General features: G+C 70.9%; 50 protein-coding genes (2 of these 50 running past the window's edge). 29 read left to right on the forward strand and 21 right to left on the reverse strand.

What is annotated here, in order from left to right; genetic code table 11:
* The 6 genes from mdh to IPJ78_15430 form a co-directional block, all read left to right on the forward strand.
* On the forward strand, positions 1 to 442 hold the 3' portion of the coding sequence (gene mdh / locus IPJ78_15405; GenBank protein ID MBK7907929.1) for a malate dehydrogenase. Its footprint begins 488 nt before the window's first position; only the last 442 of its 930 coding nucleotides appear in the window; its start codon lies beyond the left edge, outside the window; it ends in the stop codon at positions 440 to 442.
* 63 nt (positions 443 to 505) lie between these two features.
* Entirely contained in the window at positions 506 to 1,162 is a 657-nt protein-coding gene (locus IPJ78_15410; protein MBK7907930.1) for a succinate dehydrogenase cytochrome b subunit, read from the forward strand.
* A 19-nt stretch (positions 1,163 to 1,181) separates the two neighbouring features.
* Complete coding sequence (locus tag IPJ78_15415; protein MBK7907931.1) at positions 1,182 to 3,104, forward strand: fumarate reductase/succinate dehydrogenase flavoprotein subunit; 1,923 nt, start codon at positions 1,182 to 1,184, stop codon at positions 3,102 to 3,104.
* An 8-nt stretch (positions 3,105 to 3,112) separates the two neighbouring features.
* On the forward strand, positions 3,113 to 3,886 hold the full coding sequence (locus IPJ78_15420) for a succinate dehydrogenase/fumarate reductase iron-sulfur subunit (GenBank protein ID MBK7907932.1): 774 nt from the start codon (positions 3,113 to 3,115) through the stop codon (positions 3,884 to 3,886).
* A gap of 59 nt (positions 3,887 to 3,945) precedes the next feature.
* Positions 3,946 to 6,429 carry a response regulator gene (locus IPJ78_15425; GenBank protein ID MBK7907933.1) on the forward strand — a complete coding sequence of 828 codons (2,484 nt, stop codon included), beginning with the start codon at positions 3,946 to 3,948 and terminating at the stop codon, positions 6,427 to 6,429.
* Between the two features lie 57 nt (positions 6,430 to 6,486).
* Positions 6,487 to 6,972 carry a hypothetical protein gene (locus IPJ78_15430; GenBank protein MBK7907934.1) on the forward strand — a complete coding sequence of 162 codons (486 nt, stop codon included), beginning with the start codon at positions 6,487 to 6,489 and terminating at the stop codon, positions 6,970 to 6,972.
* Between the two features lie 73 nt (positions 6,973 to 7,045).
* Here IPJ78_15430 and IPJ78_15435 read toward each other — a convergent pair whose 3' ends face one another.
* Positions 7,046 to 7,237, reverse strand: coding sequence for a hypothetical protein (locus IPJ78_15435; protein ID MBK7907935.1), 192 nt, complete (start codon positions 7,235 to 7,237; stop codon positions 7,046 to 7,048).
* A gap of 227 nt (positions 7,238 to 7,464) precedes the next feature.
* Here IPJ78_15435 and IPJ78_15440 point away from each other — a divergent pair, with 227 nt between their 5' ends.
* Together IPJ78_15440 and IPJ78_15445 are read left to right on the forward strand one after the other, a co-directional pair.
* A complete protein-coding gene (locus tag IPJ78_15440; protein ID MBK7907936.1) occupies positions 7,465 to 7,806 on the forward strand; it encodes a PqqD family protein in 342 nt (113 codons plus the stop codon).
* Complete coding sequence (locus tag IPJ78_15445) at positions 7,803 to 8,615, forward strand: hypothetical protein (GenBank protein MBK7907937.1); 813 nt, start codon at positions 7,803 to 7,805, stop codon at positions 8,613 to 8,615. Before IPJ78_15440 ends, IPJ78_15445 begins: the two co-directional genes overlap by 4 nt.
* Here the strand turns inward: IPJ78_15445 and IPJ78_15450 are convergent.
* From IPJ78_15450 to IPJ78_15460, 3 genes are read right to left on the reverse strand one after another with little or no spacing between them, the layout of a single operon-like run.
* Positions 8,596 to 9,651, reverse strand: a complete 1,056-nt coding sequence (locus IPJ78_15450; GenBank protein ID MBK7907938.1) for a 2-oxoacid:ferredoxin oxidoreductase subunit beta — start codon at positions 9,649 to 9,651, stop codon at positions 8,596 to 8,598. The genes IPJ78_15445 and IPJ78_15450 overlap by 20 nt on opposite strands.
* Complete coding sequence (locus IPJ78_15455) at positions 9,648 to 11,456, reverse strand: 2-oxoacid:acceptor oxidoreductase subunit alpha (GenBank protein MBK7907939.1); 1,809 nt, start codon at positions 11,454 to 11,456, stop codon at positions 9,648 to 9,650. The genes IPJ78_15450 and IPJ78_15455 overlap by 4 nt, the downstream gene beginning before the upstream one ends.
* Positions 11,453 to 13,234 carry an FAD-dependent oxidoreductase gene (locus IPJ78_15460; protein MBK7907940.1) on the reverse strand — a complete coding sequence of 594 codons (1,782 nt, stop codon included), beginning with the start codon at positions 13,232 to 13,234 and terminating at the stop codon, positions 11,453 to 11,455. The genes IPJ78_15455 and IPJ78_15460 overlap by 4 nt, the downstream gene beginning before the upstream one ends.
* Positions 13,235 to 13,402: 168 nt before the next feature.
* Between IPJ78_15460 and IPJ78_15465 the strand changes: the two genes are divergently transcribed.
* From IPJ78_15465 to IPJ78_15530, 14 genes are all read left to right on the forward strand, one after another.
* Positions 13,403 to 13,819 carry an Hpt domain-containing protein gene (locus IPJ78_15465; protein MBK7907941.1) on the forward strand — a complete coding sequence of 139 codons (417 nt, stop codon included), beginning with the start codon at positions 13,403 to 13,405 and terminating at the stop codon, positions 13,817 to 13,819.
* The gene (locus IPJ78_15470) at positions 13,816 to 15,069 is read left to right on the forward strand and encodes a PAS domain-containing protein (GenBank protein ID MBK7907942.1); all 1,254 of its coding nucleotides are present in this window, start codon (positions 13,816 to 13,818) and stop codon (positions 15,067 to 15,069) included. The genes IPJ78_15465 and IPJ78_15470 overlap by 4 nt, the downstream gene beginning before the upstream one ends.
* Positions 15,070 to 15,154: 85 nt before the next feature.
* Positions 15,155 to 15,679: a PAS domain-containing protein gene (locus IPJ78_15475; GenBank protein MBK7907943.1), complete on the forward strand. Its 525-nt coding sequence runs from the start codon at positions 15,155 to 15,157 to the stop codon at positions 15,677 to 15,679.
* Positions 15,667 to 16,914: a hypothetical protein gene (locus IPJ78_15480; GenBank protein MBK7907944.1), complete on the forward strand. Its 1,248-nt coding sequence runs from the start codon at positions 15,667 to 15,669 to the stop codon at positions 16,912 to 16,914. The genes IPJ78_15475 and IPJ78_15480 overlap by 13 nt, the downstream gene beginning before the upstream one ends.
* Before the next feature lie 11 nt (positions 16,915 to 16,925).
* Entirely contained in the window at positions 16,926 to 18,611 is a 1,686-nt protein-coding gene (locus tag IPJ78_15485; protein ID MBK7907945.1) for a SpoIIE family protein phosphatase, read from the forward strand.
* Positions 18,612 to 18,632: 21 nt separating this feature from the next.
* Entirely contained in the window at positions 18,633 to 18,989 is a 357-nt protein-coding gene (locus IPJ78_15490; protein MBK7907946.1) for an STAS domain-containing protein, read from the forward strand.
* Between the two features lie 99 nt (positions 18,990 to 19,088).
* The gene (locus tag IPJ78_15495; GenBank protein ID MBK7907947.1) at positions 19,089 to 19,460 is read left to right on the forward strand and encodes a response regulator; all 372 of its coding nucleotides are present in this window, start codon (positions 19,089 to 19,091) and stop codon (positions 19,458 to 19,460) included.
* A gap of 6 nt (positions 19,461 to 19,466) precedes the next feature.
* On the forward strand, positions 19,467 to 20,549 hold the full coding sequence (locus IPJ78_15500) for a chemotaxis response regulator protein-glutamate methylesterase (GenBank protein MBK7907948.1): 1,083 nt from the start codon (positions 19,467 to 19,469) through the stop codon (positions 20,547 to 20,549).
* A gap of 5 nt (positions 20,550 to 20,554) precedes the next feature.
* Complete coding sequence (locus IPJ78_15505) at positions 20,555 to 21,388, forward strand: protein-glutamate O-methyltransferase CheR (protein MBK7907949.1); 834 nt, start codon at positions 20,555 to 20,557, stop codon at positions 21,386 to 21,388.
* Positions 21,385 to 23,238, forward strand: a complete 1,854-nt coding sequence (locus tag IPJ78_15510; GenBank protein ID MBK7907950.1) for a hypothetical protein — start codon at positions 21,385 to 21,387, stop codon at positions 23,236 to 23,238. The genes IPJ78_15505 and IPJ78_15510 overlap by 4 nt, the downstream gene beginning before the upstream one ends.
* Positions 23,239 to 23,344: 106 nt before the next feature.
* The gene (locus IPJ78_15515) at positions 23,345 to 23,710 is read left to right on the forward strand and encodes a response regulator (protein ID MBK7907951.1); all 366 of its coding nucleotides are present in this window, start codon (positions 23,345 to 23,347) and stop codon (positions 23,708 to 23,710) included.
* A gap of 18 nt (positions 23,711 to 23,728) precedes the next feature.
* Positions 23,729 to 25,999, forward strand: a complete 2,271-nt coding sequence (locus IPJ78_15520; protein MBK7907952.1) for a chemotaxis protein CheA — start codon at positions 23,729 to 23,731, stop codon at positions 25,997 to 25,999.
* A 14-nt stretch (positions 26,000 to 26,013) separates the two neighbouring features.
* Complete coding sequence (locus IPJ78_15525; GenBank protein MBK7907953.1) at positions 26,014 to 26,454, forward strand: chemotaxis protein CheW; 441 nt, start codon at positions 26,014 to 26,016, stop codon at positions 26,452 to 26,454.
* Positions 26,455 to 26,463: 9 nt separating this feature from the next.
* Positions 26,464 to 28,194: a PAS domain-containing methyl-accepting chemotaxis protein gene (locus IPJ78_15530; GenBank protein ID MBK7907954.1), complete on the forward strand. Its 1,731-nt coding sequence runs from the start codon at positions 26,464 to 26,466 to the stop codon at positions 28,192 to 28,194.
* A 75-nt stretch (positions 28,195 to 28,269) separates the two neighbouring features.
* On the opposite strand, the gene IPJ78_15535 is transcribed toward IPJ78_15530, so the two are convergent.
* Together IPJ78_15535 and IPJ78_15540 are read right to left on the reverse strand one after the other, a co-directional pair.
* Complete coding sequence (locus tag IPJ78_15535; protein ID MBK7907955.1) at positions 28,270 to 30,666, reverse strand: response regulator; 2,397 nt, start codon at positions 30,664 to 30,666, stop codon at positions 28,270 to 28,272.
* Positions 30,654 to 30,971, reverse strand: a complete 318-nt coding sequence (locus IPJ78_15540; protein MBK7907956.1) for a hypothetical protein — start codon at positions 30,969 to 30,971, stop codon at positions 30,654 to 30,656. The genes IPJ78_15535 and IPJ78_15540 overlap by 13 nt, the downstream gene beginning before the upstream one ends.
* A gap of 184 nt (positions 30,972 to 31,155) precedes the next feature.
* Between IPJ78_15540 and IPJ78_15545 the strand changes: the two genes are divergently transcribed.
* Together IPJ78_15545 and IPJ78_15550 are read left to right on the forward strand one after the other, a co-directional pair.
* The gene (locus IPJ78_15545; protein MBK7907957.1) at positions 31,156 to 33,108 is read left to right on the forward strand and encodes a DUF2339 domain-containing protein; all 1,953 of its coding nucleotides are present in this window, start codon (positions 31,156 to 31,158) and stop codon (positions 33,106 to 33,108) included.
* Complete coding sequence (locus IPJ78_15550; GenBank protein ID MBK7907958.1) at positions 33,105 to 34,016, forward strand: cyanophycinase; 912 nt, start codon at positions 33,105 to 33,107, stop codon at positions 34,014 to 34,016. The genes IPJ78_15545 and IPJ78_15550 overlap by 4 nt, the downstream gene beginning before the upstream one ends.
* Positions 34,017 to 34,054: 38 nt before the next feature.
* Here IPJ78_15550 and IPJ78_15555 read toward each other — a convergent pair whose 3' ends face one another.
* The 3 genes from IPJ78_15555 to IPJ78_15565 are packed head-to-tail and all read right to left on the reverse strand — an operon-like array spanning position 34,055 to position 38,735.
* Positions 34,055 to 36,622: a zinc-dependent metalloprotease gene (locus IPJ78_15555; protein ID MBK7907959.1), complete on the reverse strand. Its 2,568-nt coding sequence runs from the start codon at positions 36,620 to 36,622 to the stop codon at positions 34,055 to 34,057.
* On the reverse strand, positions 36,623 to 37,876 hold the full coding sequence (locus tag IPJ78_15560) for a cation:dicarboxylase symporter family transporter (protein ID MBK7907960.1): 1,254 nt from the start codon (positions 37,874 to 37,876) through the stop codon (positions 36,623 to 36,625).
* 16 nt (positions 37,877 to 37,892) lie between these two features.
* On the reverse strand, positions 37,893 to 38,735 hold the full coding sequence (locus IPJ78_15565) for a hypothetical protein (GenBank protein MBK7907961.1): 843 nt from the start codon (positions 38,733 to 38,735) through the stop codon (positions 37,893 to 37,895).
* A 167-nt stretch (positions 38,736 to 38,902) separates the two neighbouring features.
* Between IPJ78_15565 and IPJ78_15570 the strand changes: the two genes are divergently transcribed.
* Entirely contained in the window at positions 38,903 to 39,172 is a 270-nt protein-coding gene (locus IPJ78_15570) for a hypothetical protein (protein ID MBK7907962.1), read from the forward strand.
* On the opposite strand, the gene IPJ78_15575 is transcribed toward IPJ78_15570, so the two are convergent.
* The 4 genes from IPJ78_15575 to IPJ78_15590 are packed head-to-tail and all read right to left on the reverse strand — an operon-like array spanning position 39,141 to position 41,562.
* Positions 39,141 to 39,833, reverse strand: coding sequence for a response regulator transcription factor (locus tag IPJ78_15575; protein MBK7907963.1), 693 nt, complete (start codon positions 39,831 to 39,833; stop codon positions 39,141 to 39,143). The genes IPJ78_15570 and IPJ78_15575 overlap by 32 nt on opposite strands.
* Positions 39,833 to 40,546, reverse strand: coding sequence for a hypothetical protein (locus IPJ78_15580; protein ID MBK7907964.1), 714 nt, complete (start codon positions 40,544 to 40,546; stop codon positions 39,833 to 39,835). Before IPJ78_15580 ends, IPJ78_15575 begins: the two co-directional genes overlap by 1 nt.
* A complete protein-coding gene (locus tag IPJ78_15585) occupies positions 40,543 to 41,226 on the reverse strand; it encodes a hypothetical protein (protein ID MBK7907965.1) in 684 nt (227 codons plus the stop codon). Before IPJ78_15585 ends, IPJ78_15580 begins: the two co-directional genes overlap by 4 nt.
* 15 nt (positions 41,227 to 41,241) lie before the next feature.
* Positions 41,242 to 41,562, reverse strand: coding sequence for a hypothetical protein (locus IPJ78_15590; GenBank protein ID MBK7907966.1), 321 nt, complete (start codon positions 41,560 to 41,562; stop codon positions 41,242 to 41,244).
* 218 nt (positions 41,563 to 41,780) lie between these two features.
* Between IPJ78_15590 and IPJ78_15595 the strand changes: the two genes are divergently transcribed.
* Complete coding sequence (locus IPJ78_15595) at positions 41,781 to 42,794, forward strand: alpha/beta fold hydrolase (GenBank protein MBK7907967.1); 1,014 nt, start codon at positions 41,781 to 41,783, stop codon at positions 42,792 to 42,794.
* Here IPJ78_15595 and IPJ78_15600 read toward each other — a convergent pair.
* Entirely contained in the window at positions 42,760 to 43,575 is an 816-nt protein-coding gene (locus IPJ78_15600) for a hypothetical protein (protein ID MBK7907968.1), read from the reverse strand. The genes IPJ78_15595 and IPJ78_15600 overlap by 35 nt on opposite strands.
* Complete coding sequence (locus IPJ78_15605; protein MBK7907969.1) at positions 43,575 to 43,844, reverse strand: DUF2164 domain-containing protein; 270 nt, start codon at positions 43,842 to 43,844, stop codon at positions 43,575 to 43,577. Before IPJ78_15605 ends, IPJ78_15600 begins: the two co-directional genes overlap by 1 nt.
* 43 nt (positions 43,845 to 43,887) lie before the next feature.
* On the opposite strand from IPJ78_15605, the gene IPJ78_15610 reads away from it, so the two are divergent.
* Entirely contained in the window at positions 43,888 to 44,922 is a 1,035-nt protein-coding gene (locus IPJ78_15610) for an FAD:protein FMN transferase (GenBank protein MBK7907970.1), read from the forward strand.
* Positions 44,923 to 44,966: 44 nt separating this feature from the next.
* Here the strand turns inward: IPJ78_15610 and IPJ78_15615 are convergent, their stop codons facing one another.
* Genes IPJ78_15615 through IPJ78_15625 form a run of 3 tightly spaced genes read right to left on the reverse strand, consistent with a single transcriptional unit; the run spans position 44,967 to position 48,008 of the window.
* On the reverse strand, positions 44,967 to 45,920 hold the full coding sequence (locus IPJ78_15615) for a TIM barrel protein (GenBank protein ID MBK7907971.1): 954 nt from the start codon (positions 45,918 to 45,920) through the stop codon (positions 44,967 to 44,969).
* A 1-nt stretch (position 45,921) separates the two neighbouring features.
* Complete coding sequence (locus tag IPJ78_15620) at positions 45,922 to 47,220, reverse strand: Gfo/Idh/MocA family oxidoreductase (protein ID MBK7907972.1); 1,299 nt, start codon at positions 47,218 to 47,220, stop codon at positions 45,922 to 45,924.
* On the reverse strand, positions 47,217 to 48,008 hold the full coding sequence (locus IPJ78_15625) for an SUMF1/EgtB/PvdO family nonheme iron enzyme (protein MBK7907973.1): 792 nt from the start codon (positions 48,006 to 48,008) through the stop codon (positions 47,217 to 47,219). The genes IPJ78_15620 and IPJ78_15625 overlap by 4 nt, the downstream gene beginning before the upstream one ends.
* Between IPJ78_15625 and mmuM the strand changes: the two genes are divergently transcribed.
* Positions 48,007 to 50,109, forward strand: a complete 2,103-nt coding sequence (mmuM, locus tag IPJ78_15630; GenBank protein ID MBK7907974.1) for a homocysteine S-methyltransferase — start codon at positions 48,007 to 48,009, stop codon at positions 50,107 to 50,109. The two genes, IPJ78_15625 and mmuM, sit on opposite strands and share 2 nt — an antisense overlap.
* Here mmuM and IPJ78_15635 read toward each other — a convergent pair.
* Together IPJ78_15635 and IPJ78_15640 are read right to left on the reverse strand one after the other, a co-directional pair.
* Positions 50,106 to 51,608 (reverse strand): hypothetical protein, encoded by a 1,503-nt coding sequence (locus IPJ78_15635; GenBank protein MBK7907975.1) that lies wholly within the window; start codon positions 51,606 to 51,608, stop codon positions 50,106 to 50,108. The genes mmuM and IPJ78_15635 overlap by 4 nt on opposite strands.
* Before the next feature lie 125 nt (positions 51,609 to 51,733).
* On the reverse strand, positions 51,734 to 52,852 hold the full coding sequence (locus IPJ78_15640) for a hypothetical protein (GenBank protein MBK7907976.1): 1,119 nt from the start codon (positions 52,850 to 52,852) through the stop codon (positions 51,734 to 51,736).
* 114 nt (positions 52,853 to 52,966) lie between these two features.
* Between IPJ78_15640 and IPJ78_15645 the strand changes: the two genes are divergently transcribed.
* Positions 52,967 to 54,829 carry an erythromycin esterase family protein gene (locus IPJ78_15645; GenBank protein MBK7907977.1) on the forward strand — a complete coding sequence of 621 codons (1,863 nt, stop codon included), beginning with the start codon at positions 52,967 to 52,969 and terminating at the stop codon, positions 54,827 to 54,829.
* Here the strand turns inward: IPJ78_15645 and IPJ78_15650 are convergent.
* A protein-coding gene (locus IPJ78_15650) for a DUF2911 domain-containing protein (GenBank protein MBK7907978.1) crosses the window boundary here: on the reverse strand, positions 54,821 to 56,932 show its 3' portion. It continues 474 nt past the right edge of the window; only the last 2,112 of its 2,586 coding nucleotides appear in the window; its start codon lies beyond the right edge, outside the window — the gene reads right to left on this strand; the stop codon is at positions 54,821 to 54,823. The genes IPJ78_15645 and IPJ78_15650 overlap by 9 nt on opposite strands.

The following is a 56,932-nucleotide window of genomic DNA, read 5'->3' on the forward strand; positions in this document are numbered from 1 at the left end:
GAGCGTGCGCGACATCCAGGCGATGGTCCTCGGCGGCCACGGCGACACGATGGTCCCGCTCATCTCCTACACGACGGTCTCGGGCATCCCGATCACGCAGCTGATGGACAAGGCGACGCTCGACGCGATCGTCGACCGCACGCGGAACGGTGGCGCCGAGATCGTGAAGTTCCTCAAGACCGGCTCGGCGTACTATGCCCCGTCCTCGGGCGCGGTGCAGATGGTCGAGGCGATCGTGAACGACCAGAAGCGGATCCTCCCGTGCTCGGCCTGGCTCGAGGGCGAATACGGGATGAAGGGCCACTTCCTCGGCGTTCCGGTGAAGCTCGGCCGGAAGGGGATCGAGCGGATCCTCGAGGTGACGTTGACGGCCGACGAGCGCACGGCGCTGGAGAAGAGCGCGGCGGCGGTGGTCGAACCGATGTCGGTGGTGAAGCTGTAGGCAGTGCCTCTCACGGCGCCCGGACCCCGGGCGCCGTGTTCGTCTCCCCCCATAGAGGACTGAATGAGCTGGCTGCTGAAGTTCTGGGATTCCACCGTCGGCAAGAAGGTCGTCATGGCCGCGACGGGGATCCTCCTCGTCGGGTTCGTGCTCGGCCACATGGCCGGCAACCTGCAGATGTTCCTCGGCGCGGACGCGATGAACCGCTACGCCGCGTTCCTGAAGAGCACGGGCGAATTGCTCTGGGTGGCGCGCCTCGGGCTGCTCGGCGCGGTCACGCTCCACATCGTGGCGGCGGTGCAGTTGACGCGGCGGAACGCCGCGGCGCGGCCGCAGGGGTACGCGAAATCGGAGCCGCAGGTGAGCACGCTCGCCTCGCGCACGATGCGGATCGGCGGCTTCTTCCTGCTCTTCTTCATCGTCTACCACATCGGGCACTTCACGACGGGGAGCTTCCACCCCGCGTTCAGCCACACCGGCGTCTACGGCAACGTGATCATCGGCTTCCAGTCGCCGTGGGTCGTGGCGCTCTACGTGACGGCGATGGCGTTCCTCGGGCTGCACCTCTTCCACGGCGCGTGGGCGGGGTTCCGGACGCTCGGCCTGCAGAAGCGCTCGGCCAACCCGATCCAGCGCACGCTGGCGCTCTGGGTGGCGATCCTCGTCTGGGCAGGGTTCACGGTGATCCCCGTGGCCGTCCTGCTCGGCATCCTCAACTAGGCGCCGGAGCCTCCTGACCATGGCACTCAAGCTCGACGCCAAGATCCCCGCCGGCCCGCTGGCGGAGAAGTGGGACAAGCACCGCTTCGAGATGAAGCTGGTGAACCCCGCGAACAAGCGGAAATACAGCGTGATCGTGGTGGGCTCGGGGCTGGCCGGCGCCTCGGCGGCCGCGACGCTCAGCGAACTCGGCTACAACGTGAGCTGCTTCTGCTATCAGGACTCGCCGCGGCGCGCGCACTCGATCGCCGCGCAGGGCGGCATCAATGCGGCGAAGAACTACCGCAACGACGGCGATTCGGTGCAGCGGCTCTTCTACGACACCATCAAGGGCGGGGACTTCCGCGCCCGCGAGGCGAACGTCTACCGGCTGGCGCAAGTGTCGGTGGACATCATCGACCAGTGCGTCGCGCAGGGCGTGCCGTTCGCGCGCGAGTACGGCGGCCTGCTGGCCAACCGCTCGTTCGGCGGCGCGCAGGTCTCGCGCACCTTCTACGCGCGCGGGCAGACGGGGCAGCAGCTGCTCCTCGGCGCCTATCAGGCGCTCGAGAAGGAGATCGCGCGCGGCGGCGTCAAGATGTACGAGCGGCACGAGATGCTCGAACTCGTCGTCGTGGACGGCAAGGCGCGCGGCATCATCGTGCGCGACATGGTGACCGGCGAGATCGAGTCGCACGCGGCCGATGCGGTGATCCTCGCGACGGGCGGGTACGGCAACGTCTTCTACCTCTCCACCAACGCGAAGGGCTGCAACGTCACCGCCGCCTACCGTGCGCACAAGAAGGGCGCGGCGTTCGCGAACCCCTGCTTCACGCAGATCCACCCGACCTGCATCCCCGTCGCGGGCGACCATCAGTCGAAGCTGACGCTGATGTCGGAGTCGCTCCGCAACGACGGGCGCGTCTGGGTCCCGAAGCGGAAGGAGGACTGCGCGAAGGAGCCGTCGCAGATCGCCGAGGAGGACCGCGACTACTACCTCGAGCGGAAGTACCCGTCGTTCGGCAACCTGAGCCCGCGCGACATCGCGTCCCGCGCGGCGAAGGAGGCCTGCGATGACGGGCGCGGCGTCGGCCCCGGCGGGCGCGGCGTCTACCTCGACTTCGCCGACGCGATCAAGCGGCTCGGCAAGGCGGCGATCGAGGAGCGCTATGGGAACCTGTTCGAGATGTACCAGCGCATCACCGACGAGGATCCGTACGAGCGGCCGATGCGCATCTACCCGGCGGTGCACTACACCATGGGCGGGCTCTGGGTGGACTACAACCTGATGAGCACGATCCCGGGCCTGCACGTCCTCGGCGAGGCGAACTTCTCGGACCATGGGGCGAACCGCCTCGGCGCGAGCGCGCTGATGCAGGGACTCGCCGACGGCTACTTCGTGATCCCGTACACCATCGGTGACTACCTCGCGTCGAACAAGCTGGAGAAGGTCACGACCGACCACCCCGAGTTCAAGGCGGCGCACGAGGCGGTGACGGCGCGCACGAAGCGGTTCCTCGAGATCAAGGGGACGCGCACGGTGGACTCGTTCCATCGCGAGCTGGGCAAGATCATGTGGGACAAGTGCGGCATGGCGCGCGACGCGGCGGGTCTCCAGCAGGCGCTCGTCGAGATCCCGAAGCTCCGCGAGGAGTTCTGGCGCGACGTAAAGGTGCTCGGCACGGGGGAGGGGATCAACCAGTCGCTCGAGAAGGCGGGGCGCGTGGCGGACTTCCTCGAGTTCGCCGAGTTGATGTGCCTCGATGCGCTCCAGCGCGAGGAGAGCTGCGGCGGGCACTTCCGCACGGAGTACCAGACCGAGGACGGCGAGGCCAAGCGCAACGACGAGCGGTTCGCGTACGTGGCGGCCTGGGAGTACGCGGGCGAGGGGAAGGCCCCCATCCTGAACAAGGAGCCGCTCGAATTCGAGAATGTCCACCTGAGCACGCGGAGCTACAAGTGAGCGGCGGCATGAACCTCACGCTTCATGTCTGGCGCCAGACGGGACCGTCGGCGCCCGGGCGGATCGTGGAATACCCGGCGAAGGACATCAGCCCTGACATGAGCTTCCTCGAGATGCTCGATGTGGTGAACGAGCGCCTCATCGAGAAGGGCGAGGAGCCGATCGCGTTCGACCACGACTGCCGCGAGGGGATCTGCGGCTCGTGCGGGATGATGATCAACGGCGCCGCGCACGGGCCGATGAAGCTCACGACGGCATGCCAGCTCCACATGCGGAGCTTCAAGGACGGGGATGACATCTGGATCGAGCCGTGGCGCGCGAAAGCGTTCCCGGTGCAGAAGGACCTGATGGTGGATCGCGGCGCGTTCGACCGGATCATCCAGGCGGGCGGGTACATCTCCGCGCCGACCGGGACGCCGCAAGACGCGAACGCGCTGCCGATCGGCAAGCCGGACGCGGACCTCGCGATGGACAACGCGGCCTGCATCGGGTGCGGAGCGTGCGTCGCGGCCTGCCCCAACGCCTCGGCCTCGCTCTTCACCGCAGCGAAGGTCACCCACCTCGGCGTGCTACCGCAGGGCCAGCCCGAGCGCATGAAGCGCGCCCTCGCGATGGTGGAGCGGATGGATCTCGAGGGCTTCGGCGGCTGCACCCTGTTCGGCGAGTGCCAGGAAGCGTGTCCGAAGGGGATCTCGATCGACGCGATCATGCAGATGAATCGCGACTACATCGTGGCGAGCGCGACGAAGGTCGAGTTGAAGGAGTGGTCCGGCTCGGCATGAGGTGAGGCAGGCACGCCGGCGGGGTGGCGACCGCCGTCGGAACTCGAACTCCACCGCAAGTGAACGCACGCAGCGCGAACGTCGATGGGCAGCGGCACGAGGCATTCCTCGAAGCCCTGAACGAGACGATGCTCGACCTGCTCGACCGTCGGGAGCTCCCGGACCTGCTCCGGGCGCTCCTGTCGCGCATCGCGGCGTTGATGGATGCCCCCACGGTGGAGGTGCTGACCAAGGACGGTGACCTCCTCGAGATCCGTGCGAGCGTCGCCTCGATCCGCGCCGACCCCGGACGCCGCGTGCGACGTGACGAGGCCCCGATCAGCTGGCGCGCGGTCGAGTCACGCCAGCCGGTCGTCGTCTCCGACTACGCCGGTCATCCCGACGCGGTCCCGCGGCTCACCTCGCTGCTCGCGCTGCCGATCATCCGTCGCCAGGAGGTCATGGGGGTGATCGTCGTGGCGCGGACCGCGGGCGACCCGGGGTTCACCGATGTCGACGTGCGACACGGCGAGATGCTCGCCCGCCTGGTGGCGCTGGCGTTGCACAATGCCGCGACCCACTCCGACGCCGTCCGGGAGGCCGCCCAGCGCACGCTCGACCTCGAGCGCAGCGAGGAACGGCTCGCCTTCGCGCTCGACGCGACGAGCGGCGAGCTCTGGGACTGGGATATCACGAGCGGGGTCGTGCACGTGAGCCCAAAGCTCGCGGAGATGATCGGGCCCGAGCGCGACGAGACGGCGACCCGCTTCGACGCGTTCCTCGCGGCGGTCCATTCGGAGGACGTCGCGGGACTCCGCCAGTCGCTCGACGAGCATCTCGCGGGGCGGACGCCGGTCGCCCGGTGCCGCGTGCGGATGCGCCTCCCGGGCCGCGAACCGCGCTGGTTCCTTAGTCGTGGCAAGGTGGTCGCCCGCACGGTCGACGGCACGCCACTGCGCCTCGTGGGCACCATCGTGGACATCAGCGAGCGGATCGCGAGCGAGACCGCGAACGCCGAGGCACTCGGCACCCTGCGCGCGACCCTCGAGTCCACGGCCGACGGCATCCTCACCATCGCCGCGAACGGCGAGATCGCCTCGTTCAACCGGCCGTTCGGCGAGATGTGGCGGATTCCCGACGAAGTCCTCGAGAGCCGCATCGACCAGCGGGCGCTGGCGTACGTGCTCGAACAGCTCCTCGACCCCGCGGCCTTCCTCGACAAGGTCCAGTACCTCTACGGGCATCCGCTCGAGGAGAGCTTCGACGTCCTGCACTTCAAGGACGGGCGCACGTTCGAGCGATACTCGCGCCCCATGATGATCGGGGACCGGCCGTCCGGGCGCGTCTGGTCGTTCCGCGACGTCACCGCGCGCCGGCAGGCAGAGGAGCGGAAGGCCGCGCTCGAGATGCAGCTCCAAGCCGCCCTCAAGCTCGAGTCGGTGGGCCGGCTCGCCGGCGGCGTGGCCCACGACTTCAACAACATGCTCGGCGTCATCATCGGGCACGCGGAGATGGCGCGCGACCGGGCGACCGAGTCCGGTGACGCGCCGATGCTCGAGCACCTGGCGCAAGTGCATGCCGCGGCGACGCGTTCGAGCGAACTCACGCGGCAACTGCTCGCGTTCGCGCGCAAGCAACTCGTCGCGCCGCAGGCGCTCGACCCGAACGCCCGCGTGGGGGCGATCGTCTCGATGCTGCGGCGTGCGGTCGGGGAGCGGATCGCGATGCGGTTCGAGGCGGGGAATGAGATCTGGCCGGTGCTGATGGACCCTTCGCAGCTCGACCAGGTGCTCACGAACCTGTGCCTCAATGCCCGCGATGCCATTCGGGGGGATGGCCGGATCACCCTGCGGACCGCCAACTGCGTGATCGACGACGCGTTCTGCGCCGCGCACGCGATGGCGGCACCGGGCGAGTTTGTGCGCATCTCGGTGGAGGACACGGGCGCGGGGATGGACGCGGAGACGCTGGCACACGTCTTCGAGCCGTTCTTCACGACGAAACCCCAAGGCGAGGGAACGGGGCTCGGCCTCGCGACCGTCTACGGTGCCGTCACGCAGAACCATGGCTTCGTCGTGGTCCAGTCGGCGCCTGGCGACGGGGCGACGTTCTCGTTCTACCTCCCGCGACTGGTCGGGACGGTCGCGGAGGCGGCGCCTGCGGACAAAGTGCCAGACGCGGTGCCGGGCGGGTCGGAGACGCTGCTGCTCGTGGAGGACGAACCCGCGATCCGTACCGTCATCGCGCGGGCACTCAAGCGGCGCGGGTACTCGGTACTCGTGGCCGCGGGACCGACGGAGGCGCTCGATATCGCGGCGGCGTACGGAGGCGCGATCAACCTCCTACTCACGGACGTGATCATGCCGACGATGAGCGGTAAGGAACTCGCCCAGGCGCTGCTCGCGGCGCGCCCGACGACGCGAGTGGTCTACATGTCGGGCTACACCGCGGACATCATCGGTCACGACGGCGTCTTGGGCGGGGAACTGCGATTCCTCGCCAAGCCCTTCACCCTGGATGAGCTGGCGCTCACGGTGCGGTCGGCGCTCGACGCGTCGGGCTGAGCGCGCCGGCGGTCACCGACGAGTGCCGCCGAGCGCCCGGCGGTGCGATATTGGTCCATGGCCAATCCCTCCCTGTATCGCGCGCTGCCGTCGGCGAAGCGCGTGGCGCTCCTGACGCGCCTCATCACTGAACGCAAGGATGCGCGGGCTGTATACATCGCGCGGATGGCGAAGCGGGGCGGCTTCCGGCCCGTGACCCTCATGCAGTGGCCGGCGGCCAAGCTCGCGCAGGAGGTCGTCCGGATGAACGCGCAGTCCGCGGACGACGAAGTGGACCTGTTGCAGGCGCTCTATGTGGACCTGGAACCGGCGATCCAAGCGGACTTCCTGCGCGTGGCGGGTGTGAAGGCCGAAGGGGCAGTGATCGACGAGTCGCTCGAGGCGCCCTACTGCGACGCGGAATCGGTGGCGAAGGCCGCGGCGGCCATCCAGGCGACCCACGGGGAGGATGCGGTGCACTACCTTCGGGTGATCGCCCGGTACAACCCGGCAGGGTGGCCGGGCCTCGACACGGTATTAGCGGGGACCTCGGTCGGGGAGTGAGGTCGTCGCCGGAAGCACAGAGGGCGGGGACCCGGTCAGGTCCCCGCCCTCGTTGCGTGCACGGTCCGCCGCCTTAGGCGTCGGTACCCGGATCGTAGCCGCCGCCACCCGTCTGGCCGCCGCTGGACGACGTCTGCGCCATGGTCGTCTTCGGGATGCCGAGCGCGAACACGACCGGCACCACCCATCCCGCCTTCACCAGCGCACGACGGCTGAGATCAGCCTTCGGCGTTGAGAGCTTGTCCGCCACATTCTCCATGTCCATCACGATCCTCCCAAGGTGAGCTATCGGCCGTCCCGCGCGGTCAGGTACTGCACTGCAAGTGTGGTGCCGAAATGCCACAGTGCGCAACCCCTTTCAGGACAACGTTCGGGGCGATGGCCGACTGGCGCATCGTTGCACCGCCACGACACTCCGCGCCACAGCCGGGACGCGGTCGTCCCCCTATATTCTCCCGCGCGAGCGAACCTCTTCCCACCGCATCCCCGGCCATGGCCCTGCCTGATCCACCGCCCAAGAACCTGCCGGGATCGGCGCTCCCCGAGCGGCGCTTCGTCGTGGAGGCGACGGCGCGGGTCCGACAGGCGCCGCAGGTCCAGGAGTTCCCGCTTGGCGAGGAGGAGATGATGCTCTTCCTGCAGGGGCGCGAAGCACTCCACACGCTGAATACGACCGCATGGGCGGTCTGGGACCTCTGCGACGGTCAGCGCACCATTGCCGAGATCGCTCAGGAACTGAGCGGCATCACTGGACACCCGGTGGAGGTGGTCCTCGCCGACGTGCGGACCACCGTCGAGCGCTTGGGCGCCCTGTCCCTGCTGGATCTCGCGTGACGCCGCGGGCGCCGATCGATATCGCGTTCGGTCGGTCGAGACTGCGGATCACGGCGGGCGCGCCGGACGTGCACGCTGTGCTCTGGCGCGACCATCGGCATCTCCTGGCCCCCTCCGGTGTGCTGCCGCCGGTGGAGCTGACCCTCGAGGCGACCGGCGCTGGCTTTCACTGCACGGACTCGCTCGGCGAGCGCGCCGAGCGACCGGACGCTCGTTCGGCGATCCGGTGGGCGCGCTATCGAGTGCTCGAGCTGGTGGTGGCCGAGCACCCGGAACTGCTGTGGCTGCACGGCGGGGCCGTCGGGGTCGGAGCGGCGGCGGTGCTGGTGATCGGGCGCCGAGGCCGGGGGAAGAGCACGCTCGTGACGTCGCTGTGCGCGACCGGGGCGAGCTACTTCAGCGACGACATCCTGCCCATCGATCCCGCGACCCGCATGGTCCTCCCGTTCCCGCGGGCGGCGGAAGTACGGCGCGACCCCGGCGAGGAGATGCCGCCGGAGTGGCTGCTCGAGGTGGAGAAGGACGAGGTCGACGTCGACGATCGCGTGGCACCCGGTCCGCTCCCGGTGCGGGCGGTTCTCCTGCCGCGCGCGGGCCGGGACGGCGGCGTCTCGCTCACGCCCTGCTCCGCCGCGGAGGCGGTGATGGCAATCGGTGAAGGGTGCTGGAACTTCGCGGAGCATGGGGCCCGGGCGGCCGCAACCATCGGGGCCCTGGCGTCCCAAGTCCCCGTGGTGCGGATCGCCTTCGATGACGGGGCGCGCGCCGCGGACGCGGCGCGCGCGTGGCTCAGCGGTACCGGTCCATGAGCTTGCCGAGCGCGTCCTTGCCCGGGCACAGGGCCTCGAACGGCAGGTCGACGAGGGGCGTGGGGACCGTCTTGAGGTAGTCGTGCATGTCACGCCCGTTCTCATCGACGAAGAGCAACCCCGTCGCGATCTCGTGGCGGGCCTGGCAGGCGCGCACGTGGGCGTACGCGGACTCCCGGTTGGTCGGGTCGTAGTCGGTGGCGGTGGAGCGCAGGCGGACGCGCGCGCCGTCGTGCATCTCGACCACGCGCACCTCCTCGCCGGTCTCGGGGACGGTGATCTCGCGCTTGAGCGGGATGAAGTCCGCGTGCACCGCCTCGACCTCGTGCTCTCGCGTGTACGCGTAGCTCTTGGTGGAGCCCTCGTGGTCGTTGAAGCTGACGCAGGGGGAGATGACGTCGACGAGGGCGAGGCCCTTGTGGGCGATCGCGGCCTTGAGGATGGGCACGAGCTGTTGCTTGTCGCCCGAGAAGGAACGGGCGACGAAGGTGCAGCCCAGCGTGAGGGCGAGGAGGACGGGGTCGATGGGGGCCTGCTCGTTGGCCTCGCCCTTCTTGCTCGTGCTGCCGATGTCGGCGGAGGCGGAGAACTGGCCCTTGGTGAGGCCGTAGACGCCGTTGTTCTCGATGACGTACAGCATGTTCACGTTGCGACGGATCGCATGCGAGAGCTGCCCGAGGCCGATCGAGAGGGAGTCGCCGTCGCCGGAGATCCCGATGTAGGTGAGGCCCTTGTTGGCGGCGGCGGCTCCGGAGGTGACCGACGGCATGCGGCCGTGCACGGAGTTGAATCCGTGCGACTGCTTCATGAAGTAGGCGGTGGTCTTGGACGAGCAGCCGATGCCGCTCATCTTGGCGGCGCGGTGCGGCTCGATCTCGAGCTCCCAGGCGGCCTGGACGAGCGCGGCGGTGACCGAGTCGTGGCCACAGCCGGCGCAGAGGGTGCTCATGGCGCCCTCGTAGTCGCGCAGCGTGAGACCGCGGCCGTTGGTGCGCGCGGTCGGGTGCTTGACCGGCGGCTTGGCGATGGACGTCATGCGGGCACCTCGGCGAGATGGGTCTTCACGGCGTTCACGACGGTGGCAGCGGTGAGGGGCATGCCGCTGTAGTCGAGGATGGGCGTCATCGCGTCGCGGGCGACGCCGAGCTCGATCTGGACGAGGCTGCGGAGCTGCGCGTCGCGGTTCTGCTCGATGACGAACGTGTGCTCGTGGCGTCCGAGGAACTTCCGGACCTCCTCGCTGAACGGGAAGCCGCGGATGCGCATGTAGTCGGTGTGGATGCCCTCGGCGCGGAGGATGTCCGCGGCCTCGTGCACCGCGGCCTCGCAGCCGCCGATGGTGACGAGGCCGACCTCGGCGCCCGGCTGGTGCGAGATGATCGGGGCGGGGACGTGCTCGGCCGCACCCTCGAACTTCCGCTTGAGGCGGTCGACGAGTTCCTGGTAGGCGTCGGAGTCCTCGGTGTACTGGCCGTGCTTGTCGTGGCCAGACCCGCGGACGAAGTAGGCGCCCTTGCCGCCGACGCCGGGGAGGGTGCGCGCCGCGATACCGTCGCCGTCGACGTCGAGATAGCGCGAGAAGCGCTGGATCTTCTCGAGGTCCGCCGCGTCGAGCACCTTGCCGCGGTCGGGGCGATACGAGTCGTCCCACTCGAAGCGCTTGACCATCCAGTCGTTCATGCCGATGTCGAGGTCGCTCGCGACGAAGACCGGCGTCTGGAAGCGTTCGGCGAGGTCGAAGGCCTGCACGGTCATCTCGAAGCACTCCCGCGGGTCGGCGGGGAAGACGATGAGATGCTTGGTGTCACCGTGCGAAGCGTACGCGAGCGAGAGCAGGTCCGCTTGCTGCGTGCGCGTCGGCATGCCGGTCGCGGGGCCGCAGCGTTGCACGTCGATGAAAACGGCGGGGATGTCGGTGTAGTACGCGAGCCCGATGAACTCCTGCATCAGCGAGATGCCGGGGCCGGAGGTGTTGGTGAAGGCGCGCGCGCCGGCCCACCCGGCCCCGATGATGATACCCGCGGCCGCGAGCTCGTCCTCGGCCTGCAGGATCGCATACTTGTGGAGGCCCGTCTCCTTGTCCACGCGGTACTTCTCGCAGAAGCCCTTGAACTGCTCCATCAGGGCGGTCGCCGGCGTGATGGGATACCAAGCGCCGACGGTCGCGCCGGCGTAGACCGCGCCAAGTGCGGCGGCGGTGTTGCCATCGATGAGGATGCTGTCCCCGGTCCGGTCCATCGGTTCGAGATGGAACGGCAGGGGGCACTGGAAGTGCGCCATCGCGTAGTCGTAGCCGAGCTTGAACGCCGTGTGGTTCGCGGCGAGGAGCTTCGGCTTCTTGCCGAACTTCTCCGTGAGCATCGCCTCGATGACCGCCGTGTCGATCTTGAGGAGCGCGGCAAGCGCCCCGGCGTAGGCGATGTTGCGCAGCAAGGTGCGGTCGCGGTCCTTCTCGAAGGTCTCGACGCACATCCTCCCGAAGGGGATGCCGAGGATCGTGATCCCCTCCCGGACGAGATCGGGGTCCATCGGCCAGGTGGAGTCGTAGACGAGGTAGCCGCCGGGGCGGACGGTCTTCACGTCCTTCGCATAGGTCGCGGGGTTGAGCGCGACGACGAGGTCCACCTCGCTCGGCCGGGCGGTGTAGCCGTCCTTGCTCACCCGGATCTCGTACCAGGTGGGGAGGCCCTGGATGTTGGAGGGGAAGATGTTCTTCCCCGTGACGGGGATCCCCATGCGGAAGATCGCCTGCATGAGGAGCCCGTTGGCGCTGGCGGAGCCGGTGCCGTTGACGGTGCCCATCTTGAAGGCGAAATCGTTGATGCCGCTCTTGCCGCTCATCGGGTCACCATCCCGGCGTACGCCTGCTTGAGGTCGAAGGTGCGCATGTCCCACGCGGCGGTCGGACAGCGTTCGGCGCAGAGGCCGCAGTGGAGGCAGACGTCCTCGTCCTTCACCATGATCCGCTTGGTCTGGGGCAGGGCGTCGGAGAGGAAGATCGCCTGCTTGGTGTTGAGGGCGGGGGCGGAGAGTCGCGTCCGGAGCGACGTCTCGGAGTCCCCGTTGGTGGTGATGGTGAGGCAGCTCGTCGGGCAGACGTCAACGCAGGCGTCGCACTCGATGCAGAGCGGGGCGTCGAAGTGGGTCTGGATGTCGCAATTCAGGCAGCGCGCGACTTCGAGCGCAGCCTGCGCCGGCGTGTAGCCGAGCTCCACCTCGACGTTGAGGTCGGTGAAGCGCTTGGCGAGGTCCTCATGGGGCATCTTCGCGCGCTTCGTCGTGTCGTAATCGTTGTCGTACGCCCACGATTGCATGCCCATCTTGGCGGAGACGAGCGTCATGCCGACCGGCGGGCGCTCCGTGACCGGGATGCCCTGGCAGTGATGGTGGATGGAGATCGCGGCGGCGTGCCCGTGCGCGACCGCCCAGATGATGTTCTCCGGCCCCCAAGCGGCATCGCCACCGAAGAAGACGCCGGGGCGCGTGCTCTGGTGCGTCTCCTTGTCGACGATCGGCATGTCCCACTTCGGGTCGAACTCGAGGCCGATGTCGCGCTCGATCCAGGGGAAGGCGTTGTCCTGTCCGATGGCGAGGATCACGTCGTCGCAGGGGACGACCACAGTGCCGGTGACCGTCGAGACCTGCTTGCCGGTCGCATCGGTGCTCCAGGCGAGCTGCTCGAACTCCATCCCGACGAGTTTGCCCTGCTCGAGCACGAAGCGCTTGGGGGCGTGGTTCTCGACGATCGCCACCTGTTCCTCCTCGGCGTCCTCGAGTTCCCACGGGGAGGCCTTGAAGTGCTTGCGGCCGCGGCGGGCCATCACCTTGACGTCCGTGGCGCCGACGCGCTTGGCGGTGCGGCAGCAATCCATGGCGGTATTGCCGACGCCGATGATGAGGACCCGCTGGCCGATCCGCTCGACGTGGCCGAAGTGGACGTTCGCGAGCCACTCGATGCCGATGTGGACGTTCTCTTTCGCATCCCAGCGGCCGGGCAGGTCGAGTTCCTTGCCCTTCGGCGCGCCGGTCCCGACGAAGACGGCGTCGTAGCCCTCGGCGAGGAGCCCCTTGAGGGAGTCGACCGTGGTGCCGTAGCGCATCGTCGCGCCCATGCGGATCACGTAGTCGCACTCCTCGTCGAGCACCTGCGCGGGGAGGCGGAATGACGGGATGTTGATCCGCATCAGGCCGCCCGGCGTCGCGTTCTTCTCGAAGATCGTGACGTCGTAGCCGAGCGGGAGGAGATCGTTGGCGACGGCGAGCGAGGCCGGGCCGGCGCCGACGAGCGCGACGCGCTTCCCGTTCTTCGCGCCGCCCTTGGGGAGCCGGTCGGTGATGTCGCCGCGATTGTCGGCCGCGACGCGCTTCATCCGGCAGATCGCGACGGGCTTCTCCTCGACTCGGCCGCGCCGGCAGGCGGGCTCGCAGGGGCGGTCGCAGACGCGCCCGAGGATGCCGGGAAAGATGTTCGACTCCCGGTTCAGGAGGTACGAGTCGTCGTAGCGGCCCTGGGCGATGAGGCGAAGGTAACCGGGGACGTTCGTGTGGGCCGGGCAAGCCCACTGGCAGTCCACGACCCTGTGGTAGTACTGCGGGTTCCTGACGTCTGTCGAAGCCATGATCCGGGGGGTCCTCGAAATGGGCTTGGCAAGGTTCGCTCAGGCGACGGCGGGGGGCAAGGTGTGGAATCTCCGGCGCTACGTGGGGGGATGCCGGACAGGAGTTCGACATGAGGCGAGTGTCAAGTCGCCGCGGGCACGCCCGATACTCGGGGGAAATGAGCTCCGGTGAGGCCGGAACCCCTGTTCCACGCACGCCCGGAGGCGGCGGTGTCGTATGGTCCCGATGGTCCCGCGATCGATGAGGCGGCGCTGGTGGCGCTCGCCGAGATCATCGGCGTGAAGGCGCTCGACTCGGTGGTGACCGTGATGCTGGACTCTACTCCCGCGCTCTGCGCGTCGATGGCGCGAGCGCACGCCGCAGGGGACGCGGCGGCGCTCCGCACGGCGGCGCACCAGTTGAAGGGCTCCGCCGCGAACCTCGGCGCGCGACACCTTCCCACCGTCTGCGCCGAACTGGAGCAGGTGGCGGGCGCGGGGGATCTCGTGGCGGCCGCCCCGCTCGTCGCGGAGGCCCAGCGGGAGTACGGTCGCGTGCACGCCGCGCTCGCCGCCGCCACCCTGGGCGCATTCGCGGCCCGATGACGACGACGCTTCGCGAACCGCTCGCGACCGGCCCTTCCTTCCCGATGGAATTGCTCGCGCGATGCACGGCGTCGAGCGCGGCCGCGTGGGCGGACCATCTGGCCGAATCGAACCTCATCGTCGACGCCGAAGGACTCGTGCTGTGGGCGAACGCCCGGGCGTGCGACCGTCTTGGCGTGGAGAGCGGTCGACGGCTGACGGTGCGCGACTGCGATCGCCTCGCGCCACTCGACCTCTCGGGAGCGCGCGAGGAGGGGAAACGCTTCCATGCGCTGCTGACGGGGCGCTCGCCGAGCGGTGCCCCCTTCATGCGCGGCGTGCTCGACAGCACCGGGGTCCGTTCCTGGCTGCGTCTCCATGTCACGCCGCTCGAGGCGGACGACGCGACGGCGCACTGGAGCGGCATCTCGTTCACGAACGTCTCGAGCGTGGTGGAGTCGACGGCGGGGCATCGCGAGGCGCAGCTGCGCGCCGACGCGATCCTCGACGCACTGGTGGAGGGGATCGTGCTGGTGGACGCGGACGACGTGATCCGCTATGTGAACCCCGCGACGCTGCGGATGCTCGGCTACGCGGATGACGCCGAGATCATCGGGCGACGGCGAACCGAGTTGCCGGTTCGCCGGTTCCATGCGGACGGTCGCGAAGCGGCGCCGCCGACGCTGACGAGCTGGGCCGGCGAGTCGATGCCGACGCGGGAGCGGCTCCGCTACATCGGCTTCCCGCGCGGGGAACTCTGGCTCGATACGCAGGTGTCGCGCCTCTCGCTCGGGGATCCCGACGGGAAGGCGAGCGGCGCCGTCGTCTCGTTCGTGAATGTCTCGGAGGCGGTGCGCGCCGAGGCACAGTGCCGGGCCGTCGTGCACGCGTCGCCCTTGGGCATCGTGCTCGTGGATCGCGAGGGGCACATCGCGATGGCCAACGCCGCGGCGCAGCGCTTGCTCGGGCTGCGCCGCGAGGGCCCGGAGGCTCCATTCGCACGCGACGCGACCTGGGCCCGGATCCGCCTCGATGGCTCCCTCATGCCGCGGGAGGACGAGCCCATCGCGCAGTCGCTGGCGACCGGCCGTACCGTGGAGGGCGAGGTGCAAGGGCTTCGGCGCCCGGACGGCACGACGCACTGGCTGCGCGTCTCGGCGGCGCCGATGCACGGGATCGACGGTCGGCTCGAGGGCGTGGTCGCCCATTTCGCCGACTGCACGTCCGAGATCAGTGGGACATTCGGCGGCGGAGTGTCAGGGCAAGCCTGATGAAGCGTGGCATCCCCTGTCCGATACTCGGAAGGGAGATTCGCGGTGACCCGGAACGGCCGGGTCCCTTCACGCCGAGGGTACCATGACCGTGGAGACGGTCGCGCCGACGGGACGGGCGGTCACGTTCCCGCTGGACGACATCATCGTGAGCAAGACGGACCTGAAGGGGCGCATCACGTATGCGAACCGGGTCTTCATCGAAGTGTCGGGCTACACCGAGGAGGAGCTCCTCGGGGCGCCGCACAACATCATCCGGCATCCGGACATGCCTGGCTGCGTCTTCGCGTTCCTCTGGGACACGATCGCGGCGGGGCATGAGGTGTTCGCCTACGTGGTGAACATGGCGCGCACCGGCGACCACTACTGGGTGCACGCGCATGTGACGCCGACGTTCGACGGGAACGGGCGCATCATCGGGTACCACTCCAATCGGCGGGTGCCGCGTCCCGAGGCGATCGCGAAGGTGGAGCCGCTGTACGCCGCACTCCGTGCCGAGGAGGCGAAGTACCCGGTCCGCCGCGACGCGGTGGCCGCGGGGATGGCGCTGCTGGGGTCGACGCTGGAGGGGATGGGACTCACCTACGAGGAGTTCGTATGGCGACTCTGACCGCACGTCGGCCCCGTCGCGCGCCGGTGGCGTACGATCGGGTGGCGCAGTTGGAGGCGCAGGTCGCCTCGCTGACGGCCGACCTCGCCGCGCGGGACGAGAGCATCCGCCGCGCGAGCGCCGTCTTCAAAGCCGCCGCCGATGGTGACCTCGAGCAGCGGGTGCTCCACATCCGCGAGACCGGCGCGATGGGCGAGATGCTGAACGACCTTAACCACCTCCTCGACATGACCGACGCCTTCGTGCGCGAGGCGGGGGCGACCCTGGATCATGCCTCGGAGGAGAAGTTCTATCGGCAGGTGGTGACGCGCGGCATGCGCGGCACCTTCCGTGACGGCGCGGAGCGACTGAATGCCGCGACGGGCCGGGCGGCGAAGGCGGCGGAGCAGCGCGCGGTGCGGGTGGCCGCCTCGCAGGAGTTCGAGCGCTCGATCGGCGGCGTGGTGGAGCGGCTCCGTGGAACGAGCGGGAACGCGCAGCGGACGGCCTCGGGACTGACGGAGACGGCGACGGGCACGCGGCACGAGGCTGACGTGGCCTCGGACGCCGCGCGGTTGGTCTCGTCGAGCGTCGACACCGTGGCGGCCGCGACCGAGGAGATGTCGGCGTCGGCGCGCGAGATCGAGTCGCAGGCGATGGTGTCGCAGGGCGTCGCGCAGCAGGCGATCGCGGCGGCCGAGGAGACGCGCGAGGTGATGCAGACGCTCGCGGATGCGTCGGGCGGGATCAATCGCGTCGTCGCGCTCATCAACGAGGTCGCGGGGCAGACGCGCCTGGTCGCGCTCAACGCGACGATCGAGGCGGCGCATGCGGGAGCGGCGGGGAAGGGGTTCGCGGTGGTCGCGAACGAGGTGAAGGGGCTCGCGACCCGGACGGCGAGTGCGACCGAGGAGATCTCGGAACGGGTCGCCTCGATCCAGCTCGCGAGCGAGCGTGCCGTCGATTCCACGGCCCGGATCGCGCAGTCGGTCTCGGCGATGCACGAGGTCGCCACGTCGGTGCGGCAGGCGGTCGCCGAGCAGCGGATGGCGATCCAGGAGATCTCGCGCTCGATGCAGGACGCCTCGCAGGGGACGCGGCAGGTGTCGTCGGCGATCGATGCGACGGCGGGACGCGCGGTGGAGACGCGCGAGGCGGCGAACGCGATGGTGGCGTCCGCCGACGACCTCGCGCGGGCGACCGAGGCGCTCACGGCCCAGATCGACACCTTCCTCGCGACCGTGCGCCAGGGTTGACGCGCACGCCCATGGCGACGCCGCTCCTCCCCCCGCGAGTGGTCGCCCCGCTCGGGCTCGAGCTGCCGGCGGCGTCCTCGCTCGCGCAGGCGCTGCGCGCGGATCGCGTCCCGGACGCGCGGCGCCCCGATGCGGCTCGTGCGCGTCGCGTCCTCGTGGTGGACGATGACCCCAGCACGCGCGCGCTGCTCGGCGCGCTGGTGCGGCAGCACGGCGCGGAGCCAGTGACCGCCGAGTCCGCGCGCGCGGCGCGCCGTTTCGTCGACGCCGACGGGGCGAACGCGTACGACGCGGTGCTGACCGACCAGCAGATGCCGGAGGAGAGCGGGCTCGAGCTGATGGCGTGGATCCAGCGCGCGGATCCGACCCTCGCCGTGGTCGTGGTGACGGCCTCGCCGGAACGCGAGACAGTGGCGGCCTCATTGCGCGGTGGCGCGGCCGGACTCATCGACAAGCCGATCGTGCCGGCGGAGGTCTGGCGGGCGCTCGACGCCGCGGTGGATCGCACGCGACACGACCGCGCGCACCGCAGCACCACGCGGGTGATGCGCGAGGTCGGGCGGCTGCAGCGGCTGGTGCTACGCTCCGGCGCGCAGGTCGATCCGCGCCTCACCGTGCGGTCGTATCCCTGCCATCAGGCGGGCGGGGACTTCATCACGAGCGTCCCGCTGGAGACGGGCGGGCTCCTGCTCGTGGTGGCCGACGTGGCCGGACATGACGTCGCCTCCGCCTACACGGCGGCCTACTTCCAGGGCCTGATGCGCGGCATGCAGGAGTCGGGGCGGCCGATCGTGGACGTGATGCGCCGATTCAACCGCGTGCTGCTCGAGGAGTGGAGCGGGGAGGCGAGCCGGCTCGGTGCGCTCGAGGTGACGACCTCCGTCGCAGTGTGCGCCATCGCGCTCGACGTGAGCGGGGAGTTCGCGCAGGTCACGAACGCCGGGGCGCCAGCCCCGTGCCATGTGAACTCCCGCGGCGAGATCCGGCAGCTTGAACGCGGACGCAGTCATCCGCTCGGCTGGTTCGAGGACTCACTCCCGGAGTCGACGGACCACGAACTCTCGTCCGGCTCGGCGCTTCTGGCGTGGACGGACGGGCTCGAGGACCTCGCGGACCGGCTGGGAGTGCCCTCCGAGGCGGTGGCGACCGCGCTGCTCGTCGAGGGAGACGCCGCGCAGGCGGTGCTGGCCGGCGGGCTCCGCGACGACGTCCTCCTGGCGCATCTCGCGCTCGGGCAGCCGGGGAGCCGCAGTTGGGGCGATCCGCCGGTGATGCGACGGTGGCTCCCGATCCTCGCGGAGCGGTACAACGGCGCATCGCACGACGCCGTCGATTCCGCTCAGGCGCGCTGGGAGGCCGCGATCCGTTGCGTCGCCCCGGGCGTCGCTTCGGCACGCCTCGCGGACATCCTTACGGCGGTCCGCGAAGGGATGCTCAACGCACTCAAGCATGGCTGCGAGGGAGCCGCCGACCGTGAGGCGGACCTGCAGATGTCGCTCTTGGCAGCGGACCGGGTGATCCGGGTGCGGATCGAGGACCCGGGGCCGGGCCACGACTTCAATGTCGGGCGGCACGCAGAAGAGGCCGGCGACGAGCTCGTCGACCTGCATCGCGGCCTCGAACTGATCCACCTGCTGTCCACCACTGTTCGGGTCGAGCGCCACGGCGCCCGGCTGCGTCTCGATTTCCGATACTGATCCCTCGTCCGCGACCGTGCCATGACCGCCTCCTTCCCCTCCGCTCCGGCTTCCCCGACGACCGCGTACGCGGGCGCGTCCGCGACGATCACGCTACCCGGCGACCTCACGAGTTCCACCGTCGGCGATGCCCGGGTCGCGCTCACGGCAGGGTGCGAGCGACTCGAGGCGCCTGGCTCGACGCTACGCCTGCTGCAGATCGACCTCCGGCGGGCGCAGATGGTCGACTCGGTGGGGCTGAACCTGCTCGTCGGGACGATCAAACGGGTGCGCGCGATCGGCGGGCGGACTGAGCTCCTCGTCCGCGCGACGAACGTCGAGCGGATCCTCATGTTCACGCGCTTGCACCAGATCGCGCAGGTGGTGCGCGATGCGTGATGTCACGATGAAGCCCGCCACCGGGGACCCGATACTCCTGCGTGGGAAGCGCGGCGCGCGCGTCGCGGCGTCCCGCCAACTTCCGAGGACGCAGTCACCATGAAGGCACTCATCATCGACGACTCCCGTGCCATGCGCCGTATGCTGACCGCCTTCGTGTCGAAGAACGTCAAGTGCGAAGCGGTCGAGGCCGAGGACGGGATCTTCGCCCTCGAGGCCCTCGAACGGCACGCCCCATTCGATTTCGCGCTGGTGGACTGGGACATGCCTCGCATGTCCGGCCTCGACTTCGTGCGTGCGGTGCGCGCCGATGCGCGCTGGGACGACCTCAAACTCATGATGGTGACCGCGCGCAACGAGGGCGAGGACGTCGTCTCGGCGCTCGAGGTCGGCGCGAACGACTTTCTGATGAAGCCGCTCTCCGAGGCGATGGTCGTGGAGAAGCTGCGCATCCTCGGGATCGTGGAGTAACCGGCGATGCCGATCCGCGCCCTCGTCGTCGATGACGCCGTCGTGATGCGGCGGATGATCGGCGCGGCGCTCGCGACCGATGCCGACATCGAGGTCGTGGGCGTCGCCGCGCACGGGCGGATCGCGCTGCAGTTGGTGTCGCAGCTGGCCCCGGACGTGATCACGCTCGACGTCGAGATGCCCGAGCTCGACGGGGTGAGCACCGTGCGCGAACTGCGCCGCTCCGGATGCCGCACACCGGTGATCATGTGCAGCGCGCTCACCACCACCGGGGCCGAGGCGACGCTCGATGCGCTCGCGGCGGGCGCGAACGACTGGATCGCGAAGCCCACGCAGAGCGGCTCCATGGCGGAGGGGGTCGCGCGTCTTGCGGCGGAGCTCCTGCCGCGCATCCGCGTGCTGGTCCGCTCCGGCGCCCCGGCGCGGGAGCCCTCCTCGGCGCCCACACCCCTCGTGCGGCCGCGGGTCGCGTCAGCGCGGGTCGCGCCGACGGTGGCGCCCGGCCTCCTCGTCATCGCGACCTCAACCGGCGGACCGAACGCGCTCGCCGATCTCTTCCAAGCGATTCCGCGTCCGCTGCCCATCCCGGTGATGATCGTGCAGCACATGCCGCCCGTCTTCACCAAGTCCCTCGCGGACCGACTCGGCCGCGACTCGGCGCATCGCTTCCATGAGGCCGAGGCGGGGCAGGTGCTCCGCGCGGGCGAGGTGTACATCGCACCCGGTGGCCGCCATATGGAGGTCGAGCGCGTGGGGGCTCAGATGCAGGTGGCGCTCCACGACGGGCCGCCCGAGAACAGCTGCCGTCCGGCGGCCGACGTGCTGCTCCGCAGTGCGGCGCGCACGATGGGGCCGCAACTCCTCGCGTGCGTGCTCACCGGCATGGGACATGACGGGCTGCGCGGTTGCGAGCAGGTGCGCGCCTCCGGCGGCCAGGTGCTCGCACAGGATGAGCGCACGAGCGTCGTCTGGGGGATGCCCGGCGCAGTCGTGAACGCGGGGCTCGCGCACGAGGTCCTGGCCCTCGGCGACCTCGCCGGGGCGATCGCCCGGCGGGCTTCGCCGCTCCCGCTCTCCGCGACAGGGTGAGGACCATGGGCATCTCGAGCGCGAGCTTCAACTACGTGAGTGACTTCGCACGCCGCCAGGCGGCGATCGTGATCGACCCGGGGAAGGAGTACCTGGTGGAGACGCGATTGGCCGGCCTCGCGCGTGACCATGCCGAAGGATCGCTGGAGCGATTCGTGGACCTGTTGCGTGGCGAACCCGCGGCGAGCGCCTTGCGCGCGCGCGCGCTCGACGCGCTCACGACCAACGAGACCTCGTTCTTCCGCGACTTCCATCCGTACGAGGTGCTGCGGAAGCGCATCCTGCCGGACCTGATCGCCGCCAAGGGCGATGGGGCGCGGCTGTCGATCTGGTCCGCCGCCTGCTCCGCCGGGCAGGAGCCGGTGAGCCTGGCACTCCTGCTGCGCGAGCACTTCCCGGCGCTGGCGGACGGGCGCGCGTCGATCCTCGCGACCGACCTGAGCGGGTCGGTCCTCGATCAGGCGCGGGCGGGGAAGTACACGCAGTTCGAGGTGAACCGTGGCCTGCCGGCGATCCTCCTCGCGAAGCACTTCAAGAAGCACGAGGACCGCTGGCAGGTGAGCGAGTCGATCCGCGCGATGATCGAATACCGCCAGCGGAACCTCATCGAGCCGCTGCCTTCCCAGGAGCGGCACGACCTCGTGATGCTGCGCAACGTGTTGATCTACTTCGACGTCCCCACCAAGCAGCGGATCCTCTCGGCGATCCGGGAGCGGATGGCGCCGGGCGGCATCCTCGTGCTCGGTACCGCGGAGACGACCCTGCATCTCGATCCGGCCTGGGAGATCGTACGGGCGGAGAACAGCACGGTCTTCCGGCTCAAGGCGGAGGCACGATGACCGCCATCGGCGATCCGCACGCCCTCTCGACGCTGGCGCAGGCGCTCCACGAGCAGTCCGACCGGCTGGAGGCGGCCTCGTCGCGCCTCGAACAGGTCTTCCTGTCGACCGCGGACGACATCATGACCATCACCGGCTCCGGGCGCGACCTGATCGCCCGGAGCCATGACCTCGTGGAGATGGCGGTGGGGCATCGGGGGGGCGCCGTCGTCACCGAGGCGACCGCGGTGCTTCGCGAGCCGATCGCGTTCCTCACCGACGGGGTCGCGCGCATGCGGCGGGTCATCGAGCTGCTGTCCGGTCAGCATGAGCGCCTGCGGAAGGCGTTGCGCGCCGAGCGCGACCTGCGCACGGTCATGGCGCCCATGACGTACGTGCGGACACTGCTCTGCATCGAAGGGGCGCGCCTCGACGGCACGGAGGCGCAGAAGCTCGGCGACCTCGCGCGCGACATCGAATCGATGCAACTGCGGTTGGAGGAGGTCTTCGACCAGCAGTTCCGGGATCTGCAGTCCACGGAGACCTCGTTCGGCGAACTGCTCGCGCGGCTGCGCACGCAGTCGGCGGCGCATGAGACCGAGGCCGCGGCCCGGCACGAGGAGATCGAGGGCGCCCTCTCGCGCATGGAACAGGGCACCTCGGAGAGCGAGCGCGGCGAGTCGCAGCTGGCGCAGATCAGCCGCGAGGTCGGCGCCGAGGTCTCGCGCGTGGTGCTGGCGCTCCAGTTCCAGGACATCGTGAGCCAGAAGCTCGCGCACGTGCGCGCGACGGTGGCGGAGATGCAGCGCCCGCTCGTCGGCCTCGTCGACGGGGCGCTGCGCTCGGGCGAGGATCTCCGCTTCGTGGAACAGGCGGGCCGGATCGTGCTCGGGCAACTCGAGGCCGCCGAGGTGGAACTCGGCAGCGCCGACGAGACCGTGGCGGATGGGCTCCGCGTGATCGTCGCGCGCGTGAGGGCGTTGGATGAGGCCGCGCTCTCGATGTACGACGTGGATTCGGTGACGGCGGGCGTGGACGGCTTCGTGCAAGTGATGCTCGAGGCGATCCAGCAGATCGCCGCCCTCCTCGAGAGCGGCACGCGGCTCGCGGCGGAAGCGCATGTGGTCGTGGCGCCCATCCATGTCACGGCAGGCGCCGTCGCCCAGCGCATCGGGTCGCTCGCGAGCGGCATGCACCTCGTCGGCCTCAATGCCGAGGTCCAGACGGCGCACATCCAGTCCGCCGGCGGACTCGAGGTCCTCTCGGCGCGCCTGAGCGAGATCTCGCGGGAGACCGGCGCGCTCTCGGCCGAGGTCGCGAAGGACATCGACGGCATCGTGCGGACCATCGGCGAGGCCGAGGGCCTGTTGCGTCAACTGCGGACGCACGGCGCGCGGCACGCCACCGAGGTGCGCCAGTCAGCGACGAGTGTGAGTGGGCGCCTGCATGAGTACCGCGACGGCACGCTCACGAGCGTGGTCGGGCTCGGTGAGGTGGCCGCGCGGCTGCACGAGCAGGTGGGGCCGCTGATGTCGCGCCCGCCCTGGCGCGCGCTCTTCATCGAGGAGATGGAGGGCCTGCGTGGCGCCGTCGCCGCCGTGGTCGAGCGGATGTCCGCCGCGGCCGAGGAGCAGGGCGTCCCGGCGGATGCGGCAAGCGCACGCGTGGCGGCCGTGGCCGGACGGTACACGATGGCCTCGGAGCGGCGCGTGCACGACGCGCGGCTGAAGGGAGAGGCCGCGCACCTCCGGCGCTCCGTCCGTGGCGGCAGCGTCGATCTCTTCGCGGACGACGATCCGCCCGATGCAGGGGAACCCCCGACGGACCTGTCGTCCTCAGGCCCCGCCGCCGGCGACGTCGAGCTCTTCTGATGCGCCGGTCCGATCCGCATCAAGCCGGCCACGGAGCCGGTCGATACTCGGAACAAGATGCTGTCGTGTCGCGGGTCGAGCGACGGCCGAATCCACGGAGTGCATGATGGGCGCGACGATCATGACGGTCGACGATGCAGCCACGATCCGGAAGATGGTCTCCTGGACGCTCAAGGGCGCGGGCCACGAGGTCATCGAGGCCGCGGACGGCGCCGAGGCGCTCACGGCGATCCGCGGGCGCAAAGTGGACATGGTGATCAGCGACATCAACATGCCGAACATGGATGGCATCGAGCTCACGCGCCAACTGCGTGGGCGCCCGGAGACCGCGCGCATCCCGGTGATCCTGCTGACGACCGAATCGGACGCCGAGAAGAAGGCGGCGGGCAAGGCGGCTGGGGCGACGGGGTGGATGGTGAAGCCCTTCAGTCAAGATGCGCTGCTCGCGGTCGTCGCGAAGGTGATCCCATGAGCCACCGCCGAGCCTGCCATGGATGAGGAACTCCAGCGACAGCTGATCGAGGACTTCGTCGTCCAGAGCACCGAGGAGCTCGCGGCCTTCGACCGCGAGCTGCTCGCGCTCGAGACGCGCGACTCCAGCGAGGAGACGCTGCGCACGATCTTCCGCGTCATCCATACGATCAAGGGCACGGCGGGGTGCATCGGTCTCGGGCGCGTCGAGCGGCTGGCGCACATGGCGGAGAACGTGCTCTCGCGCGTGCAGCGCGGGACCCTCGACCCGTCGTCGGACGTGATCAGCACACTGCTCCGCACGAGTGACCGCCTCAACCAGATGGTGCGCGACGTGGAGCGCACCGGCAAGGACGACGGCTTCGAGGTCGACGACCTGGTGCGGGAGTTGGAGGCGGTGCAGGCGGGGAAGTCCGCCGCGGAAACGAAGCCCGTCGAGGCGGCCTTCGGGCTCTTCGTCGATGATGACCAGGCATTCGGGATCTTCGCCGATGAGGACGCCACGCCGGTGCCCGCCGTGGCCGCGCCGCCTGTCGCCCCGACGGCCGCGCCCGGCGCCCCGAGCGCGGCGGTCGCCGCATCCGGCGCTCCGGCGCCCTCCGGTGGTCGCCCATCCGTCGCGGACAACGTGGTCCGCGTCGATGTCGCGCAGCTCGACGCCCTCATGAATCTCGTCGGAGAACTGGTGCTGACGCGCAACCAGATCCTCGCCTCGAGCGGACTCACGGAGCACGGGGCGCTCGGGACCGCGGCGCAGCGGCTCAACGTGATCACGAGCGAACTGCAGGAACGCGTGATGAAGACGCGCATGCAGCCCATCGGGAACGTCTGGGCGAAGTTCCCGCGGACGGTGCGCGATCTCGCTGCCGACCTGGGCAAGCGGGTGCGGCTGGTGATGGACGGCCAGGCCACGGAGCTCGACCGCACCATCCTCGATGCCATCCGCGATCCGCTCACCCACCTGGTGCGCAACTCCATCGACCACGGGCTCGAGACCCCGAGCGTGCGTCGCGCGGCCGGCAAGCCCGACGAGGGGCTCGTCGCCCTGCGCGCGTACCACGAGGGCGGTCAGGTGGTGATCGAGATCATGGACGACGGTCGCGGGATCGACGTGGAGCGTGTGAAGGCGAAGGCGGTGCAGAACGGCGTCCTCGATGCCGAGCGTGCTGCGCGCCTGAGCGCTCGCGAGGCGATGCAGCTGATCTTCCTCCCGGGGTTCTCGACCGCCGAGCAGGTCACCAACGTCTCCGGCCGCGGCGTCGGGATGGACGTGGTGCGCTCCAACATCGAGCGGACCGGCGGCTCGATCGAACTGCAGTCCGACATGGGGCAGGGCACGACCATTCGCCTACGCATCCCGCTCACGCTCGCGATCATCCCGGCCCTCATCGTCTCGAGCGCCGGGGAGCGCTTCGCCATCCCGCAGATGAGCCTCGTGGAACTGGTCCGCCTCGAGCGCGGCACCAGCGCGCAGACGGTCGAGCTGCTCGCCGGGCGCCCCGTCTACCGGCTGCGCGGCCGCCTGTTGCCGCTCGTATCCCTCGCGACGCTGCTCGGTCTCGCGCCGGACGACCCGACGGCGCTCGCGTCGGAGGAGATCGCGAACATCGTCGTCCTCCAGAGCGACGGGCAGGAGTTCGGACTGGTCGTCGAGGCGATCAACGACACCGAGGAGATCGTGGTCAAGCCGCTCGGCAAGCGGCTCAAGCAGGTCGCCGTCTACGCCGGCGCGACGATCATGGGCGACGGGCGCGTGGCGCTCATCCTCGACGCGAGCGGCCTCGCGCACCACGCGGCGATTGCGGTGCCGAGCAAGGACCGTCGCGGCGTGCACGTGGACGAGGGCGAGACCGCCGCGCAGGCGCGACGTGACGAGATGCTCCTCTGCCGCGCGGCTGGGGACCGCCGCATCGCGATCCCGCTCGACCTCATCACGCGGCTGGAGGAGATCGACCCGTCGCGGCTCGAACGGGCCGGCGGCCGGCGCGTGTTGCAGTATCGCGGCCACCTGCTCCCCGTCGTCGAGGTGGCCGAGGGGATAGGCGGACGTCCGCGCGACCGGGCCAGCGACGAGACCGTCCGGATCATCGTGGTCGAGGTCGACGGGGTCGAGGTCGGACTCGTCGTCGACCGGATCGACGACATCGTGCAGGACGCGATCGAGGTCCGCTGCGGCGCGACCGCGACCGGCCTGCTCGGCTCCGCCGTCATCGGCGGGCAGGTGACCGACCTGCTCGATGTGCCCGCACTCGTGCGCGGGCAACGGCTCGCCGTCGCCCACGCCGCCTGACTCGGAGCCCTGCCATGCATGACACCATGCTGCTCTGCACCTTCCGCGTCGCGACGCTCGAGTTCGGCGTGGAGGTCATGAAGGTCCAGGAGGTCCTGCGCGCCCAGTCGATGACCGTCGTGCCGTTGGCGCCCGATGCGATCTCCGGTCTCGTGAACCTCCGCGGGCAGATCGTGACCGCGATCGACATGCGCCGCCGCCTCGGGCTCGCCGACCGTGATCCGGCCGAGGCGGCGATGAACGTCATCGTCCGCACCGACGATGGCGCCGTGAGCCTGCTCGTGGACGACATCGGGGACGTGATCGAGGCCGATCCCGAGGCGACGGAACCGGTCCCGGCGACCGTTGCGCCCGCATTGCGTGCGCTCATCTCCGGCGTACAGCGCACCGCCCACTCGTTGCTGCTCGTGCTCGACCCTGAAGCCGCCGCGGACCTCTCCGCGGTGCCCACCTGAGGAGGGACCATGTCCGATTCCGCCAAGGGTCCCTCGGACCCGTCCACCCGTCGTCGCCGACCCACCGATCGTCCCACCACCGCCAAGGACCGCCTGAGCATGCCTCCCACCGTCGGTAGCTATCCCTCGCGCCGCGCGCCACGCGCCGCCCGTCCGGCGGCGGCCGCGCGCGAGGCGCACGTCGCCTCGGGGTACCTCGAGGCGCTCCAGCGCGCGCAGGCGGTGATCTCTTACGACGCCGATGGGCGCGTCACCGCGGTGAGCGAGCCGTACCTTCGCCTCGTCGCGCATCGCGAGGAGGCCGTGATCGGCCAGCAGCACCGGCTGTTCGTGTCGGTCGAGCACGCGGCATCCGCCGCGTACGCCGCGCTCTGGTCGGCGCTCCGCGCGGGCGAGCCGCAGTCGGGCGAGTATCCGCGCGTCGCAGAGGACGGCCGCACGCTCTGGCTCCAGTCCACCTACACGCCCATCCGTGACGCGCACGGCGTTGTCTCCGCGGTCATCGAGGTCGCGGCGGACGTGACGGCCCGACGCCAGGCCGCGGCGCACGGCGAGCAGATGCGGCAGATGCTGGAACAGGCGCCGATCAATGTCATGTTCTCGGACCTCTCGCACACCATCACCTACATGAACGAGGCCTCGCGCCGCACGTTGCGGAGGATCGAGCACAGCCTTCCGGTGAAGGTCGATCGCATCGTCGGACAGTCGGTCGACATCTTCCACAAGAACCCGGGCCACCAGCGGCGCCTGCTGAGCGATCCGTCGCTGATGCCGCGCCGCGCCGTGATCACCGTCGGGGACGACAAGCTCGACCTGCTCGCCACCGCGATCAACGGTCCGGACGGCACGATGGTCGGCGTGATGGTGACCTGGGACCTCATCACCGAGCGACTGCGCATCGAGGCGCGGGAGAAGGAGCTGGCGGAGAGCCTCCGCCGCACCATGGCCGCGGTCTCCGGCAACGCGCAGGCGCTGGCCGCCGCCTCGGAGGAGCTCTCGGCGACCTCTCAGCAGATGAGCACCAGCTCGGACGAGACGAGCTCGCAGGCGGGCGTCGTCGCGGCGGCGGCCGAGGAGGTCACGATGAACGTCGCGACCGTCGCCACGAGCGCCGAGGAGATGAGTGCGACGGTACGCGAGGTCGCGCGCTCGGCCACCGATGCCGCGCGCGTCGCGGCGACGGCGGTGCGCGTCGCCGGCGAGACGAACGAGCGGATGGGCAAGCTCGGCGCGAGCTCGCACGAGATCGGCAAGGTGATCAAGGTCATCACGAGCATCGCGCAGCAGACCAACCTGCTCGCGCTGAACGCGACGATCGAGGCGGCACGTGCCGGCGAGGCCGGCCGCGGGTTCGCCGTGGTCGCCAACGAGGTGAAGGAACTGGCCAAGCAGACCGCTGCCGCGACGGAGGACATCAGCCACAAGATCGAGGCCATCCAGTCCGACACGCGGGGGTCGATCGCGGCGATCGAGGAGATCGGCCGGATCATCGGCGAGATCAGCGACATCCAGAACACGATCGCGAGCGCGGTGGAGGAGCAGGCGGCCACGACGAGCGAGATCGCGCGCAACGCGGCCGAGGCGGCGCGGGGCAGCGAGGAGATCTCGCGCAACATCACGAGCGTCTCGACGGCCGCGTCGGACACGGCGGAGGGTGCGTCGGGGACGCTGATGGCCTCGCAGGAGCTCGCGCGGCTCGCGTCGGAACTCTCGGCGGTGGTGCAGTCCGCCGAGGGCTGAAGGCCCGGTCGGGGAGCGGGAGCGGAGCGGAAGGTGCGGGGCCTGCTGTGATGACAGCAGGCCCCGCGTCGTTCCCTATGCGGAGACGGCGGTGGCGCGCGTCTTGGCGGTCTCGAGGAGGCGGGCCAGCGTCGCCCGCAACGCCAGCAGGTCGAGCGGCTTGGTGGCGTACTCGTCGCATCCGGCGGCCAGGCAGAGCGCGCGGTCCTCGGCCATCGCGTGCGCGGTGAGGGCGACGATGGGCATCGTCTCGCCGCGCGCGCGCAGCGTGCGGGCGAGGGTGTAGCCGTCCATGCGCGGCATTTGCATGTCGGTGATCAGCAGCGCGAAAGGGGCGCCCGTCGCGGCGGCGGCGGTGAGGGCGTCGAGCGCCTCCTGTCCGTCACCGGCGGTCGCGACCTCAAGGCCGGTGCCCTGCAGGTAGTGCAGGAGGAGCGTGCGGTTGACCGCGTTGTCCTCGGCCACGAGCACCCGTGCGGCGAGCGGCGCTGGCGTCCCCGGCGGCGCGTGGACCGCGGCGGTCGCCGCCGGCGTGCCGACCGTCGGGCGCGTGTCGGTCGCGTCGAACCACGCCTGCCCTCCCGTGACGTCGACGACCACCCGGATGCGGAAGGTCGAACCCGCCCCCTCGACCGTGCGCAGGATCGTCACGTCGCCGCCCATGAGCCGCGCGAGGCGACGCGAGATGGCGAGTCCGAGCCCGGTCCCGCCGTGGAGTCGCGTGACGCTCGAGTCCGCCTGTACGAACGGTTCGAACACCTTCTCCGCTTGCGCGGCGGTCATCCCGGGACCGCTGTCGGTCACATTGATCACCAGGCCGTGCGCCCCGTCGGCGGGCGAGGCCGCCGACTCCATCGCCACGCTCACGGACACGCCGCCGCTCCGCGTGAACTTGATGGCGTTGCCCGCGATGTTGAGCAGGATCTGCCGCAGGCGCGTGGCGTCCGTGCGCAGGCGCCCCGGGAGCTGCGTCCGCCACATGATCGAGAAGCCGATGCCTGCCGCCTCGGCGCGCGGCCGGAGCAGCCGTTCGCAGTCGCGGAGCAGGCCGGGCAGGTCGGTCTCGATCGATTCGACCTCGAGCCGGCCGGACTCGACGCGCGAAAGGTCGAGGATGTCGTTGATCAGCGCGAGGAGATGATGCCCCGCCACGTGGATGGTCTCGATGCCGGTGCGCTCGCGTTCCGGGCGCGAGACGCTCTTCATGGCATCTCGCAGGAGGTCCGCATAGCCGATGATCGCGGTGAGCGGCGTGCGGATCTCGTGACTCATGTTCGCGAGGAACTCGCTCTTGGCCCGGTTGGCGACGTCAGCCGCGTCGCGAAGACGGCGCGCCTCGGTGATGTCGAGGAACACACCGGCGCGCGCGTTCGACCCGTCCTCGCGGCGATAGGGTGCCGAGACCTCCTCGACCCAGCAGTAGGTCCCATCGGCGCGGCGGAGACGATATTGGTGCCGGAGCGGTGACCCGGTGCGGCGAGCGAGTTCGATCCGCTCGACCGCGGCGTCCCGGTCGTCGTCGTGGATCAGGCTCCGCCAGAAGCCCGACTCCTCCCACGCCGCGCGCGCGTGCCCGAGACGGTCAGCCCGCGCGGAGAGGTAGGTGAGCGCCCACGAGTGCGGGGCGGCCTCCCAGACGATGACGTCGGTGCTCTCGATGATCGTGCGCGTGCGGCGCTCGCTCGCCGCGAGGGTCTGCGCATCGCGGAGACTCGCCGTCTGCGCATCCCGGATCGCGGCGTTGGACTGCAACTGCTTGAGCCGGAAGACGTAGACGAGCCAAGCGGCGCCCATCACCAGCAGCAGGGACGGGATGAGCCCGAGCAGCGCCGCGCGCGTGTGCTTGGCCTGGTCGTCGATGTAGCGCTGGGCGGTGAGGTCCACGCCGACGATGCCGTACTGCCGCCCCGCGGAGTCGACGAGCGGCGCATACCCGCTCACAAAGCTGCCCCAGTCGTCCGCGTGCGGCTCGGCGCTCGCCGTCGCGGCGGCCGGTGTGCCGTGCGGCCCGCTCTCGAGTGCGGCGAGCATGGCGGGGTCGGCGTCCTCATAGGCTTGACCCACGTAGGACTGGTCGGCGACCCCGTCGCCGTCCGCGTCGCCGGTGTCGGCGGCGTCGAGGACGAAGCGGATCGCGTCGCCGTCGCGGACCACCGTGTAGATGAAGGCGACGTCGGTCGTCGCGTGCCGCGCGGCGCGCAGCCCCGCGACCGCGCGCCGGTAGGCGGGCGAGTTCGTCTGTGCCGAGTCGCGGAGCTGCGCGTGCAGGGCCGGGTCGATGAGCGGCGTGAGCGTGCTCGCGAGCCGTGCCAGCTCCACCTGCATCTGGTTCGCGGCGTTCTTCCGCGCCGACAGCCAGCCGGTGAGCATCGAGACGGCGAGGACGAGCAGCATCGCGCCGCCGGTCAGGAACGCCTGCTGTCGCGCGCGCCGCTTCGGCGCGCCATGCACGTCGGTGGTCACTCCAGCCACACCGCGACCTCCCGGTGATCGTCCCGAAGGTCGAAGATCCGCCGCGGCATGAGCGTCGCCTCGGTGCGCAGCTCCTCGACCATCGCGTCGATGGGGATCTCCTCGTCGCGGATACGGGCGAGGACCTCCTCGGGGATGAGGTCCAGCAGGCGCCGCGCGCCGCGGGCGGGGAGGGCGACCCGCATCCGCTCGTCGCCATCGCGGACGACGCGCACGACGAGGTGTTGCGCCGGCTCGCCGGCTTGGGTCGGCCGGTCGCCGAAGCCGAGGGCGCTGCGGACCCAGGTGTACGGGCAGGTCGCCACCGACGCTCCGCGGACGGAGGACCCCGCGCTGCGCGCCAGAGGGCGCGCAACGAAGGTCCCGATGTGTGGAGTATCGGCCGCCGACGGGCGCGCCTTGACCCCTGCGCACCGGAACTGGCGCGGCGCGGGCCCGACGGGGCATCTTCAGCGCGCGAGCGAGCACGGTCCCCCCCACCCAGTCGCGATGCACGACGAACAGCCCGGATCGGACCGGCGCCGGATCGAGGCGCTGGAGCAGGTGGTACGCACGCTGGTGACCGAGGTGCAGCGCCTGCGCGCCGACGTCGCTGGACTGCGCGGCGTGGAGGCGCCGGCCCCGCTCCCTTCGGAGCCGATCGCGACGCCGGCGCCCGCTCCCATGCCGATGTCGGAGGCTGCGCCGGCTCAACCGTCCGCGCCCACCCCGCCGCCCCGTCGTCCGACCTCGCGCGGCGTCGTCGATGGCGTGGTCAGCGGCGGCCTCGAGCAGGCGGTCGGCCGCTACGGGACGCTCCTCGTGGCCACGGTCGCGATCCTCCTTGGGCTCGGCGCGTTCATCCAGTGGGCGGTGGCGCGTGGCCTCCTCGGCCCCGAGATGCGCGTGGCCCTCGGCGCCGTCGCCGCCATCGTGCTCGCCGTGCTCGGCCTGCGGCTACGCACCCGCGGGAGTCGCACCTTCGGCAACGCGCTCCTCGCGATCGCCCTCGCGGTGGTGCATCTCGTCGCGTGGGGAGCGGGGCCGGTGCTCGGGCTCGTGCCGGCGCGCGCCGCTCTCGCGGTCGCCGCCATCGCCAGCGCCGCGCTCGCGGCGCTCGCGCTCCGTGAAGGGGAGGAGTTCCTCTTCCTCCTCGGGCTCGGCGGCGCGCTGCTCGCGCCGTTCGTCACGTCGGAAGGGAGCGGGCATCCGGGCGAGCTGCTGCTCTTCGGTGGCGTCGTGATCTCGGCCGCCCTCCTCGCGCTGCGGGATCCCGCCTGGGGCATCGCGCCCCGGCTCCTCTCGCCCTCCGGGCTCGCGTACATGAGCGCCGCGCTCGCGGGGCACCGCGCCGCGGACGGGGACGGGGCCCGCTTCTGGCCGGCGCTCTTCGCGCTCGTCCTCGCGATCGTCGGACTCGTGGTCGCCGCGCGCGGCGTGCGCCGCGTGGTCGTGCGTGCGCTCCTGTTCCTGGTGCTCGTCGGCATCCTGTTCGCTGAAGGAGCCGCCCCGGCGATGCCGCTCACCGGCGTTGCGTACGCGATGATGGGCACTCTGGTGCTGCACGCCCTCCGCCGCCGCAGCGCGGCGGTGGACGACGGCGCGGACAACGCCTACGAGGTGGTCGGGCTGCCGCTGCTCTTCCTCCTCGCCGCGCTGTACGGGAACGAGGCGTGGCATGAGCCCGTCGGTATCCCCATCGCCGGGGGGTGGATCGCCGTCACCACGGTGTTCCTCTTGCTCGATCCGGCGGCGCAACGCGCGCGCCACCTCGCGGTGATGCTCACGACGGCATTCCTCGCCACGGCGAACCTGTACCAGGACGACCGCGACGGACGAGTGCCGGCCTTCGCACTCGTCGCGTCGATGAGCATTCTCGCCTTCGTCCGCGTGCCGGGGCGCGCGCTCCAGTTGCCGCTCACGCTCGCATTGGGCGCGGCATCCGTCGTCGGCTACGTGCTGATCGATGTGCGGCGCGGCTACCAGCTCCCCCCGTTCGTGAACGAGCCGGCGCTGCTCGGCCTCACCGTCGTCGCGGCCTGGCTCTACTTCTCGGTCGCCGCGCCGCGCGCCTTCGCGGTGCTGGACGAGGGGAAGACGCCCTGGCAGGCGCGTGCGCCCATGGTGGCGATCAAGGCCGCCGGGCCGGTCGCGCTGTTCTTCTGGGGGCGCGCCGAACTCGCCGACGCCTGGTCGTACGACATCGCCACCTTCCTGCTCATCGCCTACTACGCCATCGTCGGAGTGGGGCTGATCCTCTTCGGGCGCCAGCGCGAGGTCGACGGACTCCGGCAGACGGGGCTCGCGCTCTCGCTCGTCGCGGCCGGGAAGGGGTTCATCAGCGCGAGCGATCTCGACAGCGTCGGGTTGCGCATTGGCAGCTACCTGCTCGTCGGCGCCTTCTTCCTTGGCGTCGCCTTCCTCTATCGTGCCAAGCCGGCCGAGGAGCCCGTTCCGGAATGACCAACCGTTCGAAGGTCCTGTGCTTCGTCGTCGCGCTCGCGGCGGTGCTGGTCGCGCCACTCGCGTCGCTCGGCGCGCAGGCGGCAGCATCGCAGGGCACATTGTACATCGTCGGGGGCGGCCCGCAGCCCGACGCCCTCGTGCAGGAGTTCGTGGACCTGGCCGGCGGGCGCGGCAAGGCGCGGATCATCGTCTTCGCGATGGCGAGCGAGGAGGGCCTCACCGGCGGGGAGGAGAAGGCGCAGGACCTCCGCGCGCTCGGCGCCGTCGCGCGGAATGTGTGGGTGGATCGCGCGCAGGCGATGACCGATTCGGTGGCGCGGCTCCTCGACGGCGCGACCGGCATCTGGTTCGGCGGCGGCGACCAGGTGCGGCTCGCCGACATCCTGCGTGGCACGCCCACGGAGCGCGCGATCCACGCACGCTACGCGGCGGGGGCGGTGATCGGCGGGACGTCGGCGGGCGCGGCGGTGATGTCGCGCGTGATGCTCACCGGCGACGAGCGGCGTCCCGGCGGCGCGCGCGCCGACTCGACGCTCGCGTGGGGCACGCTGGAGGGCGACAACGTCATCACCGCCGAGGGCTTCGCGCTCCTCACCACCGCGATCGTCGACCAGCACTTCCTTCGCCGCAAGCGCTACGGCCGGCTGCTCTCGCTCGTGATCGAGCGGGCACCGCACCTCGGTGCGGGGATCGACGAATCGACGGCGCTGGTGGTGGGGCCGGACGGGAGGTGGCGCGTGCGCGGTGCGAGCGCCGTGGTCATCTTCGACGCCCGGCGCGCGACGCGCGTGGGCGACGCCGTGCAGTTGCAGGCGAGTGACGTTCGGACGCACGTCCTCACCGACGGGGGAACGTTCGACCCCGGCACGGGCATCGCCGTACCGGGGTCGAAGCGCGCGCCCTGAACGTCAGGGACGGTCAGGGCGCGGTCAGGCGGCGGAGACTACTCCTCGAGGTCGAGGATCCGCTTGATCTCCGTGCGCAGGTCGCGCAGGTGGATCCGGGTCATGCCGTCGGCGGCCTTGGGGAGCGCCTGCGCCGCGAGGGCATCGATGTCCTGCAGCGCCGCGCGCAGGGCCGCGCGCACGTCGCTGTTGGCCGCGAGCGGGGCCGGGCCACCGAAGGCCGCCGCCGCGGCCGCTGCCGGGGCCGGCGGGTTGAGCCGCGCATCGGCCGTCGCGAGGAACGACCGCTGCAGGTTGCGGCGGAAGACGTTCACCCGCACCGACCCCTGTGACAGCTCGCCGAAGATGCCGGCGCGCATGTCGCCCATGAGGTCGGCGACGGTGTAGGCCTCACGCGGGTTGCCGGCGAGCGCCTCGAACTCGATGAGGCGGTTGAGCCGCGCCATGCCGAGGAGCGAGTTCACCACGCCGGCCTGCCGCGTGCGGAACCGCTCGACGACGCCAGCGTTCTCGATGCGGCGGAGGATCGCCGTGTCGAGGAACATGGGCGGGACCTGGAAGGCCGTCGCATTGAGGTAGCGGACCGCTTCCTGCTGGCGCGCGCGCTCGAGCGGGCGGAAGCGCGCGCCCGTGCCGTAGCGCTCCTGCGTGTAGGCACCGCCGACAATCGCGCCGACGTGGCTCATGTAGCGCCCCCATTGGTCGACGGCCGCGATGTACAGCTCCTCGAGCTCGTCGTAGTTCTCGCCCGGCTTCTCGGCGACGGGGATGAGGGAGCTCACGACGCGGGTGAGGTTGCGCATGCCGAGCGTCGTCGCCTTCACCGCATCGGCGTCACCGACCGCTTCGGTCAGGTTCTCCGGGTCGGCCTCAGCGTCGGGCGTGGTGAAGCGCAGCCACGGGAAGCGATCCTGCTCGCGGGCCCACTGGTCGAGCGTCGCCTTCTCGTCGTCCGCCGTGCGCGCGCCCGGGATGGGCGCGTAGCCCCAGCGGACGGCGAAGTCGTCGTACGGTCCGACCTGCGGGATGAGCAGGTGCGGCGGGATGCTGTCCTCGGGCTGCGCGACGTAGTTGAAGCGCGAGTAGTCCATGAGCGTCGCCACGTGGCCGTTCATCCGCTCGAGGAAGCTGCGGCTGCGGATGGAGTCGACCGGGTACTGCGCCGACGACTTCATGTTGTGCGGGAAGCCGATCGAGTGGCCGATCTCGTGCGTGACGACGTACTCGACGAGGCGCCCCATGAGCGAGTCGGGGAGCGGCAGCGTGCGGGCGCGCGCATCCAGTGGCGAGACCTGGATGAAGTACCACTCCTTCTGCAACTGCATGATGTTGTGGTACATGTTGACCTCGCCCTTCAGGATCTGTCCTGAACGCGGGTCGACGACCTGGCCACCGGTCGCATTGGCGACGGTGCTCGGGTTCCAGTAGATCGCCGAGTTGCGGGCGTCGTACATGGAGAAGTTCGGGTCCTGCTGCGGGGTGGGCGCCACGCGGCCGAAGATGGCGTTGGAGAAGCCCGCCTTCCGGAAGGCGTCCTGCCACTTGTTCACGCCGCTCACGATCCACGGCTTGAGCCAATCCGGCGTCGCCGGGTCGATCCAGTAGATGATGGGCTCGACCGGGTCGGAGACGGCCGCGGCCGGGTCCTTCTTCACGAGCTTGAAGCGATGGATGAAGCTGCGCGAGCGCGCCTCATGCTCGCGGCTCGACATGTCGTAGAACGAGCTCGAGATGTAGCCCACGCGCTCGTCCTCCCAGCGCGGCATCATCGGCTGGTCGGGGAGCTTGAGCATCGAGTAGTGCACGCGGACCGTCTGCGAGCGCGCGGTCCCGCCGCCACCCGGCGCGCCGGGGAAACCGCCCGCGCCTGCCGGCGGCGCGGCGCCGCTCTGCGTCACCTCGACGTCGATGTTCTCGGGGAACGCCCACGTCTGCTCCACCCAGCTCTTGTTGCGCTGGATGCCGGCGATGGGTCCGAGCTCGGGGATGTTGCTGAGGAACAGGTCGCTCACGTCGACGACGGCCGCGCTGTCCGGCCCGTACGCGGCGACGTTGTACGACGCGAGCACCGCGCCCTTCCGGAAGCCCTTCACCACGTTCCAGATCGCCGAGGTGGTGTCGGCCTGGAGGTCGAAGTCCTTGGCGCGGAGCACCACGCGGTTCCCGGCGCGCTCCCACTGCACGATGTTGCGCGAACCGCCGCCGAAGAAGCCGGCCGGGCTCTGGAGCGTGCTCTCGACGTTGCGCGAGATGAGCAGCATCTCCTTGTTGAGCGCGCTCGCGGGGATCTCGAAGAAGAGCTGCTCGCCCACGCGATGGACCTTGAGCAGGCCGTTCTGCGTCACCGCGCGCGGGGTGATCACCGTGGCGTAGGGACGCGGGGCGGGGGGCTGGCCCGCCGCACCGCCAGGCCCACCGGCGCCGCCGGGGCCACCACCCTGACCACCCGGCTGACCGCCGGTCGGCGGGCCGGGTGGCGTGCCCGGCGTGGTGGGGGCGGGCGCGGCGCCTGGGCGCGGCGCGGGAGCGCCGGCGGCCGGCGTCGCCGGCGGCGTGCAGGCCGCGAGCGCGGCCAACGTGGCGAGAAGGAGCGAACTGGACTTCATCTACACTCCGGTCGGAGGATTCGCGCGACCACCGGCCAGGACGGCCGCGGTCAGCTGTGACGTGACGTTCGCCAGCGTCTTGAACATATCGGGCAGCACATCCACTGCGATGAGGATCCCCACGCCCGCCGCGGGAAGCCCCAGGTCCACCAGTACCGGCGAGAGCAGGAACAGACTCGCCGACGGGATCCCCGGCACGCTGAAGCTCAGCAGCGTCGAGGTCACCACCAGCCCCAGCAGGGCCCCTTCACTCACCGGGATCCCGTAGAGCTTCCCCAGAAAGACCACGCCCACCACCCACGCCATGGGCACGTTGACGCGGAACACCGAGACCGCGAGCGGGAGCACGAACCCGCTCGCCGCCTCGCCCAGGCCGAGCTTCTCGCGCGCCGCCGAGATCATGAGCGGCAAGGCTGCGAGCGACGAGCGCGAACCGGCGGCCAGCGCCTGCGCCGGCGCCGCGGCCGCGATGAACCGCCGCAAGGACATGCGCCCCGCGAGCACCACCACCGGATACAGCAGCACCGTGAACAGGAGGAGCGTGCCCGAGAGCGTGACGATGTAGCGCGCGAGCGCGCCGATCGAACTGCTGCCCAACCGCGCGCCCAGCGCGAGGGTCAGGGCGAAGACGCCGATGGGGGCCACGAGCACCACCCAGCCCACCACCACGAGCAACGCGTCGGCGATGCCGCGACAGGCCTCCACCACCGGGGCGCGTCGTTCCGGCGTCACCTGCTTGAGCGCGAAGCCCAGCGCCAGCGAGAACACCACCAATGGGAGGAGCGCGCCGTCCACCGCGGACTTCACCGGATTGGCAGGCACCATGTCGATGAGCCGCTGGGCGAGCGAGGGCATCGCGGGGGCGGCCGGCACCGCCGCCACCGAGCCCCGCACGCGTTCCGCCACCTCGGCCGGCATGGTGAAGCTCGCGAAGGCGAACTGCGACGTCACGAGCGCGAGCGCGCCGCCGGCCACGAGCAGCACGACGAACACGACGAGCGCCCGCCCGCCGGCGCGCCGCAGCTCGGCGCTTCCGCCGGTCCCCGCCACCGACGCGATCGTCAGCGCCGCGACGAGCGGGAGGACCGTCATCCGGATGGCATTCGTCCAGAGCGTGCCCACCACGTCGGCGGCGGGCAGGGCCTGCGCGGCCATCGCCGCGAGGCTGCCCGCCGCTGGATCCGCCAGCCCCATCCCGAGCGTGAGCCCCGTCGCGAGTGCCAGCAGGACCTGCAGCGACTGGCTCTTCAGCATCCGGGAGCGCCGCGACTCAGCGGAGCGAGTCGAGCTTTGCCTTGAGCCGCGTGTTCTGCGGGAAGGCTGCCACCACCGGCTCGAGCACGACACGCGCACTGTCCTTCTGGCCCAGTGCGATGAACGCGTCGGCGACGAGCGTCGCCTTGCGCGTCACGAAGCGGATGCTCTTCTCGTCGACGCCGATCCCGCGCGCCGTCGCGAGGGCCGCGGCGGGGTCCTTCACGTCGTTGAGCAGCGACTCGACCTGCAGGAACTTGATCGTCGTGTCGTTCGGGAAGCGCGTCGCCATCTCGCTTACGAGTCGCGCCGCCCCGGCCGGGTTGCCGGCCTTGCGGTCGTTCACGGACTGGTTGTAGAGCCCCGCGAGCAGCAGACGCTCCACATCGGCGGGGTCGCCGGTCCGGAGGCCGGGACCGCCGGCGTACTCATAGACCAGTTCGCCGCCGTGCTCGGCCGCCTCGTAGAGGACGGATGTGCCGTAGACGCCAACGACCGCCGAGGCGATGTAGGCGAACTTGGCGTAGCCGCCGGTCTTCGCGCCTGCCGCGAGGCCGAGGGCGAGCAGCTCCGCCGCGGCGACCACGAAGAACACGTTCCGCGCGTCGATGCCGTACTCCTCATGCTCCTGCACCGCCGAGCGCGCGCCGGGGATGCGTTCCACGGGGCCATGTGCGTCGATCCCCGACTTCACCGAGACCGCCGCCGAGATCGTGCCCAGGAGCAGGAGGACCGCCGCCGCGTGCTTGGTGAACGTCAGGCGGCCGGTGAGCGAGACCAGGCGGAAGGCGACGCCCATCAACAGCAGGGCGATGGCGAAGTGGACGACCTGCGGGTGGTTGGCAGCGAGGTTCGGCATTTCAGGGGGAGTGCGGGAAACGGCCTGGAACGGGTGGTGCACCCGTTACGGAAAGATGCCGCCGACCGCTGGCCACCGCGACCGGAGCCCCCCCTAGAATCCAATTGCAGGCTTTGAATGGCCACGACCGGAGAGGACATTTCGGGCAAGGACCCCCACTCCTCGCCATGCGCCCCTCCGGTTCGATCCCGCTCATCCGCCCCATGTCCCACCAGCGCCTCCGCCTCGTGCGCGAGCCGCGTGAGGACGCGCTCCCACCCTGTCCGGCCGTCGTCGATGGCGTGCCCGTGCGGTACATGGGTACGGAGCGTCGGCGCGTGGAGGGCGTGGTGACCGGCTTCGTCTACTACGCCGACCCGGCGCGCCGCGTGATCGAGGTCGACCGGCGCGACCTCGAGACCGTGCTCAATCTTCGGGCGTTCGTTCTCGCCGATTGATCCCGGTCGGGTCGCCCTCGGCGGCGTCCGCGCCGTCGAGCTTGAGCAGGACCGCGTAGCGCATCAGGTCCATCGCACTGTCCACGCCCAGCTTGTCGCGGATATTCCCGCGGTGGAAGGTCACGGTGTGCACGCTCAACCCGAGTTGGGCCGCGATCTCGGGGGTCGTGAGCCCCTCGGCGATGAGCTGGACGATCTCATGCTGGCGCGGCGTGAGCTGCGCCAGTGCGGCATGGGCGGCGAGGAGCGTCACGCGATTGGTCGTCGGCGGCACGCGCGTGGAGATGAAGGTCGCGCCGCGCACGACGACCTTGATGGCGCGCTCCAGTTCCTCGAGGCCGGCATCCTTGGGGACGAATGCCTGCGCCCCGGCCCGCAGCGCCGCGTCGGCCAAGGCGCGGTCGAGGTGCATGGTGACGACGATGATTCGCGTCAGTGGCGCCGCGATCCGCACGTCGGGGATGATCTCGAGCCCGTTCCGCTCGGGGAGGGAGAGGTCCAGGAGGAGGACGTCGGGCTGGTGATCGCGCACCGCGTCGAGGATCGTCTGCGCGGTGTGCGCGACGGCGACGACCTCGTGCCGCTTCTTGAGGGCGGCCCGGAGCGACTCGACCATGAGGTGATGGTCGTCGCCGAGGACGAGGCGGAGCCGGTTGGGCATCAGGCCCGCCCCATCGGCAGTCGGACGTCGATGGTGGTGCCGGCCCCGGGGCGCGACCGCACCGTCGCGCTGCCGCCCGCGATGAGCGCACGCTCGCGCATGCTCGCGAGTCCGATGCCCGGCGAGGGCGTCGCGAGCGGGTCGAAGCCGCGCCCGTCGTCACTGATGGAGAGGTCGAGGTCGCGCACACCGAACGCGAGCCGCACCCGCGCGCGACGCGCGGCCGCATGCCGCGCGGCATTGCGCAGCGCCTCCTGCACGATCCGGTACACGGCGCGCGCGGTCTCCTGCGACATCCGATCCGTGGGGCCGTCGGTCGTGACCTCGACGGCGAGGTCGCTGCCGCGCTCGATCTCGGCCACCAGCGATTGCAGCGCCGAGGGCAGGCCGACCTGGTCGACGATCGTCGGGTGCAGGCGGGAGGCGATGCGGCGTACGGCGACCGCGAGGTCGACCAGCTCGGCGTTGATGGCGCGCAGGTGATCCTCGAGCCGTCCTGCGGAGTGCGGTTCCGGCGAGGTCCAGATGGACTCGACCTCGGCGCGGACCAGCGCGACGCGCTGCAGGACGTCATCGTGGAGCTCCGAGGCGACCCACGCCCGCTCTTCCTCGTGCGCGCGCGCGACCAGCAGCGCCTGTTCCTGGCGCAGCCGTGCCCGTTGCCGCTGCGCGAGCACCATCGCCGCCACGAAGGCGACGATGATGATCGTCACCGTGGCGGAGCCGGCGAGGAAGAGGACGCCGACGATCCCGCTGAGACCGGGCAGAGGAACCCCCAGGAGATGAAGAGGAGCGCGAAGGTACTGATCCAGGCCTTCCAGATCGAGATCCGCATGAGGAGCGGCATGTCGTCGTGCAGCAGCCCGATCTGGCCGGTGATATGGTAGCCCACGTCGGTCGCGAAGTGGATCGCGATGCCGGTGAGGATCCACCCCCATTCCGAGCGCAGGATCGGTTCGTCGTCCTGCTGCGCCCGCGTCACGAGCGCATAGAGCGCCGAGGCGAGGACGAGGAGGCCGAGGACGGGCGCGGCGACCACCGAGTAGCCGCGCCGGTCCTCCACCTGCCAGAACGCGAGCGCCCAGACCACGATGTACAAGGGAATGAAGAGGCGCACCGTAGTCCGGGCGATGGGCCGGACCTGCCAGTGCGCGACCGCCATCAGGATCGCCGTCGCTTCGAGTGGCAGGAAGGCGACGCCGAAGAGGAGGTTGTTCGTGTTCTCCGCCAGGAGGGTCCACAGCCGCGCGCCGATGGTCTGGAAGAGCATGCTGAGGAGCCAGAGGACCACTGCCGCCTTTCCGGGCTCGCCGAGCTGGCGCCGCACGACCGCGATCGCGATCGGCAGCGCCATCGCCCAGACGGCGACCCAGAGGATCAGGGGCATCTTCATCCCGGCTCTACGGTGTCAGCCGTTGAGCGCGTTGCCGTCGCTGCACCAGGGCGGGCAGGGCATCATGTTGTCGATCAACATGCCGCCGGTCATGTCGTTCCCGTCGGCATCCACCCCGACGAGGACCAGCGAGGCATTCCCTGCCTTGTTGAGGCCCTGATAGATGCGGACTCCCACGCACCCCGGTTGCTGCAGGAGTTCGAGCACCGGCTTGGCGTTGAATGCGCCGCAGTCGCCAGCGGCGGACGGGCGCCCCTTCCGGTACGCGCCGGTCTGCGCGGCGGCGGCCTCGAGGGAGATCTTGTGGTCGTGTGCGGGGTCGAGCGGCTTGCCCATGGTCAGTCTCGGTTAGGGGGCGTGAGGGAGGGACGGTGAGTGGAGGGGGAGGCGCAAGTTGTGACGCGGTGCGCCCGGAGGAAAGCCTAGAATCGAATCGCAGGGGGGGGGCTCCCCCCCCGGGCCGTCGGCCGCTCGACGCGCCGGCCCCCTTGCGGTCGTCGCGTCCGCGCCCGACCGTATGGCCCGTCACGGACCCGACACAGGGAGGAACGGCGATGCCCCGCTACTGGATGGTCACGAATCGCAAGGTCGGCTCCACCGGACTCACCGGAGAGCGCGGCGACGGGCTCACATTCTGGACGGCGACCGACGGGCCGCTGGACCGGCTCTCGGCCTGGACCAAGGTCTCGCGCGAGCGCTTCCAGACACTCCTCACCGGCACCGCGAACAAGTTCGCCCTGCTGAAGGACGAGAACTTCAACGAGCAACAACAGCACGTCTCCCTCTTCGTCCACGGCTACAACAACGACTGGAAGGACGCCGCACGGCGGTACGCCTCCATCTGCAAGGCGCTCTACCACGGCGAGGGCGGATTGGGCGAGTGCGTGCTGTTCACGTGGCCGTCCGACGGGCAGACCACTTCGTACCTGCCGGACCGCAAGGACGCGCGCGCCTCGGCGGCCGACCTCGCCGAGCTGCTCGACGGGTTCTATGTGTGGCTCCTGGACCGCCAGGAGGCGGCGACCCGCGACCCCAAGCTCGCCTGCCGCGCGAAGGTGTCGGTGATCGCGCACAGCATGGGGAACTACGTGCTGCAGAAGGCGGCGCAGATGGCCTGGTCGCGGCGCAACCAGCCGCTGCTGGTGAGCCTGATCAACCAACTGGTGATGGTCGCCGCCGACGTGGACAACGACCTCTTCGCGTCGGGCGAGACGACCGATGGCAGCGACGGCGATGCTCTCGCGAACCTCACGTATCGCATCACCGCGCTCTATAGCGGGCTCGACCAGGTGCTGGGGGTCTCCGCGGGACTCAAGCACTTCGGCAAGCGCCGGCTCGGGCGATCGGGGATCCCCAACGGAACGCCGCGGCCGGACAACGTCTGGGATGTGGACTGCACGCCCTTCTTCGAGCAGGGGCCGAAGACGAAGAGCGGGATCCACTCGGCGTACTTCGAGCATCCCGGCACCCTGGCGCTCATGAAGCACGTGCTGGTGGGGACGGACCGCGGGGTGCTGTTCTCGCGGGGAGCGCTCACCCCCGGAACGTCTGCACGACCGTCATCGTGATCGGGCGGCAGCCCTGCTCGGCGGCGCGGAACCGGGCACGATTGAGGGCGGCGCGGATCGCGTCCACCAGCTCGCGGTCCGACGAATCGAGGATCTCCAGGCTCGACGGCACGACCTGGCCGTTCTCGTTCACGTCATACTTGATCGTCGCGAAACGCTGCGAGGCCGGAGGGGTGCTGGCGGAGCGCGGCGCGTTGAACTCGAGCGTGCCCGGTACCAGTTCGACCCGCCGCTGCGCCACGGCGAACCGGATGTGGCCGCTCGGCACCGAGTCCGGCAGGGCACCCAGGTGGACGGTCAGCACGAGCGAATCGCCCGCCACGGACGCCGGGAAGGGGGGCAGCTCCGGTGAGGCGGGCATGGGATCCGTCACCATGAGCCGCAGGCTGCGGTCGAACAGCTCGTCGCCGCTCGCGCGTGTCGGTTCGTCGGCGCGCGGCTTCCCGCGGCGCGGGATGACGATGCGGAACTCGGCGCGGGTCCCGGGCGCCGGTTCATAGTCGTCCGCCCACCGCGGCTCGGGCGGCAGCGCCCGGCGACGCACGCGACGCCACTGCGTGTAGGTCTCGCGACGCCGGCTGGGAACGGGCCAACGGTACGCCAGCGCGCGTGCGGCGGACCGCAGGTACGAGGAGTCGGCCGCGGTGAGCATCGGCGATGAGACGGCGAGGATCACGCCGTCGGTCCCGCAGCTCTGCGCGGCGCCCCTGTGAGGGGCTGCGAACAGGAGCACGACCGCGAGCGCGGCGCGCGGGAGGCGTGGGAGCCGGTGCAGTGGCATCAGCGCTTCCGCCGTCCCGAGAGGGGGAACTCCGCCTTGTGCAACGCGGCCTCGAGGTCGGCGGCCCGCTCCTCCACGTAGGCGCGGGCGTCCGCCGCGGCCTGGTTGTAGATCGACGGGGCGATGTCGGTCATCACATGATCGAGGAGCAACGACGCCTGGAGGTCGCTCAGCTCCTCATCGAAGTTGTCCGCCGCGTACGAGCGCAACGAGAGGACGGCCGCCTTCCGCGCATGGTCCGGCAGCGAGAGTGAGGAGTGCTTGTGCATGTGGGGGCGGTGCCGGGGAGCGCGCGAGGAGCGGGGAAGGACGATGCTCGATAAGATGTCGCCGTGCGGCGATCCGCTCAATGCGGCGTGGCGGCGGCAGCCGACGCTACATTCCCGGTCGATGCGCCTGACCTGCCTCATCCGCCTGATCGCGATCGCGTGCGCGCCGTTGTCCGCCGCCGCGGCCCAGACCCCCCCCGCGCTCCCCGACCTCTCGCGAGCACACGAGTTCCGGGAGGTCCACCTCGGCATGGAGGTGCGCTTGGTCCTCGTGCACGCCGATGAGATGGCGGCGCGCGCGATCGCTGGGCGCGCCTTCGCGCGGATCGAGGTACTCGACGGGATCATGAGCGACCATCGCGCGACCTCGGAGCTGAACCGGATCGCGCTCGCGCCCGAGGGGCAGTGGATCCCGGTCTCTCGCGAGCTGCACGAGGTCCTCGGGCACGCCGCGTTCGCGGCCACCGCCACCGACGGCGCGTTCGACCACACCGTCGGCCCGCTCACGCGCCTCTGGCGCGAGGCTGCGCGCACCGGACAGCCCATCACCGACTCCGCGCGCGCCATCGCGCGGCAGGCCGTGGACCACCGCAGCGTGGAGGTCGACTCCGCGGGCTTCGCCGTCCGGTTCCTGCGCCCCGGCATGCGGCTCGACCTGGGCGCCATCGCGAAGGGATGGATCCTCGACGACGTCGCGCGCCTGCTCGACACCGCGGGCGTGCGGTCGATGCTCCTCGAAGCGGGCGGCGAGGTGGTCACGCGCGGCGCGCCGCCGGGTGCGTCGGGTTGGGTGATCGCCGTGGAGACGTCGCGCGGCGACACGCTGCTCTCGCTCACCAACGGGGCCGTGAGCACCTCTGCCTCACGCGCCCAGCTCGCTCCGGTCACCGGCGGCGGGCACGAGGGTCATGTGTTCCGCACCACCACGGGTCGCGGCGCGACGGACTCGCCGCAGATCACCGTGATCGGCGACCGCGCCTGGATGACCGACGCCTTCGCCACCGCCTTCGCGCTCATGCCTCCCGAGAAGCGCAGAGGGCTCGCCGAGCGCCTGCAGCTGCGCATCGTCGAGCCCTGACCGGTCGGCCATCGACGTTCACCCTTCGACCTTCACCCTTCACCTCATCGCGGATCCACCGCCCGGTACGCCGCGACGACGGCCTGTTCGCCTTCCACTCCCGTGCGCGAGTTCCCGTGCTCCATGCCGAGCACCCCGGCGTACCCCTTCCGCTTCAGGTGCGCGAAGATGTTCGCGTAGTTGATCTCGCCGGTCGTCGGTTCCTTGCGGCCCGGGTTGTCGCCGATCTGCACGTACGCGACCTCAGACCACGCGGCATCCATGTTGGGGATGATGTTCCCCTCGGTGATCTGCTGGTGGTAGATGTCGAAGAGGATCTTGCACGACGGCGAGTCCACGGCCCGGCAGATCTGGAAGGCCTGGGGGATGCGCGTGAGGAAGAGATTGGGATGGTCGCGGCGATTCAGCGGCTCAAGCACCATCACGAGTCCCGCTTTCTCGCAGCGCTCGGCTCCCGCGCGCAGGATCTCCACCCCGTTGGCGGTCTGGTACTCCGGCTCGAGGCGCGGCGCCTCGGTGCCCATCACGACCGTCGCCCACTTCGCGTTGACGCGCTTGGCGACCTCGATGGACGCATCGACATCCTTGAGGAAGGACTCGCGAAACGAGGCCTCGCCCGCGGCGAAGGTGGTGGTCCATGCCGTCTCGGGATTGAGGACGAATACGCCCATCCGCATTCCGAGCCGCGACATCTCCCGGGCGATCCGCTCCTGCTCGGCCACCGGCCGCCCGCGCATCCCGTTGTCCTCGAGCGAGCGGAACCCCTGGTCATGCATCCACTTGAGTTGGTCGACGACATCCGCCCCCGCACTCCGCGCGAACATCCCGAAGTGCGGCGCGAAGTCGAGCGCAAATGGAGCGGATGAAGGCTGAAGGATGGAGGAAGAAGGTGAACCGCGTCCTGCTCGCGCATCGCTGTTCGACTTTCCTCCTTCATCCTTCAACCTCCATCCCATCCCGGCCGCGCCGAGCGCGCTGACGAACTCTCTCCGCTCCATCTCACCACCCCTCGCTGAAGGACCGCGTCAACGTCGTCTCGCCCGGCGTCGGCACCGCCGGCACCGCCAATGCCCCGAACGCGAACTCCTTGGGCAGGATCGAGAGGTTCGACGCCATCAGTTCGTCCCACGTGAGCGTCTGGCCCGTGTACGCCGCCTCGCGCCCGAGGATCGCCGTGAGGTTGCTGTCCACGATCTGCCGCCCTTCGTTGAGCGGCCGTCCGGCGCGGATGCTCGCGACGAGGTCCCGATGCTCCTCGACGTACGGGTTCATCCCCGGGATCACCGCCGCCTTGTAGGCGTTGCGCCCTTCGATGGTGTCGGCCGCGTTGGTGCGCCCGAGCGAGCCCTGGAAGTCCTCGCGCACGCGGCTCGTCGTGCCGTCCTGCTGCCGGCAGAACGAGGTGATGCGCCGGCCGTCGGCGTATTCGTACTCGATGGCGAAGTGGTCGAAGATGTGGCCGTACACCGCGTCGGTGCGCGTCTGGCGCCCGCCCATCGCGGTCGCCTTCACCGGGTGCGCGCCCATCACCCAGTTGGCGACGTCGAGGTTGTGCACATGCTGCTCGACGATGTGGTCGCCCGATGCCCACGTGTAGTAGAGCCAGTTGCGGAGATGGAACTCGGTATCGGTCCACTCCGGCTTGCGCGCATGGCTCCAGAGTCCGCCCTGGTTCCAGTAGACCTGCCCGGTGATGACCTCGCCGATCGCGCCATCGTGCACGCGCTTGATCACGTCGGCATAGCGCGGGTCGTGTCGACGCTGCGTGCCGGCGACGTAGCCGAGCCCCTTCTGCCGGGCGAGGTCTGCGGCCGCGTACGCCTGGATGGCGGTGGCGACGTCGACGCAGACGGGCTTCTCGGCGAAGATGTGCTTGCCCGCATTCACCGCCGCCGTGAGGTGCATCGCGCGAAAGGCCGGGGGCGAGGCGAGGATCACGAGGTCGCAGTCGGTGGCGAGGACCTTCTCGTAGGCGTCCCAGCCGGTGAAGACCTTGTCGTCGGTGACCTTGTAGGCCGCGGCGAACCTCGCGCTCTCCGTCGCGGTCTTGTCGAAGCCGCGGCGTGCGTCGGCCATGCGGTCGGGGAAGAGGTCGCCGAGTGCGGTGATGAGGACGTTCTCGCTGGCCTCGACGGCGTTGCGCGCCGCGCCGGTGCCGCGCCCGCCGCAACCGATGACACCGATGCGGATGGGGTCGGCGTTGCGTCGCCGGCCGATGGCGAAGGCCTTGGAGGGCAGGGCGGCGGTGGCGGCCGCCGCGGCGGCGATGGTGGCGAAGGTGCGGCGCGAGATGCTCATGGTGTGGAAAGGATCCTCACGAGTCGGAAGCCAGCGAAGGGGCCATCGGAGAGCCACCAGCGGCTCTTGGGGTCCTGCGGATCGGTCGAGTTCCAGGAGGGAAGTTGCCGCTCGCGGAGCGTGACCGACAGGGCGTCGCGCAGGGTCAGGAAGCTGCCGCCGCGGAGCACGCCGGTGCCGTCCTCGGTGGTGACCCACTCGCCGACGTTGCCGAGGAGGTCGTGGAGGCCGAGCCGGTCGGGTGCGCGTGTGGCGATGGGATGCGGTGCGCCCTCGGCGTTCGCGGCGATCCAGGCGTGCTCGGCGTACCCGGCGGGATCGACGCCGGCGAAGGCGAGGTCGGCGGCGCGCTGCCACTGCGCCTCCGTGGCGACGGCGTAGGTGTGCCCGGTGCGCTCGGAGAGCCAGGCGGCGAACCGCATGGCGCTGGCATGCGTGAGCGAGATGGCGGCGTAGCCCCGATGGCCGAACCCACGGTCCGGGGCACCGTACGGGCGCGACGGGCGCGTGCTGGCATCGACGCCGCTTCGGGACTCGCGCGGGACATCGAGGCGGAGATAGAAGACGTCGTAGAGCTCCCAGGGCACCTCGGTGCGCAGGAGTTCGAACGCCGGGACCTGCTTGCGCAAAGGGCCGTTGGCCCCTGGGATGGTGACGTCGCCCGCGGGAACGCGGACGAGTTCCCAGGCGAGGCGCGGAGAGGAGAGCGAGTCGCGGACGATCGCCTGCGCGCGCATCGGCGTGGCGGCGAGGGCGATGAGGACGGCAGACGTCAGGAAGGGGTGCATGGCACACCAAGCTACGCCGCACCGGAGGTCGGGTGAAGCGCGAGGCGCGGGATGGCTCGCCGTGGTCACGCCCCCTAGGTTCCCGCCATGCTCCGCCCGGTCCGCCTGTCCGTCCGCGTCGTCCGCCGATGACCATCGCCGCCCTGCGCGCCCACGCGCTCGCGCGCAGTCTCTTCGCGCCCACCACGCTCCCCAAGGCGATCGCGCGCCTGGGCTTCGTGCAGGCGGACCCCATCCGCGCGCCGGCCCGCGCGCAGGATCTCACGTTGCGGCATCGCGTGAAGGACTATGCGGCAGGCGACCTCGAGCGGCGCTACCCGCGCTTGCAGGTCGAGGAGGACTTCTTCGTCAACTACGGCTTCCTCCCGCGCGCGACGCAGGCCCTCATGCACCCGCGCGGCGCGCGCGCCTCCTGGTCGGCGGCGCGGCGGAGGCAGGCCGCGTCGGTGCTCGCGTTCGTGCGCGAGCGCGGCGTGGTGCATCCGCGGGAGGTGGATGCCGCGTTCGCGCACGGCAAGACGCAGAATTGGTTCGGCGGGCGGAGCAATGCGAGCACGCAGCTGCTCGACGCGATGCATTTCCACGGACTCCTGCGCATCGCGCGGCGCGAGAGCGGCGTGCGCACGTATGCCGTGCGGGAACCGACACCCGCGCCGCCCGATCCACGCGACGCGTTCGACGCGCTCTTCGACGTCGCCGTGGCCAAGTACGCTCCCGTGCCGGCCGCGACGCTCGGGTGGCTCGCGAGCGGGCTCGTGATGGGGGCGCCGCATTGGCGCGCGGATCGCACCGCAGCGCTGCGCCGTGCGCGAGCCCGACTCGGCTCGCGGCGTGTGGACGGCGTGGACTGGTACTGGCCGGCGGGCGAGCGGATCCGGCAGGTCGAGCAGCCGGACCGCGTGCGGCTGCTGGCCCCATTCGACCCGGTGGTGTGGGACCGGCGGCGGTTCGCGCTCTTCTGGGGCTGGGAGTACCGGTTCGAGGCGTACACGCCGGCGCCGAAGCGCGTGCGTGGCTACTACGCGCTGCCGTTGCTCTGGCGCGACGCCGTCATCGGCTGGGCCAACCTCTCGGTGCAGGACAGACGGCTCATCCACGAGACGGGGTACGTCTCGGGGCGCGCACCGCGCGACCCGGCGTTCCGTCGCGCGCTCGACGCCGAGCTCGAGGCGATGCGGCGATTCCTCGGCGTCGCCCGGTGACGCGGCTCGTCCTCGATGGCGGTCTCGCCACGCAGCTCGAGGCGCGCGGCCTCGACCTCTCCGACGCCCTGTGGTCGGCGCGCGCGTTGCGCGACGCACCCGAGGTGATCGAGGCTGTGCACCTCGACTACTTCGAGGCGGGAGCGGACGTCGCGATCACGGCCAGCTATCAGGCGAGCTTCGAAGGGTTCGCGGCGCGCGGGTGCACGCATGAGGAGACCGTCACGCTGCTGCACCGGTCGGTCGCGCTCGCCCGGAACGCGCGCGCGCGCTTCCACGCGCGGCACCCGGGCGAGACGCGGCCCCTGCGCGTCGCGGCGTCGGTCGGGCCGTTCGGGGCGACTCGCCACGATGGCTCGGAGTATCGCGGCGACTACGGCCTCGACGAGGATGCGCTGCATGCCTTCCACGGCCCGCGCATCGCGGCGCTGCTCGGCGCGGCCCCCGACCTCCTCGCGTGCGAGACCATCCCCTCGCTGCTGGAGGCGCGCGCGATCGTGCGCGCGCTGCACGCACATCCCGAGGCGCGTGCCTGGGTCTCGTTCAGCTGCCGCGACGACGCGCACACGTCGGCGGGCGACCCCATCGTCGTCTGCGCGCGCCTGCTCGACGCGGAGCCGCAGGTCGTGGCGATCGGGATCAACTGCGTGGACCCGGAGTTCGTCCCGGGGCTCGTGCGCGCGCTCGCGTCCGGCACCGCGAAGCCGATCGTGGTCTATCCGAACTCGGGCGAGGTGTGGAGCGCCAGTGGCCGCTGCTGGGAGGGAACGGCGACGCCGTTCGCCGCGCGAGTGGACGAGTGGCTCGCGGCCGGCGCCTCGTGGGTGGGCGGCTGCTGCCGCACCACGCCTGAGGACATCCGGCGGGTGCGCGAGGCGGTGCTGCGCCGCGAAGGTTAGGCGGGGGACGGCCCCGCGACGGCCATCCAGACGGTGACCGTCGTGCCGACGCCGACGGTGCTCTCGACGAACGCGTCACCGCCCTGCGCACGGGCGATCTCCTGCACCGTCGCGAGGCCAAGCCCGGTGCCTCCGCGCGCTTCCTTCGTGGTGACGAAGGGGTCGAAGATGCTCGGCAGCAGATCGGCGGGGATGCCGCTCCCCGTGTCCGCGACGCTGAGCCGGATGTAGCGGCCGGGGAGCAGTGTCCGCTGTTCGCTCGCTGCGTCGGTGACCTCGGCATCCGCGAGCGACACCGTCACGGTGCCCGGGGTCTTGTCCATGGCGTCGCGGGCGTTCACGAGGAGGTTCATCACCACCTGTTCGAACTGCGAGGCATCCATACGGAGGCGCGCCGTGGCCTCCACCGCCCAGCGGAGGCGGTGTGGCGCGGCGATGAGCCGGTCGCAGATGGGGGCCATGCCGCGCACCACATCGGCCGGGGCGAAGTGCTGCTCGGTAGTGGGGCGCTGGCGCGCGTAGTCGAGCAGTTGGCGCGTGAGCGCCATTCCTTGACGACCGGCGGTCTCGATGGCGGCGATCTCCTCCTGCAGACGCGCGTCGCGCGGCGCGATGCGACTCGCCTCGCTGGAGGCGCCGACCACGACCGTGAGCACGTTGTTGAAGTCGTGCGCGACGCCGCTCGCCAGGCGGCCGAGGCTCTGGAGGCGCTGCGAACGCGCGTCGCGCAACTCGGCGGCGTGGAGGGCCGCGGCCTGCCGCATGGTGGCCGCGCGCTCGTTCTCCAGCGCGACGAAGAGGAGGATCGTGCCGAACGCGACCAGCCCCACGAGGTTGCTCGTGACGACGAAGAAGTTGAGGGCACCCGCGGCGGTGTCGGCCCAGGGCACGAGCCGCACGACGAGATCGACGCCGATGACGACCGCCCGAAGCGCGAGGGCGAAGCGGAGGGCGCTCGCGGTGAACGGCGCCTCGCGCACGGCACCGGCGGGGCCGGGGCGTCCGAGGGGCCAGAGGGCGTAGAGGTACGGGACCGCCGCCACACTCCGCGACACGATGTACGTGAGCGTGGTGGCCGCCTCGGGCCAGGTCGCCCGCGCCGCCTCGAAGAGCACGGTGGTCGCGACCGCTGCAGCGGCCCAGCGTCCCAGGTGCTCCGAATCGCGCACGCCGGTGACCGCGGCGCCTTCCACCGTCGCGCGCAGCCGGCGGAGCAGGGGGGCGGACGCGAAGGAGGGGAGATGCAGCGCCAGCGTCCCCAGGTACTGGATGAGCGCGTGCTCCGTGAACCAGGCGCGCCAGTAGAAGTACGCGACGAGGTTGAGCGCGATCACGAGCTGCCACCACCAGACGGTGGCGATGGTCCGCATGACGGGGCGCCGCAGGCGGAACGCGAGGAGACTCATCGCGAGCGTGAACGTCGCGGCGCAGGCGGCGTGCAGGATCCATCGCACCTGTGCCGCCTGATCGTACAGCGAGACCGCGATGGGTTGGTGCACGGGCGTCGAGGCAGGGAGTCGGGCCGCGCGTACGGACCGATCGGGCCGTGGCGGCGTGGATAAACTCGCGCACCTGAAGCGCGGGCGCCACCTCGACTTCGATCGGATGCACACGCCCGCTCGGGCTACGGCACCCGCCCCACCCAGAGCAGGTCATCCTCGTCCGCGCGCGCGAGATAGATCGCCTCGGCGCCGAAGCCCGCGAGCAAGGTGCGCTGGGGCAACTGCACCCGGTCCACCCGGATCCCGCGCCGGTCGAACACGTCGTACACCTCGGGTGCGCCTCGCGCCGTGTGTCGTCGCACCCAGACGCGGTCCTGCCGGTCGATGATGATGCCCTCCGGCGCGAACGCCGGCTTGGCCGCGGCGAACCGTGCCTCGGGCACGGAGAGCTGCCCAGTGATCGGCGTCCCGTCGGGGCGATTGATGCGCACGTTCCCCGGCAGCGTGGCCCCGCGTCGGTCGGCGGCGACCGCCTCCCGGTCGGCCGCGGTGATCGGCAGCGCCTCGAAGGCGTACACCGGCCCCTGCACGACGCGCCCGTTCCGTTCCCGCCACTCCACGCGGTACGGCTCGGCGCGCACGATCGCCACGGCGCCGTCGCGCGCGACCGCGAAGCCGTCGGCGGGGGAGAAGGCGACGCGCAGGATCATGCGGAATCCCTGGGACTCGTCGACGGCCGTGAACGGATTGCGGAGCTTCACGAGGGAGTCGAGGCGCTCGCCCCTGCGGCGCGTGACCCAGCTCTCCGTTGCTTCCCCGTCGCGCGCGACGCGCCCCAACGCCTCGCGGGCGTACTCGGCGCCATCGCCGTCGAGCACGTGCGGGTCGGCGGAGTTCGAGCTGAAGCTCATGCCGCCCCCGACCGATTCGAACGGGACCGTCCCGAGCGGCGCGCCGGCGCGGGAGAAGCGCAGGTAGCGGCGCTGGATCTGGTCGAGCAAGCGGATCTCGCCGTCGCGCATCGCATACAGACCGCCCGGCTGTCCGTACTCGAGGGGGCCGCGTCCCTTGCTCGCGGCGGGCTTGTTGGTGCCGCGCGCGAGGTCCACGAGGTGCACCGCGAGTTCGCGGCCGTCGCTGACGAGGAGGCGGCCGTCGGGCAGCTCGAAGAGCCCGGTGATGCGGGAGAAGGCGTCGGGGGCTTCCCGCGTCGCGGCGGGGAGTTGTCGGGGGGCGGGCTCCTGGGCGACGAGGAACCCGGGGACGACCCCGAGGAGAAGTGCGCGGATGGGACGTGGCATGGTGACGAATAGGGCACTCGCGGCGCCCGGCGGGATTCCTTCGCGGGACGGAGCGTACGGCCGTAGGGGCGAGTCGAGTTGCGGTGCGGGTGTGTCGCGCGGAGCATTCTTCACATGCCGATGCGTCGACTCCTGCTCGCCAGCTGTGTCGTGAATCTCGCCCTGGCCGGCGCCGCGCAGGCACAGCGCCCACTCAACCTCGACTTCGAGATCCCGAGTGCGAGTCTCGAGGACGAGGCGTGGGGCTGGTCGCGAGGCTGGTCGGCCTTCGCGGCAGGGCCGACCGCGCGCTTCTCGCTCGACACGGCGACCAGTGCGCGGGGCAGGCGAAGCCTGCGCATCGTCGCGGCGGACACCGCCGAGGATGCCCCGGCGCGTGGCCTCATGTTGCAACTGCCGGGCGCCTTCACGCGCGGCAAGCGGGTCACGCTCACGGGGGCGATCCGAGGCCGTTCGGTGCGCGGTCGCGCGTTCGTGACACTCGAGGCGTGGGGCGACCGCGTCGTTCCGGCGGCCGACACCGGCCGCCTGACGAGTGCCACCCCTGATGGTCCGTGGCAGCGATTCGCGCTCGCGATCGATGTCCCGCGGGACCCGAGCATCCACTCGCTCGTGATCATGCCAGCCGTCCAAGGAAGCGGCACCGCCTGGTTCGATGACCTCGCGCTCACGGTCGACGGCGTCGTGGTCGACCACCTCGACACGGGCATACCACCAACGGCCGACCAGTCGCGATGGCTCGCCGCGCGCAGCGTCCCGCTCGTCCGCACCGGTCCCGAGGAGGCCGCGACCGAGGCCGCCGATCTCGCCCTGCTCGACCGCATCATCGGCGACGCGCGGGTCGTCGGACTCGGCGAGTCGACGCATGGCACGAGCGAGTTCTTCACCGTGAAGCACCGGGTCATCCAGCACCTGGTGCGCCGGCGGGGCTTCACCGTCTTCGCGCTCGAGGCCGATCAGCGTGCCGTCGCGCGGATCGACGCCTGGGTCAATGGTGGTCCCGGCTCGGCGCGGGACGCCCTGCGCTCGGTCTTCGCCGTCTGGAACACCGAGGAGATGCTGGCGCTCCTCGAGTGGATGCGAACGCATAACGCCACGGCGCTGCACAAGGTACGGGTCGTCGGCTACGACATGCAGGATCACCGGGAGCCGATGGACTCGCTGCTCGGCTTCCTCGCCACCGCCGACCCGGCCCACGGTGCTACGGTGGCCGCGCGCACCGCGGAGTACCGCGCGGCCGCGTCCTTCGCGACGCCGAACGTGCCCGACACGACCCGGGCGCGCTGGCACGCCACGGCCGACTCGATCGTCGGCGAGGTGCGCGCGCGTCGCGTCGCGTGGCTGGCGCGTGCGCGCACCGCGCGTGACTCCGCGCGCACCGAGGCGGCGGTGCACGATGCCGACCTGTTCCGGCAGGCCGCCCTCCTGAACGTCACGCTCGCGTCGCCCCTCCGCGACTCCCTCATGGCGGCCAACCTCGCCTGGGTCGTGCGCGGGCCGCATCGCGGCGCGCGCACCATCGTCTGGGCGCACGACCTCCACGTCAGTCGGGGCGGGGATCCGCGACGCAGCATGAACGCGGGGGCGCAGATGGGCGCCTATCTGGCGCATTCGTACGGGCTGGACTATCGCGCCTTCAGTCTGCTCACGCGCGAGGGCGAATACACGGCGACGCGCAGCCTCTCGGATCATGCGCTCATCGCGGCCCGCGGGTATCCCGCACCGTCCGGCAGCGTCGAGGCGATGCTCGGTGCCTTGCCACGTCCGGACGGGCGCCCTGGCCTCATCGTCGACGTGCGGGTGCGCGAGGATGACCCGGAGGGAGCCTGGCTCTGGGCGCCGCACATTGTGCGGAGCATCGGTTACGCCGCGTACGACTTCGGATTCGAGATGGCGATCGTGGTCCCGCTCGAGTTCGATGGCATCATCTTCGTCGACCGGAGCACGTCGTCGCGGCCGTTGCGACGGTCACCGTGATGGAGGCGTGGCAGCCGCGGTGAGCCCCACGGCGTAGCCGGCATCACCCCAGGCGATGATCAGCTGGCCGTCCCGGACCGAGATGCTGAGCCGCTCCACTTCGCGCTCGAGCCCGTGCCGCACCATCGCGATGCGGGTGAGGTCGCGCGCCGGAGCGTACTGGGTCCCGAAGACATCGACGAGGCGGCTCACGATCAACTGCGCTCCCTCCTCGGTCGGCAGCATCCAGAGCGTGTAGCGACCGGCCGGAACGACGCTCGCGCCGAGGCGGAGGTCGGCCGAGGTCTCGAAGTGCGTGGCCATGTCCGTGCCGAGCCTCCAGACGGTCCCCCACGGCACGACGCCGCCCCAGATGCGGCGCCCCCGCGTGGACGGGCTACCGTGGATGATGCGGATCGCGGCCCCGTTCGCCTGCGCGAGGATCGTGTCGCGAGGCGAGAGTGCACCGAAGGTGGTGCCGTTGCGACCGTCCTCGCGCCAACGCTGCGCGATGGCCGTGGCATCGATGTCGGCTGCGCGCTCGACGCGGACCTGGTAGGTCGTGCCACGCCAGTCCGAGCGGATGAGGCGGCCGAGCGCGTCGAGCTTGACGCCGAAACGCCCCTGCCCGAAGTAGTCGATCTCCACGGAGTCCGCCGACGCGAACAGGATGCGCGTCCGACTCGGCGCCTGCTGGAACGCCGCCGGACTCAGGCGCACCAAGCTCCGCGCTGAATCGCTGGTGGCGCGACGCGCCTCGGCGACCGCGAGTTCGAGCACCTGGAATGACGATCCCAGCGGGATGGTCCCGAACGGGAACCCGCCATGCGGCGCGGCGATGCGGTGCGTGACGGCGGCGCCGCGGGCGACCGCGTGGCGGACGATACTGTCGGCCGTGAACTCCATCACCGATGCGAAGGGATCGGGCGCGCCGGACGGCGCGTTCACGTCCGCCTGCTCATAGCGGCGCAGTGCGCTGTCGTCGCCGAGGAGGATCCGATATCGCAACTCGCGCACCGCGGGGGCGCGCGTGATGAGCACGCCGGTGATCTCGTTGCCGACGCGTCGCGCCTCCTCGACCTGCACGGTGTCCCGCCCCAGGGTGACCACCCAGCCGTGGCGCACCGTCGCGGTGTCGCCGGACTGGTGCACGCGGCGCAGCAGCCCGATGACCTTCTCCGCGCGCACGCGGGCGCCGTCGCCCGCCGCCCAGCGCGCGTCGTGGGTGGGCGCGATGCCGGCGACCTCGCTCGTGCCGTCCGGCCGGAGGCGCACGCAGTCGGGCGCGCGGACGCGCAGTCCGACCGCGGGGAGGTCGAGGTACTCAGCTCCCGAGGTGAAGCCGCAGCCCGAGCCGTAGGTGCGTGCGCCGACCACCCAGGCCTCGGCGCCGTCGACGAGCTCCGCGACGAATTGCTCGGTCGCGGAGGCCGAGGCGCCGTCGGTCACCAGCACGAGCGGACCCGTCCAGCCGCCGTTCACCGACCCGGAATGCGCGAGCGAGTTGATCTCGTGCGTGAGCGCCCCCGGTGGAGCGAATCCCGGGGCGAGCATCGGCACCGGGCCGGCGGTCCAGAGGCCGGTGATCAGCCCGTCGCAGACGAGCGACCCGACGCCGAGCTGCCAGACCCGCGACCGATCGCACGGCGTTCGCGCCAACTCGATCGCTGCGGCGAGGCGATCGCGCGAGACGGCGAGCGTGTCGCGCCACCGGCCGGGCACGGCCAGCGGCAGGGCGCTGTCGACACGGGCGAGTGAGCGCTCGAGCCGAGCGCGGTGGCGGTCGTTGCGGATGAAGGCGACCCGCTGCGCGGGCAGCGGGCGCGGAGTGATGGCCCGTGCGGCCTTGCTCGCCCACTCGGTGCCGCCGCCGTTGCCCGTGACGTCGATGATCAAGGCGGACGGTCGTTCGCGCGCGAGCGTCCGCACGGCTTCAGCGAGGGCCGCGGCGAGCGTGTCGCCGATCGCGCGGCGGAGCGCGCTCGCGCAGGCGTCGTCGCACTGCGCTCCCGTGAAGCGGGCATGCACCTCCGGCCACGCGGACTCGCATGCCCATCCATGCGGTTCGTGACCGAAGGAGTGGATGCGTAGCACCGCGATCCGGTCGCCCTCGCGTTCGATGAC

This window comes from Gemmatimonadota bacterium (assembly GCA_016714015.1).
In the GTDB taxonomy this organism is placed as follows: domain Bacteria; phylum Gemmatimonadota; class Gemmatimonadetes; order Gemmatimonadales; family Gemmatimonadaceae; genus Pseudogemmatithrix.

Coding starts and splice junctions, on each gene's coding strand:
- IPJ78_15600 (MBK7907968.1), bottom strand. CDS start 43,575: ATGCCACTGCACCGGCTCCCACGCCTCCCGCGCGCCGCGCTCGCGGTC.
- IPJ78_15520 (MBK7907952.1), top strand. CDS start 23,729: ATGGATGAGGAACTCCAGCGACAGCTGATCGAGGACTTCGTCGTCCAG.
- IPJ78_15480 (MBK7907944.1), top strand. CDS start 15,667: ATGGCGACTCTGACCGCACGTCGGCCCCGTCGCGCGCCGGTGGCGTAC.
- IPJ78_15590 (MBK7907966.1), bottom strand. CDS start 41,562: ATGGGCAAGCCGCTCGACCCCGCACACGACCACAAGATCTCCCTCGAG.
- IPJ78_15585 (MBK7907965.1), bottom strand. CDS start 41,226: ATGAAGATGCCCCTGATCCTCTGGGTCGCCGTCTGGGCGATGGCGCTG.
- IPJ78_15640 (MBK7907976.1), bottom strand. CDS start 52,852: ATGCCACGTCCCATCCGCGCACTTCTCCTCGGGGTCGTCCCCGGGTTC.
- IPJ78_15605 (MBK7907969.1), bottom strand. CDS start 43,844: ATGCACAAGCACTCCTCACTCTCGCTGCCGGACCATGCGCGGAAGGCG.
- IPJ78_15495 (MBK7907947.1), top strand. CDS start 19,089: ATGAAGGCACTCATCATCGACGACTCCCGTGCCATGCGCCGTATGCTG.
- IPJ78_15435 (MBK7907935.1), bottom strand. CDS start 7,237: ATGGACATGGAGAATGTGGCGGACAAGCTCTCAACGCCGAAGGCTGAT.
- IPJ78_15515 (MBK7907951.1), top strand. CDS start 23,345: ATGGGCGCGACGATCATGACGGTCGACGATGCAGCCACGATCCGGAAG.
- IPJ78_15415 (MBK7907931.1), top strand. CDS start 1,182: ATGGCACTCAAGCTCGACGCCAAGATCCCCGCCGGCCCGCTGGCGGAG.
- IPJ78_15595 (MBK7907967.1), top strand. CDS start 41,781: ATGCCCCGCTACTGGATGGTCACGAATCGCAAGGTCGGCTCCACCGGA.
- IPJ78_15530 (MBK7907954.1), top strand. CDS start 26,464: ATGTCCGATTCCGCCAAGGGTCCCTCGGACCCGTCCACCCGTCGTCGC.
- IPJ78_15440 (MBK7907936.1), top strand. CDS start 7,465: ATGGCCCTGCCTGATCCACCGCCCAAGAACCTGCCGGGATCGGCGCTC.
- IPJ78_15525 (MBK7907953.1), top strand. CDS start 26,014: ATGCATGACACCATGCTGCTCTGCACCTTCCGCGTCGCGACGCTCGAG.
- IPJ78_15565 (MBK7907961.1), bottom strand. CDS start 38,735: ATGCCGAACCTCGCTGCCAACCACCCGCAGGTCGTCCACTTCGCCATC.
- IPJ78_15410 (MBK7907930.1), top strand. CDS start 506: ATGAGCTGGCTGCTGAAGTTCTGGGATTCCACCGTCGGCAAGAAGGTC.
- IPJ78_15610 (MBK7907970.1), top strand. CDS start 43,888: ATGCTCGATAAGATGTCGCCGTGCGGCGATCCGCTCAATGCGGCGTGG.
- IPJ78_15455 (MBK7907939.1), bottom strand. CDS start 11,456: ATGAGCGGCAAGAGCGGCATCAACGATTTCGCCTTCAAGATGGGCACC.
- IPJ78_15570 (MBK7907962.1), top strand. CDS start 38,903: ATGCGCCCCTCCGGTTCGATCCCGCTCATCCGCCCCATGTCCCACCAG.
- IPJ78_15500 (MBK7907948.1), top strand. CDS start 19,467: ATGCCGATCCGCGCCCTCGTCGTCGATGACGCCGTCGTGATGCGGCGG.
- IPJ78_15545 (MBK7907957.1), top strand. CDS start 31,156: ATGCACGACGAACAGCCCGGATCGGACCGGCGCCGGATCGAGGCGCTG.
- IPJ78_15430 (MBK7907934.1), top strand. CDS start 6,487: ATGGCCAATCCCTCCCTGTATCGCGCGCTGCCGTCGGCGAAGCGCGTG.
- IPJ78_15475 (MBK7907943.1), top strand. CDS start 15,155: ATGACCGTGGAGACGGTCGCGCCGACGGGACGGGCGGTCACGTTCCCG.
- IPJ78_15460 (MBK7907940.1), bottom strand. CDS start 13,234: ATGGCTTCGACAGACGTCAGGAACCCGCAGTACTACCACAGGGTCGTG.
- mmuM (MBK7907974.1), top strand. CDS start 48,007: ATGGCACACCAAGCTACGCCGCACCGGAGGTCGGGTGAAGCGCGAGGC.
- IPJ78_15555 (MBK7907959.1), bottom strand. CDS start 36,622: ATGAAGTCCAGTTCGCTCCTTCTCGCCACGTTGGCCGCGCTCGCGGCC.
- IPJ78_15470 (MBK7907942.1), top strand. CDS start 13,816: ATGACGACGACGCTTCGCGAACCGCTCGCGACCGGCCCTTCCTTCCCG.
- IPJ78_15620 (MBK7907972.1), bottom strand. CDS start 47,220: ATGAGCATCTCGCGCCGCACCTTCGCCACCATCGCCGCCGCGGCGGCC.
- IPJ78_15645 (MBK7907977.1), top strand. CDS start 52,967: ATGCCGATGCGTCGACTCCTGCTCGCCAGCTGTGTCGTGAATCTCGCC.
- IPJ78_15510 (MBK7907950.1), top strand. CDS start 21,385: ATGACCGCCATCGGCGATCCGCACGCCCTCTCGACGCTGGCGCAGGCG.
- IPJ78_15420 (MBK7907932.1), top strand. CDS start 3,113: ATGAACCTCACGCTTCATGTCTGGCGCCAGACGGGACCGTCGGCGCCC.
- IPJ78_15575 (MBK7907963.1), bottom strand. CDS start 39,833: ATGCCCAACCGGCTCCGCCTCGTCCTCGGCGACGACCATCACCTCATG.
- IPJ78_15560 (MBK7907960.1), bottom strand. CDS start 37,876: ATGCTGAAGAGCCAGTCGCTGCAGGTCCTGCTGGCACTCGCGACGGGG.
- IPJ78_15615 (MBK7907971.1), bottom strand. CDS start 45,920: ATGGAGCGGAGAGAGTTCGTCAGCGCGCTCGGCGCGGCCGGGATGGGA.
- IPJ78_15450 (MBK7907938.1), bottom strand. CDS start 9,651: ATGACGTCCATCGCCAAGCCGCCGGTCAAGCACCCGACCGCGCGCACC.
- IPJ78_15490 (MBK7907946.1), top strand. CDS start 18,633: ATGACCGCCTCCTTCCCCTCCGCTCCGGCTTCCCCGACGACCGCGTAC.
- IPJ78_15505 (MBK7907949.1), top strand. CDS start 20,555: ATGGGCATCTCGAGCGCGAGCTTCAACTACGTGAGTGACTTCGCACGC.
- IPJ78_15625 (MBK7907973.1), bottom strand. CDS start 48,008: ATGCACCCCTTCCTGACGTCTGCCGTCCTCATCGCCCTCGCCGCCACG.
- IPJ78_15485 (MBK7907945.1), top strand. CDS start 16,926: ATGGCGACGCCGCTCCTCCCCCCGCGAGTGGTCGCCCCGCTCGGGCTC.
- IPJ78_15550 (MBK7907958.1), top strand. CDS start 33,105: ATGACCAACCGTTCGAAGGTCCTGTGCTTCGTCGTCGCGCTCGCGGCG.